The organism is Kitasatospora sp. NPDC057223 (genome assembly GCF_042669755.1).
Lineage (GTDB): Bacteria > Actinomycetota > Actinomycetes > Streptomycetales > Streptomycetaceae > Kitasatospora.
Genome location: NZ_JBHUWW010000045.1, coordinates 1 through 55,864, shown reverse-complemented (window position 1 = coordinate 55,864; position 55,864 = coordinate 1). Strand labels below are relative to the sequence as shown.

The 55,864-nt window shown below is 73.6% G+C and carries 42 protein-coding genes; 23 read left to right on the top strand and 19 right to left on the bottom strand.

The genetic code is table 11. The annotated features are described in order from the left end of the window. Nucleotides 1-43 precede the first annotated feature (43 nt). The 3 genes from ACFUK0_RS18160 to ACFUK0_RS18150 all read right to left on the bottom strand — a co-directional run bounded on the left by ACFUK0_RS18160 (nt 44) and on the right by ACFUK0_RS18150 (nt 4,831). Complete coding sequence (locus ACFUK0_RS18160) at nt 44-1,774, bottom strand: DEAD/DEAH box helicase (protein ID WP_380251242.1); 1,731 nt, start codon at nt 1,772-1,774, stop codon at nt 44-46. Nucleotides 1,775-1,981: 207 nt separating this feature from the next. Beyond that, nucleotides 1,982-2,185 (bottom strand): cold-shock protein, encoded by a 204-nt coding sequence (locus ACFUK0_RS18155; RefSeq protein ID WP_073922031.1) that lies wholly within the window; start codon nt 2,183-2,185, stop codon nt 1,982-1,984. A gap of 309 nt (nt 2,186-2,494) precedes the next feature. After that, nucleotides 2,495-4,831, bottom strand: coding sequence for an MMPL family transporter (locus tag ACFUK0_RS18150; RefSeq protein ID WP_380251240.1), 2,337 nt, complete (start codon nt 4,829-4,831; stop codon nt 2,495-2,497). Between the two features lie 541 nt (nt 4,832-5,372). On the opposite strand from ACFUK0_RS18150, the gene ACFUK0_RS18145 reads away from it, so the two are divergent. Further along, the gene (locus ACFUK0_RS18145) at nt 5,373-7,586 is read left to right on the top strand and encodes an MMPL family transporter (protein ID WP_380251252.1); all 2,214 of its coding nucleotides are present in this window, start codon (nt 5,373-5,375) and stop codon (nt 7,584-7,586) included. Between the two features lie 48 nt (nt 7,587-7,634). On the opposite strand, the gene ACFUK0_RS18140 is transcribed toward ACFUK0_RS18145, so the two are convergent. The 4 genes from ACFUK0_RS18140 to ACFUK0_RS18125 all read right to left on the bottom strand — a co-directional run bounded on the left by ACFUK0_RS18140 (nt 7,635) and on the right by ACFUK0_RS18125 (nt 10,443). Further along, complete coding sequence (locus tag ACFUK0_RS18140; RefSeq protein WP_380251250.1) at nt 7,635-8,498, bottom strand: MBL fold metallo-hydrolase; 864 nt, start codon at nt 8,496-8,498, stop codon at nt 7,635-7,637. A gap of 71 nt (nt 8,499-8,569) precedes the next feature. Continuing rightward, nucleotides 8,570-8,722: a hypothetical protein gene (locus ACFUK0_RS18135; protein ID WP_380251238.1), complete on the bottom strand. Its 153-nt coding sequence runs from the start codon at nt 8,720-8,722 to the stop codon at nt 8,570-8,572. A 163-nt stretch (nt 8,723-8,885) separates the two neighbouring features. Then, a complete protein-coding gene (locus tag ACFUK0_RS18130; protein ID WP_380251236.1) occupies nt 8,886-9,551 on the bottom strand; it encodes a hypothetical protein in 666 nt (221 codons plus the stop codon). A gap of 37 nt (nt 9,552-9,588) precedes the next feature. Further along, a complete protein-coding gene (locus ACFUK0_RS18125) occupies nt 9,589-10,443 on the bottom strand; it encodes a helix-turn-helix domain-containing protein (protein ID WP_380251234.1) in 855 nt (284 codons plus the stop codon). A gap of 143 nt (nt 10,444-10,586) precedes the next feature. Here ACFUK0_RS18125 and ACFUK0_RS18120 point away from each other — a divergent pair, with 143 nt between their 5' ends. The 3 genes from ACFUK0_RS18120 (at nt 10,587) to ACFUK0_RS18110 (ending at nt 13,344) form a co-directional block, all read left to right on the top strand. Next, nucleotides 10,587-11,186, top strand: a complete 600-nt coding sequence (locus tag ACFUK0_RS18120; RefSeq protein ID WP_380251232.1) for an NADPH-dependent FMN reductase — start codon at nt 10,587-10,589, stop codon at nt 11,184-11,186. Between the two features lie 98 nt (nt 11,187-11,284). Continuing rightward, nucleotides 11,285-12,169: an aminoglycoside phosphotransferase family protein gene (locus ACFUK0_RS18115; RefSeq protein ID WP_380251230.1), complete on the top strand. Its 885-nt coding sequence runs from the start codon at nt 11,285-11,287 to the stop codon at nt 12,167-12,169. Nucleotides 12,170-12,786: 617 nt separating this feature from the next. Then, complete coding sequence (locus ACFUK0_RS18110; protein WP_380251228.1) at nt 12,787-13,344, top strand: polysaccharide deacetylase family protein; 558 nt, start codon at nt 12,787-12,789, stop codon at nt 13,342-13,344. A gap of 88 nt (nt 13,345-13,432) precedes the next feature. Here ACFUK0_RS18110 and ACFUK0_RS18105 read toward each other — a convergent pair whose 3' ends face one another. From ACFUK0_RS18105 to ACFUK0_RS18095, 3 genes are all read right to left on the bottom strand, one after another. Beyond that, nucleotides 13,433-14,134, bottom strand: a complete 702-nt coding sequence (locus ACFUK0_RS18105) for an exonuclease domain-containing protein (protein ID WP_380251226.1) — start codon at nt 14,132-14,134, stop codon at nt 13,433-13,435. Between the two features lie 91 nt (nt 14,135-14,225). After that, complete coding sequence (efeB, locus tag ACFUK0_RS18100; RefSeq protein ID WP_380251224.1) at nt 14,226-15,536, bottom strand: iron uptake transporter deferrochelatase/peroxidase subunit; 1,311 nt, start codon at nt 15,534-15,536, stop codon at nt 14,226-14,228. Nucleotides 15,537-15,954: 418 nt separating this feature from the next. After that, nucleotides 15,955-17,229 carry an SAV2148 family HEPN domain-containing protein gene (locus ACFUK0_RS18095; protein WP_380251222.1) on the bottom strand — a complete coding sequence of 425 codons (1,275 nt, stop codon included), beginning with the start codon at nt 17,227-17,229 and terminating at the stop codon, nt 15,955-15,957. Nucleotides 17,230-17,686: 457 nt separating this feature from the next. Between ACFUK0_RS18095 and glgX the strand changes: the two genes are divergently transcribed. The 3 genes from glgX (at nt 17,687) to treZ (ending at nt 24,134) form a co-directional block, all read left to right on the top strand. Next, entirely contained in the window at nt 17,687-19,816 is a 2,130-nt protein-coding gene (gene glgX, locus ACFUK0_RS18090) for a glycogen debranching protein GlgX (RefSeq protein WP_380251220.1), read from the top strand. A 71-nt stretch (nt 19,817-19,887) separates the two neighbouring features. Further along, entirely contained in the window at nt 19,888-22,404 is a 2,517-nt protein-coding gene (treY, locus tag ACFUK0_RS18085) for a malto-oligosyltrehalose synthase (RefSeq protein WP_380251218.1), read from the top strand. Continuing rightward, on the top strand, nt 22,401-24,134 hold the full coding sequence (gene treZ, locus ACFUK0_RS18080; RefSeq protein ID WP_380251216.1) for a malto-oligosyltrehalose trehalohydrolase: 1,734 nt from the start codon (nt 22,401-22,403) through the stop codon (nt 24,132-24,134). Before treY ends, treZ begins: the two co-directional genes overlap by 4 nt. 26 nt (nt 24,135-24,160) lie before the next feature. Here the strand turns inward: treZ and ACFUK0_RS18075 are convergent, their stop codons facing one another. Continuing rightward, nucleotides 24,161-25,054 (bottom strand): transketolase family protein, encoded by an 894-nt coding sequence (locus ACFUK0_RS18075; RefSeq protein ID WP_380251214.1) that lies wholly within the window; start codon nt 25,052-25,054, stop codon nt 24,161-24,163. A gap of 44 nt (nt 25,055-25,098) precedes the next feature. Then, a complete protein-coding gene (locus ACFUK0_RS18070) occupies nt 25,099-25,800 on the bottom strand; it encodes a transketolase (protein WP_380251212.1) in 702 nt (233 codons plus the stop codon). 54 nt (nt 25,801-25,854) lie between these two features. Between ACFUK0_RS18070 and soxR the strand changes: the two genes are divergently transcribed. From soxR to ACFUK0_RS18045, 5 genes are all read left to right on the top strand, one after another. Beyond that, complete coding sequence (gene soxR / locus ACFUK0_RS18065; RefSeq protein ID WP_380251210.1) at nt 25,855-26,346, top strand: redox-sensitive transcriptional activator SoxR; 492 nt, start codon at nt 25,855-25,857, stop codon at nt 26,344-26,346. Nucleotides 26,347-26,727: 381 nt separating this feature from the next. Then, the gene (locus ACFUK0_RS18060; protein WP_380251208.1) at nt 26,728-28,095 is read left to right on the top strand and encodes an MFS transporter; all 1,368 of its coding nucleotides are present in this window, start codon (nt 26,728-26,730) and stop codon (nt 28,093-28,095) included. After that, nucleotides 28,085-29,608 carry a pyridoxal phosphate-dependent decarboxylase family protein gene (locus tag ACFUK0_RS18055; protein ID WP_380251206.1) on the top strand — a complete coding sequence of 508 codons (1,524 nt, stop codon included), beginning with the start codon at nt 28,085-28,087 and terminating at the stop codon, nt 29,606-29,608. Before ACFUK0_RS18060 ends, ACFUK0_RS18055 begins: the two co-directional genes overlap by 11 nt. A gap of 234 nt (nt 29,609-29,842) precedes the next feature. Then, nucleotides 29,843-33,079: a penicillin acylase family protein gene (locus tag ACFUK0_RS18050; protein WP_380251204.1), complete on the top strand. Its 3,237-nt coding sequence runs from the start codon at nt 29,843-29,845 to the stop codon at nt 33,077-33,079. A gap of 77 nt (nt 33,080-33,156) precedes the next feature. Beyond that, entirely contained in the window at nt 33,157-33,543 is a 387-nt protein-coding gene (locus ACFUK0_RS18045; RefSeq protein WP_380251202.1) for a VOC family protein, read from the top strand. Between the two features lie 33 nt (nt 33,544-33,576). Here the strand turns inward: ACFUK0_RS18045 and coaE are convergent, their stop codons facing one another. Together coaE and ACFUK0_RS18035 are read right to left on the bottom strand one after the other, a co-directional pair. Continuing rightward, entirely contained in the window at nt 33,577-34,167 is a 591-nt protein-coding gene (gene coaE, locus ACFUK0_RS18040) for a dephospho-CoA kinase (RefSeq protein WP_380251200.1), read from the bottom strand. A 79-nt stretch (nt 34,168-34,246) separates the two neighbouring features. Next, nucleotides 34,247-34,888 carry an MBL fold metallo-hydrolase gene (locus tag ACFUK0_RS18035; protein ID WP_380251198.1) on the bottom strand — a complete coding sequence of 214 codons (642 nt, stop codon included), beginning with the start codon at nt 34,886-34,888 and terminating at the stop codon, nt 34,247-34,249. A gap of 62 nt (nt 34,889-34,950) precedes the next feature. Here ACFUK0_RS18035 and ACFUK0_RS18030 point away from each other — a divergent pair, with 62 nt between their 5' ends. Both ACFUK0_RS18030 and ACFUK0_RS18025 read left to right on the top strand, forming a co-directional pair. Further along, entirely contained in the window at nt 34,951-35,379 is a 429-nt protein-coding gene (locus tag ACFUK0_RS18030) for a MarR family winged helix-turn-helix transcriptional regulator (RefSeq protein ID WP_380251196.1), read from the top strand. 103 nt (nt 35,380-35,482) lie between these two features. After that, nucleotides 35,483-35,626 carry a hypothetical protein gene (locus tag ACFUK0_RS18025; protein ID WP_380251194.1) on the top strand — a complete coding sequence of 48 codons (144 nt, stop codon included), beginning with the start codon at nt 35,483-35,485 and terminating at the stop codon, nt 35,624-35,626. A gap of 22 nt (nt 35,627-35,648) precedes the next feature. Here ACFUK0_RS18025 and ACFUK0_RS18020 read toward each other — a convergent pair whose 3' ends face one another. Both ACFUK0_RS18020 and rpsA read right to left on the bottom strand, forming a co-directional pair. Further along, entirely contained in the window at nt 35,649-37,850 is a 2,202-nt protein-coding gene (locus ACFUK0_RS18020) for an MMPL family transporter (RefSeq protein WP_380251192.1), read from the bottom strand. 330 nt (nt 37,851-38,180) lie between these two features. Further along, entirely contained in the window at nt 38,181-39,671 is a 1,491-nt protein-coding gene (rpsA, locus tag ACFUK0_RS18015) for a 30S ribosomal protein S1 (protein ID WP_380251190.1), read from the bottom strand. 478 nt (nt 39,672-40,149) lie between these two features. Here rpsA and ACFUK0_RS18010 point away from each other — a divergent pair, with 478 nt between their 5' ends. Both ACFUK0_RS18010 and hrpB read left to right on the top strand, forming a co-directional pair. Further along, entirely contained in the window at nt 40,150-40,992 is an 843-nt protein-coding gene (locus ACFUK0_RS18010; RefSeq protein ID WP_380251248.1) for a class I SAM-dependent methyltransferase, read from the top strand. A gap of 7 nt (nt 40,993-40,999) precedes the next feature. Further along, nucleotides 41,000-43,561 carry an ATP-dependent helicase HrpB gene (gene hrpB, locus ACFUK0_RS18005; protein ID WP_380251188.1) on the top strand — a complete coding sequence of 854 codons (2,562 nt, stop codon included), beginning with the start codon at nt 41,000-41,002 and terminating at the stop codon, nt 43,559-43,561. Nucleotides 43,562-43,591: 30 nt separating this feature from the next. Here hrpB and ACFUK0_RS18000 read toward each other — a convergent pair whose 3' ends face one another. Further along, on the bottom strand, nt 43,592-44,254 hold the full coding sequence (locus tag ACFUK0_RS18000) for a hypothetical protein (protein ID WP_380251187.1): 663 nt from the start codon (nt 44,252-44,254) through the stop codon (nt 43,592-43,594). A gap of 101 nt (nt 44,255-44,355) precedes the next feature. Here ACFUK0_RS18000 and ACFUK0_RS17995 point away from each other — a divergent pair, with 101 nt between their 5' ends. Further along, on the top strand, nt 44,356-45,354 hold the full coding sequence (locus ACFUK0_RS17995; protein WP_380251185.1) for an ATP-dependent helicase C-terminal domain-containing protein: 999 nt from the start codon (nt 44,356-44,358) through the stop codon (nt 45,352-45,354). Here ACFUK0_RS17995 and ACFUK0_RS17990 read toward each other — a convergent pair. Continuing rightward, complete coding sequence (locus tag ACFUK0_RS17990; protein WP_380251183.1) at nt 45,273-45,863, bottom strand: DinB family protein; 591 nt, start codon at nt 45,861-45,863, stop codon at nt 45,273-45,275. The genes ACFUK0_RS17995 and ACFUK0_RS17990 overlap by 82 nt on opposite strands. Nucleotides 45,864-46,022: 159 nt before the next feature. Further along, nucleotides 46,023-48,701, bottom strand: coding sequence for a DNA polymerase I (polA, locus tag ACFUK0_RS17985; RefSeq protein ID WP_380251246.1), 2,679 nt, complete (start codon nt 48,699-48,701; stop codon nt 46,023-46,025). Between the two features lie 256 nt (nt 48,702-48,957). Here polA and ACFUK0_RS17980 point away from each other — a divergent pair, with 256 nt between their 5' ends. From ACFUK0_RS17980 to ACFUK0_RS17955, 6 genes are all read left to right on the top strand, one after another. Then, a complete protein-coding gene (locus ACFUK0_RS17980; RefSeq protein ID WP_380251181.1) occupies nt 48,958-49,425 on the top strand; it encodes a PaaI family thioesterase in 468 nt (155 codons plus the stop codon). A gap of 725 nt (nt 49,426-50,150) precedes the next feature. Further along, nucleotides 50,151-51,383: a branched-chain amino acid ABC transporter substrate-binding protein gene (locus ACFUK0_RS17975; RefSeq protein ID WP_380251179.1), complete on the top strand. Its 1,233-nt coding sequence runs from the start codon at nt 50,151-50,153 to the stop codon at nt 51,381-51,383. A gap of 124 nt (nt 51,384-51,507) precedes the next feature. Continuing rightward, entirely contained in the window at nt 51,508-52,437 is a 930-nt protein-coding gene (locus ACFUK0_RS17970; RefSeq protein ID WP_380251177.1) for a branched-chain amino acid ABC transporter permease, read from the top strand. Between the two features lie 5 nt (nt 52,438-52,442). Further along, a complete protein-coding gene (locus ACFUK0_RS17965; protein ID WP_380251175.1) occupies nt 52,443-54,257 on the top strand; it encodes a branched-chain amino acid ABC transporter permease in 1,815 nt (604 codons plus the stop codon). A gap of 8 nt (nt 54,258-54,265) precedes the next feature. Next, nucleotides 54,266-55,096 (top strand): ABC transporter ATP-binding protein, encoded by an 831-nt coding sequence (locus ACFUK0_RS17960; RefSeq protein ID WP_380251244.1) that lies wholly within the window; start codon nt 54,266-54,268, stop codon nt 55,094-55,096. After that, entirely contained in the window at nt 55,093-55,809 is a 717-nt protein-coding gene (locus ACFUK0_RS17955; protein ID WP_380251173.1) for an ABC transporter ATP-binding protein, read from the top strand. The genes ACFUK0_RS17960 and ACFUK0_RS17955 overlap by 4 nt, the downstream gene beginning before the upstream one ends. The last annotated feature ends 55 nt before the right edge of the window (nt 55,810-55,864 follow it).

Genomic DNA, 55,864 nt, shown 5'->3' with positions numbered 1-55,864 from the left:
CAGCCCGAAGGCCGTGCCCGCTCCGCCGGTGTGCGATGCGGCGTCAGTTCGCCTGGCGGCGCTGACGTCCGGTGCCGTAGTTGCCGCCGCTCCTGGAACCGGAGCCGGGCTTGGAGCCGGCGCTCGCCTTGCCGGAGAAGCCCGCGGCGGTGTGGGTGGCGGCGCCACCGGTGGTGCCCATCCGCTGCTTGGGGCGGCGACGGCGGGCGTTGCCGTTGATGTCGACGTCGGCCGGCAGCGCGGAGCGCGGGCCGGAGCGGCGGCGCGGGGCGGCGGCGGCCGCGACCGGGGCCTGGGAGATCGGCACGGCCAGCGTGACCGCGATGCCGGACGGCGTGCGGGCGCCGGTGATCCGGGCCAGCTCGGCGTCGCCGGGGCGGACCTTGGTGGTGGTCGGGCGGATGCCGGCGGTGGTCATCAGGCGGCTCATCTCACGCCGCTGCTCGGGCAGCACCAGCGTGACGACGGTGCCGGACTCGCCGGCCCGGGCGGTGCGGCCGCCGCGGTGCAGGTAGTCCTTGTGGTCGATCGGCGGGTCCACGTTGACGACCAGGTCGAGGCCGTCGATGTGGATGCCGCGGGCGGCCACGTTGGTGGCGATCAGCGCGGTGACGGCGCCGTCCCGGAACTGGTCCAGGGTGCGGTTGCGCTGCGGCTGGGACTTGCCGCCGTGCAGGGCGGCGGCCTTCACGCCGGTGGCCAGCAGCTGCTTGGCGAGGCGGTCGGCACCGTGCTTGGTGTGCACGAACATGATCACCCGGCCCTCGCGGGCGGCGATGTGCGCGGTGGCGGACGCCTTGTCGGTGGCGTCGAGGTGCAGCACGTGGTGGTCCATGGTGGTCACCGCGCCGGCCGACGGGTCGACGGAGTGCGTCACCGGGTCGGTCAGGAAGCGGCGGACCAGGCGGTCCACGTTGCGGTCCAGGGTCGCGGAGAACAGCATCCGCTGCCCGCCCTCGGCGACCTGCTCCAGCAGCTTGGTGACCTGCGGGAGGAAGCCCATGTCGGCCATCTGGTCGGCCTCGTCGAGGACGGTGATGGCGACCTCGTCCAGCCGGACGTCCTGCCGGTTGATCAGGTCGTCGAGCCGGCCGGGGGTCGCGACCAGGACCTCGGCGCCGCGCCGCAGCGCGTTCGCCTGCCGGGTGATCGACATGCCGCCGACGACGGTGGCGATCCGCAGGTTGACGGCGGTCGCGTACGGCGTGAGGGCGTCGGTGACCTGCTGGGCGAGCTCGCGGGTCGGGACCAGGACGAGCGCCAGCGGGCGGCGGGCGTCGGCGCGCCGGCCGGCGGTGCGGGCCAGGATCGACAGGCCGAAGGCCAGGGTCTTGCCGGAGCCGGTGCGGCCGCGGCCGAGGACGTCGCGGCCGGCGATGGCGTCCGGCAGGGTGGCGGACTGGATCGGGAAGGGCTCGGTGACGCCTTCGCGGGTCAGCGCCGAGAGCAGGCCCTTGGGCATCTCCAGCTCGGCGAAGGTCGCGGCCGGCGGGCGGGCCGGAGTGCCCTCGACGACGGCGAAGTCGGCGGGCGCCTCGACGGCGCGCTCACGGGGGGCGGCGGAGCGGCCGCGGCCCCGGCCGCCGCCGTTGGCGGCCGCGGCGCCGCGCAGGCCGCCGCTGCTGCTGCCGCTGCGGCGCTGGGCGTCGCTGAAGCCGCCGTTGCTGCTGGAGCTGCCGCCGGTGCGGGGGCGGCCCCGGCCGGCCTGGCCGGCTGCGGCTGCCTGCGGGCGGCCGCCGGTGCGGTTGCGCTGCGGGCGTGACTGATCGGTCATGTGATGGTGTCCGTCCTGTACGGCCGACGACCACGGCTGTGCCGTGGCGCGGACCTGGGGGTATACCTCCCGCGGTGGCGGGGGGCGTCGGCCGTCAGGAGAGAAAGGAAACTCTGCCGCCCCGGCCGTTCGGCGGCATGCACGAGGGCCCGCACCGTGCGGTACGGGCCCTCGGTTCGCGACGTTGAGTCAGCTCGGAAGCTGGACTCAGATGACGCGGATGTTCTCGGCCTGCGGGCCCTTCTGGCCCTGGGTGACGTCGAACTCGACCTTCTGGCCCTCAACCAGCTCACGGAAACCGTTCGCCTGGATGTTCGAGTAGTGGGCGAACACGTCAGCGCCGCCACCATCCTGCTCGATGAAGCCGAAGCCCTTTTCGCTGTTGAACCACTTCACGGTGCCGGTAGCCATAACCGTCTCCTCATACTGGGGCATCAGGACCCACACCTCGTGGGCCCCAAAGTAGCCGCGATCCCCATCCGGAGACTGAAACACCGGACAAAACAAATGCGCCTGTTGGTTGGTACCAGCAGGCGCACACATACGTTCATGGGAACCAAAACTGCAACTGGGTCGACTGTAGCACGGCGACCCCCGGAATGATCGAGTGACTTTTTGCCCTGCACGTCACGTTTGCAGGCCCTCGGAGACGGGCACGCGGCGGCCGCCGAAGCGACCGCCGCGTGCCCTCTGACCAGGTACGACCTGGATCCGGTGCCGTCAGTGCCGGCCGGCCGGCTCCGGGGCGCCGTGGGCGGCGGCGGCCGCGGCGGAGCCACCGTGACCGGCGTCACCGCCGTGCTCAGCGACGTCCCCGTGACCGGGCCACCAGGCCGCCCGGCCGAGCAGCGCGGTGAGCGCCGGAGTGAAGAACATCGCCATCACGAATGCCGCCAGCACGATGCCGAAAGCGATCGAGAAGCCCATCTCACTGAAGAGGGTGTTGCCCGCCAGCAGCATGGTGGCGAAGGTCGCCGCCAGGATGAAGCCGGCCGCCGCGACGGTCGGGCCGCCGTGCTTGATCGCCTCACCGGCCGCCTCACGCGGGGTGCGGCCCTCGCGGACCTCCTCCCGCAGGCGGGCGATCATCAGAATGTTGTAGTCGGTGCCGATCGCGACCACGAACAGGTAGATGAAGATCGGCAGCATGAACATCAGGCCCGGCTCGCCTGCGAGGTTCTGGAACACCAGCTTGGTGGCACCGAGGGTGGCACCGAAGCCGAGGCCCACCGAGGCCATCAGGTACCACGGCGCGACGACGCTGCGCAGCAGCAGGCCGAGGATCACCATGATCAGCAGCGCGGCGATCGGGAAGACCAGCGAGTAGTCGTGGTTCATCGCCGTGTTGATGTCCTTGTAGACGGACGTGATGCCGCCGACGTAGGCCTTGGTGCCGGCCGGCGCCGCGGCGTGGGCCGTGTCGCGCAGACCGCTGATGGTGCTGATCGCCTCGTTGCTGGCCGGGGTGTCGTCGAGCAGCACCGTGAAGTTGGCGGTGGTGCCGTCCGCGCTGAGGCCGTTCTTCGGCAGCGAGGCCGAGGCGACGCCGTCCACCGTGCCCAGCTTGGCCGCGTAGGCGTCCAGGGCGGCCGTGTCGAGCTTGACGCCGTCCTGGGTGGTGGTGAGGTAGACGTGGCTCGGGTCGGCGGCGCCGGCCGAGAACGCCGTCATCATCTTGTCCTGGACGACCATCGACTCCTTGCTCTTCGGCATGGAGCTGCCGGCCAGGTCGAAGGTGCCCTGGTAGCCGACCACGGAGAGCGCCAGCGCGAGCATGATCACACCGGAGGCCAGGGCGGCGACGCCCGGGCGGCGGCTGACCGCGCTGCCCATCGCGGCGAAGCGGGCGTTGCCCGACTCCCGCAGCCAGTGCGCCGGGAACCCACCGGCCGGACGCGTCCGCAGGACGGCCAGGAACCGGCTCGGGTTCCCCTCGGGGACGGCGGGGGCCGCGGGGGCGAGCCGGCGCGCACGCGGCAGCCACATCACGTGGCGTCCGATCCAGCGCAGCCACTCGACGATCCGACGGAAGAGCACCCGCTCCGGGATGACCGCGAGCACGGCGGGTACCAGGGTGATCGAGGCCAGCGCCGTGACGGCGACCGCGATGGCCAGCGACGGCCCGAGTGCCTTGAACATCCCGAGGCTGGAGAGCACCAGCACCGCGAAGGCCACCACGACGGCCCCGGCGGCGGAGGCGATCGCCTCACCGACCCGGCCGACCGCGTTGACCACGGCGTCGTGGCGGTCGTCACCGGCCCGCAGTCGTTCGCGGTAGCGGAACATCAGGAAGAGGAAGTAGTCGGTGCCGACACCGAACAGGACCACGATCAGGATCGCCGACATGGAGGCGTCGGACTTGAGCCCGAAGACCTTGCTCGCGTCCGCGATCAGGCCGTTGGCGACCATCGAGTAGACGAAGATCGACAGGATCGGCAGCAGCGCGATGATCGGGCTGCGGAAGAGGAGCCACAGCGTGAGCAGGATGATCACGACGGTGCCGCCGCCGATCAGGGCGTTGGCGAGGGCCGAGGAGTCCTTCTGGTCCAGGTTCATCGCGGCCTGACCGCCGAGCTGGAACTTCAGCGGAGTGCCGTCGACCAGCTTGGCGCCCTCCTCGCGGATCGCCTTGGCGGCGTCGCCGTACTCCTCGGACTGCATCTTCGTCTTGTCGATGCCGACCATCGACAGCGCGTACTTGCCGTCCTTGGACACCGAGTCGGGGCCGACCGGCAGGACGGTCTCGACGAGCGGGATCTTCTTGTCGGTGAGGCCCTGGACCACCTTGTTCATGGTGGCCTGGTCGGCGTCGTCCAGCTTGCCGCCGTCGGTCCGCTCGAAGAGGGCGAGCGCGCCGGGGGTGAAACTGGACGGGAAGGCCTTCTCCTGCAGCACGGTCGCCTGGATGGACTCGTAGTGCTTGGGGAGGAAGGCGGCCTCGTCGGTCTGCGCCGTCAGCGTCGGTGCCGTGCCGATGATCGCGATGGCCGCGACCACCCAGGCCGCGATCACCCACCACGCGCGGCTGACCACGAATTGTCCGATTCGGTGGAACATGCTCGTTGTGCCTCCTGGGCATGGTTCACCGCAGCCCTGAAGGACGGAACGCCGGGCGACGGCGGAAGACCGGCCGGAGCGCCTCGGGGGCGTTCCTTAGCCGGTCGGCAGGTAAGTGACTGAGGCATCATCCTACGAGCACTTGCTTGCCGCCCGGCAAGCAGCCCCCGCCCGATCCACCCCTCAGGGGCGCCGGCCCGGCCGCCCCGCACCATCCTCTCCCGGCCCGAACCCCGCTGACCTCGTGCTCCGGGTGGAGACCCCTCCCTCTCAGGGTGGATTTCCACCCTGTCCCCAGGGATGAGACCCCGGGGGACATCAGGGGCCCCTGGTAGGGAAAACCCCACCCCGGCCCCGAGGCAGACCCCCGGGGCAACTCCCCCGCCAGCCGGATACCGGCAGAACTCCGGCTTTCCTAGTGTCAGTTGTGACGCCGGACCACCCGGCGGACCAGCATCCGGCGGCCCGCACCGCCGCACTTCCGGGGGGAACTCCCGTGCAGTCACCTTCACGGCCGGCCAGATCCGGCCTCGCCGCCGCCATGGGCGCCTGGAGCGCCCGGCACCGCAAGTCCGCGGTCTTCGGCTGGCTCCTCTTCGTCGTCCTCGCCGCCTACCTGGGCGGCGCCCACGGCAGCACCAAGGTCACCGACGCCGAGTCGATGCCCGGCCAGGTCGCCCGCGCAGCCAGGATCCTGGACGACGCCGGCATCGAGGCGCCGGCCGGCGAGAGCGTCCTGATCCAGAGCGCCACCGGCACCGCCGACGACGCCGCTTTCCGCAGCGTCGTCGACCAGGTGGCCGCCGCCGTCACCGGCACCGGCCGGACGGCCGACCTGCGCTCCCCGTACGACACCCAGGCGATCTCCGCCGACCGGCACTCCGCCCTGCTGCAGTTCACCGTCAACGGCGACCGCGAGGAGGCGGTCAAGAACGTCCCCGCCGTGCTCGACGCGGTGGCCGGCGTGCAGGCCGCGCACCGTGAGCTGATCGTCGAGGAGCTCGGCGAGGCCAGCTCCGGCAAGTGGTTCGAGGACCAGTTCGCCAACGACTTCCAACGCGCCGAGTGGACGGCCGTCCCGCTCGCCCTCGGCATCCTGCTGGTCGCCTTCGGCGCCCTGGTCGCCGCCGTCCTGCCGGTACTCCTCGCCCTGACCGCCTTCATCGCGGCCGGCGGCCTGGTCGCCCTCAGCAGTGGCCTGCTGCACACCAGCGACGACGCCGGCTCGGTGATGCTGCTGGTCGGCCTCGCCGTCGGCGTCGACTACTGCCTCTTCTACCTGCGCCGCGAACGCGAGGAGCGGGCCGCCGGCCGGGACGCCGAGACCGCCCTGAAGATCGCCGCCGCGACCAGCGGCCGGGCCGTCCTGGTCTCCGGCGTCACCGTGGTGGTCGCGATGGCCGGCATGTTCCTCACCGGCATCGCCGACTTCCAGGCCATGTCGTACGCCACCATCATCGTGGTGATCACCGCCGTCCTCGGCTCGCTCACCGTGCTGCCTGCCCTGCTCTCCATGCTCGGCGACAAGGTCGACAAGGGCCGCGTGCCGCTCCTGCACCGGCTGCGCCGCCCCGCCGCCGCCACCGACGGCGGCCGGATCTGGAACGCCGTCCTCACCCCCGTGCTGCGCCGGCCGCTGGCCGCCACCGTGCTGGCCGGCGGCCTGCTGCTCGGGATCGCCGCCCCGCTGCTCACCATGCACACCGCGAACCTGACGTTCCAGCAGCTGCTGCCGAAGGGCAACGCCCTGGTCGCCACCTCCGCCCGGATCGAGGCCGCCTTCCCCGGCAGCCCCTCCCCCGCCACCGTCGTGGTCAAGGCCTCCGACATCGGCTCCCCCGCGATGACCGCCGCGATCGCCGACCTCAAGGCCCGGGCGCTGGCCGGCGGCCGGATGCACGGCCCGATCGAGGTCACCACGCACCCGGCACAGAACATCGCGACCATCGACATCCCGCTGATCGGCACCGGCAACGACAAGGCCAGCAACGACGCCCTGAAGAGCCTGCGCGAGGACATCGTCCCGGCCACCCTGCTCAAGGTGCCCGGCACCGAGGCGCCGGTCACCGGCTCCACCGCCGGCTCGTACGACTTCAACGAGCAGATGACGGGCAGCATGCTGCCGGTCTTCGGGTTCGTGGTCGCCTTCGCCTTCCTGCTGATGCTCACCTCCTTCCGCTCGCTGGGCGTCGCCGTGACCGCCGTCGTGCTCAACCTGCTCTCGGTGGGCGCCGCCTACGGGGTGCTCACGCTGGTCTTCCAGCACGGCGTCGGCGCCTCGCTGCTCGGCACCGCCGGGGTCGGCGCGGTCGAGAGCTGGGTGCCGCTGTTCCTCTTCGTGATCCTGTTCGGGCTCTCGATGGACTACCACGTGTTCGTGGTCTCCCGGATCAAGGAGGGCCACGACCGCGGGCTCTCCACCCAGGCGGCCATCGCGGAGGGCATCCGCTCCACCGCCGGGGTGGTCACGAGCGCGGCGGTGATCATGGTCGCAGTGTTCTCGGTCTTCGGCACGCTGTCCATGCAGTCGATGAAGCAGATGGGCGTCGGCCTCGCCGTGGCCGTGCTGATCGACGCGACGGTCATCCGCGGGGTGCTGCTGCCCGCCGTGATGAGCCTGCTCGGCGAGCGCAACTGGTACCTGCCGCGCTGGCTCGGCTGGCTCCCGGACTTCTCGCACAGCGAGGCCTTCCCGCCCGCCGGCGCCCCGCTGGCCGACCTCGAGGGCGCCCCGCGCCACCGGGTCGGCGTCTGACCCGCACCCGTGCACCGGCCGGGCCCCGCACACTGCGGGGCCCGGCCTTCAGCCGTCGATGTGGACGACGAAGTCGTCACTCCCGTACACACCCGGGCGGCCGCCGGCCTCGGCCAGCACCTCGCGCAGGGCCCGGAGCCGCTCGACGGCCAGCTGCAACGGCGGCTCGTCCGGCTGGTACGTCGTCCCGCGCGGGTAGTCCTCGCCCGGTGTCGTCGACATCTCGATGTGGCAGCCCAGGAGGTGCGTCACCGGGTTGGCCGCACAGAACGCCAGCAGCCGGTCGACGGTGGCGGCGAACACCGCCGGGTCCTGGACGTAGATCCGGCCCGGGTAGAAGGAGTCCCCGGTGAACAGCAGCCCCGTCCGGCGGTCGTGGAACACCAGGCCCGCCGACTGGTGCCCGGGCCCCGGGACCAGGTCGAGCACCCGGCCGCCGAGGTCCAGCCGCCCCGGCCGCTCGGGCCACCCCGCCAGCCCGAACGCCTCGACGACCTCCGCCACCCCGTGCCCGACCACCTCGGTGTCCGCCCGCCCGGCGAACTGCCCGTCCCCCGCGACGTGGTCACCGTGCCCGTGCGTGTGCGCGACCAGCAGCCCGTACCCGCCGGCCGCCCCGGGGTTGCGCCCCAGCCACTGTGCGACCAGCCCGTCCACGGTGCGCCGCAACGGGAAGTACCGCTCCTCCTCGGTCGCCCCGGTGTCCAGCAGCAGCGCCCGCTCCGCCCCGAAGAGCAGGAACAGGAACGGCGCCTCGTAGTGCACCGACTTGTTCTGCCGCAGGATCACCGTGTCCGCGTCGTACGCGTGCACCTGGATCTCCGGCGCCGGATCGTGCTTGGCCGACGGCCACCCGGCGTGCCACCGCACGTCGAGGTCTCCGGCCGGCGGCTTCCCCTGCGCGTTCGTCATGTCCGTCACGGCATCACGCTAGCCGAGGCGCCCGCGCCCGGCGGGTGGTCCGTTCCGACGCTCCGCCCGGGTCAGAACGCGCCGGTGCCGAGGGCCGGCTCGAACTGCTCCGGCAGGCGCACCGCACTGCGAGGAGCGACGACGTGCTGGACGGCATACCTCGGGGCCTGCTCCGGGTCGGAGTCCTGGCTGTGGTCGCCGGGTTCGGCACACGCTGTGCTCACGTACTGCTCTCCTGACCGCTCCGGTCCTCCGGTGGTCGTCCGCTGCCTACCGGCTTGTGCCTGCCTGTCCGGCTGTGCGCCCCGCCACCGTCACCTGCTCTTCGTCCGGGACCGGCCGCATGCGCGTCCCTCGACACGTGGAGATCGTCGGACCACCTCCCCCTCACGCCTGCGGATACCCGGTCTCGGCGAGGTCCTCGGCCAGGTCGGCGAGGGTGAGGTCCGGGTTGAGGGCGGTGACGAGCTGCTGGGTCAGCGGGCGCAAGGCGTAGAGCTCGCGGATCGCCGTCAGGTCGACGGTGGTCTCGTAGTAGTCCTCGGCGTGCCGCTGGAAGGCCTCGGGCGAGCGGTCGGCCAGCAGCTCGAAGAGACGGGAGGCGCCGTCCGGGTCCGGCTCACCGGCGGGGAACTCGATCGAGCCGTGCTGCCACCGGTCGTCCCCGGGGGCTCGCCAGAGGCAGGCGGTGACCGCGGGGATGTCGTCCTCGTCGGAGAAGGCGGGCTCTTCGACGTAGGGGCGGAAGGCCGGAGGGACATCGTCGAGGACTCCGGGCCAAGGTGCACCGTCGTTGCCGTACGGGCTCATCGGGCACTCGTGGTCGAAACCGCGGAGGTAGGCACCGGCCGGGGAGAAGACGATCGAGTACTCGTCGCCCGAGCCGTTGCGCATCGCGGCCAGCTCCTCGTCCGCGGCCCAAGCGCTGTTGAAGGAGTAGTAGCGGGACTCCCACTCGGGGCTGAGGATCGCGTCGAGCATCGCGAGCGCGCGGCAGTGTTCCCGCAGCTCGGGAACGGCGGGCAGGGCGCGGGCCAGATCATGAACAGTCATGGGGTCATCGAAGCGGACGCCACCGACAGTCCCGTGGTCAGCCGGGGACCGCCCGCAGGGCGCCGGGGCGGCGGCCGGTGAGGCGGTCGAGGGCGGCGGCGGTGGCCGGGTCGGCGGGGAGGTGGACGATGATGCGCTGGTCGTCGTCGGCGAGCAGGTCGAGGGTCTCGTAGGTGAGGCGCAGTTCGCCCTCCTCGGGGTGGCGCAGGCGGGTGGTGCCGGTCGGCCTGGGCAGGCCGGGGACGGTGGCGGCGCGGGTGGCGAAGGCGGGGCCGGCGGTGACGGTCAGTTCGTCGGCGAGGGCCGCGATGTGGCGGTCGGCGCGGTAGGGGCCCTGCTTGAGGGCGGCGACCTGCTCGTCCGCGACGTGCTCCCAGTCGGGGTAGGCGGTGCGGGCGCGGCGGTCGGTGAGGACGAAGCGGGCGAGGTTGGGCGGGGCGCCGTCGAGCAGGCCGACGGGCCGGGCGAGGCGCTCGTAGCCCTCCGTCCAGGCGAGGAGTTCGCTCAGCCGGTTGAGCAGCACGGCGGGTGCGGGCTCCAGCCGGTCGAGCAGGGCCCGGACGGCGGGGCGCACCGTGCGGGCGGGCAGCGTGTCGCCCCGGCAGGTGAATCCGCCCTCGGCGCCCTTGGCCAGGCGGTGCAGGTGGACGCGTTCGGCGGGGACCAGGCCCAGCGTGTCGGCCAGCGCGGCGAGGACCTGAGGGGACGGCCGGCGGTCGCGGCCCTGTTCCAGCCGGGCCAGGTACTCGACGCTGACCCCGGCGAGGGTGGCGAGTTCGGAGCGCCGCAGGCCCGGCGTCCGGCGGCGGGGGCCGGCGGGCAGCCCGACGTCGGCGGGGGTGACGGCTTCGCGGCGGATGCGCAGGAACATACCCAGCTCGTTGTCGCTCACCGGGCGAACGTAACAGCAGGGGGCGGCCCGGATCGTGGCCCTGTCACTACCTGTCCCGGCCCGGCCTTCCTCGCTCCGCCCCGGGCGGGCAGCTTGGGAACCGGCCGTGCCGAACGGCGCGGAGAGACAGAAGGAGCACCGCCATGCCCAGCAGTCCCCTCAACCTCGCAGTGATCGTCGGCAGTGTCCGGGAGGGCCGGTTCGGCCCGGTGGTCGCCGACTGGTTCGCCGGGCGGGCCGCGCTGCACGGCCGGTTCACCGTCGACGTGGTCGATCTGGCGGACACGCCGCTGCCGCTCGAACTGCCTTCGGTGTCGCCCGCGCTCCAGCCCTCGCTGCCCCGGCCGGCCGCCATGGCGCCGCTGACCCGGCGGCTCGCGGCGGCCGACGCGTTCGTCGTGGTGACACCGGACTACAACCGCAGTTTCCCGGCCTCGCTGAAGGCCGCCATCGACTGGCACTACACGGAGTGGCAGGCCAGGCCGGTCGGCTTCGTCGGCTACAGCGGGGCGAGCGGCGGCCTGCTGGCGGTGGAGCAACTTCGCCAGGTGTTCTGCGAGTTGCATGCGCACACCGTCCGCGACTACGTGTCCTTCCCGCGCTACCACCAGCTGTTCGGGACGGACGGCGCCCTGCTGGAGCCCGAGGGCCCGCAGGGCGCGGCGAAGGTGCTGCTGGACCAGTTGGACTGGTGGGGCTCGGTGCTGCGCGAGGCCCGGAGCAGCAGCCCGTTCGCCGCCTGACGAGGGCCGTGCGAGGAGGCGGGCAGCGGGGCGGTGGCACGGCGCCGGGCGGGTCGGGTAAGGATGATCGCGACATTCCCCGCAGGACGGAGCAGCTGATGATCCCCTTCGACGAGGGCCGCGCGCGGGCGCTGCTCGCGGCGGCGTGCACGGCGGCGGGTCTGCCCGACCCGGTGGGAGCGCGGCTGGTGGCGCTCGCCGAGAACGCCGTGTTCGACCTCGGGGATCCGGCGGTCGTCGCGAAGGTGGGACGCGGCTCCGAGCTGTACGAGCGGGCCGGGCGCGAGCTGGGCACGGCGCGCTGGCTGGACGGGCAGGGCGTGCCGGTGGTCCGCCCGTACCTGCCGGAGCCGTTGTCGGCGGACGGGCACCCCGTCACCTTCTGGCACCGGCTGGCGCCCGCCGTGCGGCCCGCGGAGCCCGCCGACCTGGCCCCGCTGCTGCGGGCGCTGCACGCCTTGCCGCTGCCGCCCTTCGAGCTCGGGCGGCGCGACCTGCTCGCGCCGGTCGGGCGCTGGCTGGCCGCCGCCGAGGGGCACGTGGATCCGGCGGACACGGCGTTCCTGCGCGACCGGCGGGACGCCTTCACCGCCGCCGTGGCGGATCTGACGCCGCATCTCGTGCCGGGCGTCATCCACGGCGACGCGCTGCCGCGGAACGTTCGGGTGGGCCCGGACGGGCCGGTCCTGCTGGATCTGGAGACCGTCTCGCAGGACCTGCGCGAACACGATCTGGTGGTGCTCGCGTTGAGCCACGACCGGTACGGCGTGCCGGCTCGGGAGTATCTCGCGTTCACGACGGCCTACGGGTGGGACGTCCGTGACTGGCCGGGGTTCGCGGTGCTGCGCGGTGCGCGGGAGACGGCGAGCGCGTCCTGGGTCGCCCAGCAGGTGCCGGGCAACCCGGCAGCGCTGGCGGAGTTCCGCCGCCGGGTGGACTCGCTGCGGGACGGGGCGGCGGAGGTGCGCTGGTACCCGTTCTGATCCGGTCCGGGGGCTGATATCCCTGGAACCACGATGATATGAACAAGCGTCTCGTCTGACAGTCCGCCCGGTCGAAGGCGATCGGTACGACACCAGGAGCCGCTGCCATGCCCGAGCACCCCTCCCAGCCGTACCGGTCCCGGTCGGCAGCTGCCCGCCCGGACCACGCCCGGTCGAGGCGTGCCGTGCGGCGCGGCCTCGCGGCCGGCTGCGCCGCGATGCTCGCCTCGGCGGTGCTCGCCGGGTGCGGCACGGCGCAGGGGGCGCTCCAGCCGCAGCCGGGGCCGAGCGCGTCGGCGAGTCCTGAGCCGACGGCTCCCGCCTCCCCCGCCGTCCCCACCCTTCCCGTCACGCCTTCCGGGTCCGCGCCCGCAGCGTCCTCCCCGGTGGCCTCCGGGGCACCGGCCACGCCGAAGCCGAGCGCGCCCCAGGCTCCGCCGACCGCCGCCCCGAGCAGGCCGCCGTCGGGCACTCCACCGACCGGTGCGACCCCGGCCAGGACTACCGCGACCGGCACGCCACCGACCGGCACGCCCGCGCCGAACCCACCACCGCCGCCGCCCGCGAGCGGCGTCCCGACGTCCGTCGTGTCGTCCACGGCCCGGGGCGGCCGGACGGTGGCACTCACCTTCGACGACGGTCCGGGGCCGGCCACCGGGCAGGTGCTCGACCTGCTGGCGCAGTACGGCGTGCAGGCGACGTTCTGCCAGATCGGCCCGCAGGCTGCGGCGAACCCGGCGACGGTGAAGCGGATCCTCGCGGCGGGACACCGGCTCTGCGATCACAGCGTGCACCACCCGCAGCCGTTCGCCGCGCTCTCGCACGACCGCCAGGTGTACGAGATCTCCACGGCCAGGGACATGATCGTCCGGGCCGGCGGGCCGGGAGCGAAGGTCGCGTGGTTCCGGGCGCCCGGCGGCGGGTTCACCGCCTCGAACCAGCAGGTCGCCGCCTCGTTCGGGATGCGCCCGCTCGGCTGGTCGGTGGACACCCGGGACTGGGCGAAGCCCGGTGTGCCGGCGATCATGGCGACCGTCCAGCGGGAGCTGCGGCCCGGGGGCGTGATCCTCCTGCACGACGGCGGCGGCGACCGCAGCCAGACCGTCGCGGCCCTGCGCCAGCTGCTCCCGTGGCTGGTGTCCCAGGGCTACGGCTTCGACTTCCCCGCCGTCTGACCGGCTCCGGCCTGCTCCCGAGCCGGCCCACTCCCAAGGCGGTCCGCTCCCGAGGCGCTCCGAAGCCGGACCGCTCCGACCGGGGCGGTCAGCGCAGCGGCCAGCGCGGGTCGATCACCGCCTGCGGGTCCTTGCCCTTGCGCAGCCAGGCCTCCAGGCCCTCGGCCCAGTCCCGGTACCAGCCGACCTGACGGCGGTGCAGCTCGGCGAGCGCGACGTCCCCCACCTGCTCGGGGTAGCGCTCACCGAGCGCCACCGCGACCCGGACGGCGGCCAGCGCGTCGCTGCCGGCCTCGTGCGCGTCCGTCAGTTCGACGCCGTACACCTCGCAGACGCGCTGGAGCGTCCGCGAGCCCTTGCGGTACTTGTCCACCGCCCGGTCGATGACCAGGGCGTCCAGCACCGGGACGACCGGGCCGCCGAGCCGCTCGGCCAGGCCGGGCAGGCCGTACCTGCGCAACTCGGCGTCCAGCAGGGAGAGGTCGAAGGGGGCGTTGAAGGCGACCACGGGACGGCCGGCCAGCAGGCGCGCGCACAGCGCGGCGGCTATCTCCTCGACGCCCTCCTTGGCCGGGCGGCCCTTGCTCCGGGCCAGGTCGTCGCCGATGCCGTGGATGGCCTCGGCGTCGGCGGGGATCGGGACGCCGGGGTCGAGCAGCCAGTTGGCGGCGCCCTGCCGGCTGCTCCCGACCGTGTCCACGAGGGCGGCCGTGACGATCCGGGACTCGGCCGGGTCGGTGCCCGTGGTCTCCAGATCGAAGCCGACCAGTGGCTCCTGCCACCAGCTCATAGGGGTGTGTCCTTCCGTCCGGCCGCGCTGACGTCCCCTATCATCGCCCGGACCACCGACAACCCGGCCGCCCGGCCCCGGGCCGGCGGTCTCAGACCGCGGCGAACAGGCCCCTGGCGAGCCAGTCGGAGGAGTCCCGGACGCCTGGCAGCGCGAAGAAGTAGCCCCCGCCGGTGGGCCGCAGGAAGCGCGCCAGCGGCTCGTCGACGAGCCGGGTCTGGACGGCCTCGAACTGGCGGTTCACGTCCTGCTGGTAGCAGCAGAAGACGAGCCCCGTGTCGAGGTCGCCGGCCTGGTCGAGGCCGCGGTCGTAGTTGAAGCCGCGCCGCAGGATGCGGCTGTCGGCGCTCTGTTCGGTGCGCGGGTTGGCGAGCCGCATGTGCGAGTCGAGGGCGATGACGGCGCCCTGCGGGTCCCGGTGGTAGCCGGGGTCGTCGCCCTCGGCGGACTTGCCGAGCGGGGCGCCGGTGGCCTTGTTCCGGCCGATGATCCGCTCCTGCTCGCCGAGCAGGGTGCCGTCCCAGGCGTCGGTGAGGGTGCGGATGACCCGGATCACCTGGTAGCTGCCGCCGGTGGCCCAGCCGGGCTCGCCGGCGCCGTCGACGACCCAGACCAGCCGGTCCATCAGGCGAGTGGAGGCGGTGTCGGGGTTGACGATGCCGTCCTTGAAGCCGAGCAGGTTGCGCTGGGAGCCGCTGGGCCGGGGGCGGTTCAGGAAGCCGTCGACCTGCCAGCGGGCCCGCATCGCGCCGCGGGTGTGGCGGACGAGGTCGCGCAGGGCGTGCAGGACGGTGTCCCGGCTCTCGGCGCAGATCTGCAGCGAGAGGTCGCCGTGGATCTCGGCGTCGCGCAGGCTGTCGTTCGGGAAGGCCTTCAGCGGGGCCAGCCGGACGGGCTTCGCGCCGGCCAGCCCGTACCGGTCGTCGAACAGCGAGGCGCCGACGCCGACGGTCACGGTGAGGTCGTCGGTGGGCAGGGCGGGCCCGAGGATGCCGCTGTCGGAGGGCGGGGCGGCAGGGCCGAGATCCGGCGGGGTGCCGCCGGCGGTGAGGAAGCGGATCCGGGCGGTCAAGGTCCGGAAGAGGGCTTCGAGGGCGGCCCGGTCGGGGGCGGTGACGCCGAAGGAGACGAAGGAGGCGAAGGCCGGTACGGGGGTGGTGATGCCGGCCTGGTGGACGCCGTGGAAGGGGACGAATCCGGCCGCCGACCGGGGTTCGGCCCGGGGCGGCACAGCGGTGGCGGGGCCGGCGCCGAGGGTGAGCGCGGCGCCGGTCGTGCCGGCGCCGAGGGCGGCCTTGACGAAGCTCCTGCGCGAGGCGCCGCCGGTGGCCGGGCAGGTGCCCGTCGCGTGGGCGGCGGAAGGGACGGGGCGGGGACCGTGGGCTGCGGGCTGGCTGGTCATCGGTCAACCTTCCGGGTCTGGAGCGGAGCGGCGGCGGGCGTGGACGTGCGAGCGCGCGCGGACGGGTGTGCGGGGGCTCGCGCTCAGGGGGTGCGCGCGGCGCAGACGGCGGCGCCGGGCGCGCGGCCGGCGGCGGCAGCGGGCGTGAGGGCGGACAAGCGGGCGTGAGGGCAGGCGGGAAGCCGGTGTGAGGGCAGACGGCGGGCGTGAGGGCAGGCGGACGGCAGGCCGCCGGCCCGGTTGATCATGGCTCCGACGCTAGCAACGCCCGCCCGGCAGCGCGCCGCACAGGGGCGGACGGCTGACCGCCCATCGGCCGAATACCGGCCGGTTGCCATCCGTCCGGCCCATCCCGGGGCCGCCGGGACAGCCGCCAGGGGCAGGGCACCGGCTCGGGAGACCGGCTCAGGAGACCGGCTCAGGAGACCGGCCGGGAGTCCCCCCAGATGCCCTCGAACTCCTCGCGGTAGACCTCCAGCAGCCCCGGCTCGGTGGCCCCCGGCTGCTGCCCGGCGCCGCCCCGCAGCACCAGCGCGGGGGACTCCATGCCGCGCGCCTTGCGCAGGTACGGCTGGATCACCCCGAGGTCGGTGGACTGCCGCCGGCCGCCGGCCTGGGCGGACTGGCGGGGGCCCTCGACCAGGTAGGCGGTGAAGCGCGGCGTCTCGTCGAAGACCCGGATCTCGAAGCCCCCCGGGTCGCGCAGCCGGGCCCGGACGCGCCGGACGTGCATGATGTTCATCTCGATCGACCGGGCCAGCTCGCCGCGCCCGAGCCCCAGCTCGCGCTCGCGGCGGCGCACCGCGCTGCTGGCCGGGTTGAGGAAGAGCAGCCGGACCCGGCAGCCGTCGGTGGCGAGCCGCACCAGCCGCCGGCCGGTGTAGTTCTGGCAGAGCATGCCGAGGCCGATGCCGACGGCGTCGAGGCGCCGGGCGCCGTCCAGCAGGTCCTCCACCGGCAGGTCGCGCTGGAGGCGGACCCGGTCCGCGTGCACGGCGACGACGTCCGCGTACCGGCCGGCGACCAGGGACTCGACGACGTCGGCGGGCACCCCGCCCGTCCCGCCGTCGAGCAGGGCGAGCAGCCGGGCGGCGGCGCGCTCGGTCTGGGCGAGGACGGTCTGCGAGAGGGTCCGGTTGCGGGAGACGACGTGCCGGGCGACCTCCAGCTCGTCGAGGGCGAGCTCTATCTCCCGGCGGTCGGCGAGGAAGGGCTCGAAGCAGGGCCAGTGCTGGACCATGAGTTCGCGCAGCTGGGGCAGGGTGAGGAAGACCAGCGGGTCGTCGTCGGCGGGGTCGAGCAGGTAGCCCTTGCGGCGGCTGACCTCGCGGACGGCGCCGGCCCGGTGGGCCCACTCCTCGCCGGCCGGGCCGGCGGCGGCGGTCACCCAGTCCTCGCCGTGGGCGGGGGCGTAGACCGGGCGCAGCACCTCGTCGACGAGGGAGCGCAGCCGCTGTTCGACCAGGTTGAGCCAGACGTAGGCGCGTCCGGCGAGCCGCACCCGCTGGTAGGCGTCGTCCCATTCGCCGCCGGACCAGGCGAGCGCGGGGACCTCGACCGGGCCGCCCTGGGCGGGCACGGTGGCGCGGCCGGCCAGCGAGGGGCGCATGACGACCGTCGGCGCCTCGCTGCGGCCGGGCCCTCGGTCGGTGCCGCCGGGTCCGCCGCCCCGGCCGCCGGCGGGGAACACCATGCGCTACCTCACCTCTCGGCCGTCCGCTCCGCGCGGAGTGACGGGTCGTTCACTGATGGGTCGTTCACTGATGGGTCGTGGGCTGACAGCACCTCAACCGTGGCGGTGGCGGAGCCCGCCCCCGCCCGGGGCCCACCGGCCCCGGAGATTCCGGGCACTCCGGACGATCAAGGGTACTGCCCGGCGTGCGGAGCCCGCAGCCGGATGGCCGACCGCGACGCGCACCCCGTGCCCGCCTCTCCCGTCTCAGGGGCCTCATGGACACCCGTTCGGGCGAACAAGTGCCGAATGGACCATGGCTCGGGCGGAGCGTCGGGGAGTATGCCAGGTGTGCCGTGCGTCACGGTACGCGACAGCCGCACATGCCCGGCCGCCCGGCCGGGAAGAAGGCGGAAAGCGCCGGGCCGAGGCCGGAGAGATCGTCAGTTCCCGCCATACACAAAGAAGTTGAGGACTTATGCAGGTCTGGCCAGGTCACCCGTACCCCCTTGGCGCCACCTACGACGGGGCCGGCACCAACTTCGCGGTGTTCTCCGAGAGCGCCGACCGGATCGAGCTCTGCCTGTTCGGCGAGGACGGCTCGGAGACGGCCGTCGAGCTGCGCGAGACGGACGCGTTCGTCCGGCACGCCTACATCCCGGGCGTACAGCCGGGCCAGCGCTACGGGTTCCGGGTGCACGGCCCCTACAACCCGGGGCTCGGGCAGCGCCACAACAGCGCCAAGCTCCTGCTCGACCCGTACGCCAAGGCGATGAGCGGCAACATCGACTGGGACGAGGCGGTGTACGGCTACCACTTCGGCGCGCCGGAGCGCCGCAACGACCTGGACTCCGCGCCGCACACCATGCACTCGGTGGTGATCAACCCGTACTTCGACTGGGGCACCGACCGGCCGCCGCGCACCGACTACCACCGCACGGTGCTGTACGAGGCGCACGTGAAGGGGCTGACCCAGCTCCACCCGGGCATCCCGGACGAGATCCGGGGCACCTACGCGGGCCTGGCGCACCCGGCGGTGATCGAGCACCTGGCGAAGCTCGGGGTGACGGCGATCGAGCTGATGCCGGTGCACCAGTTCGTCCGTGACCACCGGCTGCGCGACCTCGGGCTCGCCAACTACTGGGGCTACAACACCATCGGCTTCTTCGCCCCGCACTCCTCGTACTCCTCCGGCGGCGACCGCGGCCAGCAGGTGCAGGAGTTCAAGTCGATGGTCAAGGCGCTGCACGCGGCCGGCATCGAGGTGATCCTGGACGTCGTCTACAACCACACGGCGGAGGGCAACCACCTCGGCCCGACACTGTCGCTGCGCGGCCTGGACAACGTCTCGTACTACCGCCTCGCGCAGGACCAGCGCTTCTACGAGGACACCACCGGCACCGGCAACAGCCTGCTGATGCGCAGCCCGCACGTCCTACAGATGATCATGGACTCGCTGCGCTACTGGGTCACCGAGATGCACGTCGACGGGTTCCGCTTCGACCTCGCCGCCACCCTCGCCCGGCAGTTCCACGAGGTCGACCGGCTCTCCTCGTTCTTCGACCTCGTCCAGCAGGACCCGGTGGTCTCCCAGGCCAAGCTGATCGCCGAGCCGTGGGACCTGGGCGAGGGCGGCTACCAGGTGGGCAACTTCCCCCCGCTGTGGACGGAGTGGAACGGCATGTACCGCGACACCGTCCGCGACCTGTGGCGCGGCGAGAACGCCACGCTCGCCGAGTTCGGCTCCCGGCTCACCGGCTCCTCCGACCTCTACCAGGACGACGGCCGGCGGCCCATCGCCTCCATCAACTTCGTCACCTGCCACGACGGCTTCACCCTGCGCGACCTGGTCTCCTACAACGACAAGCACAACGAGGCCAACGGCGAGGACAGCCGGGACGGCGAGTCCTTCAACCGCTCCTGGAACAGCGGCGCCGAGGGCCCGAGCGACGACCCCGCCGTCGAGGAGCTGAGAGCGCGCCAGCAGCGCAACTTCATCGCCACCCTGATGCTCTCCCAGGGCGTCCCGATGCTCTCGCACGGCGACGAGCTGGGCCGCACCCAGCACGGCAACAACAACGCCTACTGCCAGGACAACGAGCTCTCCTGGGTGCACTGGCCCGACGGCGGCTCCGAGGGCGACGCGGCACCGGACGCCCGGCTGCTGGAGTTCACCCAGGGCATGATCTGGCTGCGCCGGGACCACCCGGTGTTCCGGCGCCGCCGGTTCTTCCACGGCCGCCCGGTCTCCGGCACCCACGACGACCTGACCGACATCGCCTGGTTCACCCCGGCCGGGGAGGAGATGACCAAGCGGGACTGGGGCGCCAGCTACGCCAAGTCGCTCACCGTCTTCCTGAACGGCGACGCGATCTCCGAGCCGGACCGGCGCGGCGGGAAGATCACCGACGACTCCTTCCTGCTGCTGTTCAACGCCCACTTCGAGCCGCTGGAGTTCACCGTCCCGGCCGGGCACGGCAAGGAGTGGCACGTGGTGGTCGACACGGCGCAGCCGGTGCTGCCCGCACGCGGCACCGGCACCCGGGTCAAGGCGGGCGACGCGCTCTGGCTGCCCGACCGCTCACTGATGGTGCTGCAGCGAGCCTGATCACGGTCAGGTTCACCCGTTCGCGCGACATCGGGCCATAGCCGCGGGCTGCGGCGGGTAGGTATAGGTCCATGACCTCACCCGCCGAGCCCGCGCAGCCACGCCCGGCCGGTGACGGCCGGGCGCACACGGTCCAGGCCCCCACCGCCAGCTACCGGCTCCAGCTCCAGCCCGCCTTCACCCTGCACGACGCCGCCGCCGCCGTGCCGTACCTGGCCGCGCTCGGCGTCTCCCACCTGCACCTGTCCCCGCTGCTGGAGGCCACCGCCGGCTCCACCCACGGCTACGACACCGTGGACCACAGCCGGGTCAGCGAACAGCTCGGCGGCGAGAACGCCCTGCGGGAGCTGGCCGCCGAGGCCCGCCGCCACGGCCTGCGGCTGATCGCCGACGTGGTGCCCAACCACATGGCCGTCCCCGTCCCCGAACAGCTCAACCAGCCGCTCTGGCACGTGCTGCGGGACGGGCCCGACTCGCCGTACGCGCGCTGGTTCGACATCGACTGGGCCGCGCACCCCGGCCCGGTGGACGCCCCGGACCGCGGCCGGCTGCTGCTGCCGCTGCTCGGCGGCCGGCTCGGCAGCGTCCTCGACGAGCTGGCGGTCGACGGGGACGTGCTGCGCTACCACGACCACGCCTTCCCGCTGCGGCCCGGCACCGAGCGGCTGCCCCTGCCCGACCTGCTGGAACGCCAGTGGTACCGGCTGGCCTGGTGGCAACTGGCCCGCACCGAGCTGAACTACCGCCGGTTCTTCACCGTGAACAGCCTGATCGCGGTGCGGGTCGAGCTGCCCGAGGTGTTCGAGGCCACCCACGGCACCCTGCTGCGCCTGCACGCCGAGGGCCTGCTGGACGGGTTCCGGATCGACCACCCCGACGGCCTCGCCGACCCGCGCGGATACCTGCGGCGCCTCGCCGACGCCACCGGCGGCGCGTACACCGTGGTCGAGAAGATCCTCACCGGCGAGGAGGAGCTGCCCGCCGACTGGCCGGTGGCCGGCACCACCGGCTACGACGCCCTGCACCGCATCGACGGCGTCCTCACCGACCACGCGGGCGCCTGCCGGCTCACCGCCGGGTACGAACGCTTCCTGGACGGCGCGGACACCCCCGGTGCGGGCCCCGGGCAGCCCTGCGCCGATCCGCACCCGGCGGTCGCGGCGGCGCGGCGCGGGCGGGCCCAGCTCACCGCCGAGCGCGGCGAGCTGGCCGCCGAGGTGGACCGGCTGGCCCGGCTCGCGGTCCGGATCTGCGCCGAGGAGCCGGCCCTCGCGGACCACGCGCCGTGGGAGCTGCGCGAGGCCCTGCACCGGATACTGACCGGCTACCCCGTCTACCGCCCGTACGTGCGCCCCGGCGAGCCGGCCCCCGAGGCCGCGGCCGAGCAGCTGCGGGCCGCGCTGGAGCTGGACGGCGGGCCTGCCGGGGCGCAGCGCGGCGGCGCGCTCGACCTGGTGGCCGGCCTGACTCTCGGACGGCTCGGCGGCAGCCCGGCGAAGGACGAGTTCTGCGTCCGCTTCGCGCAGACCGCCGCCGCCGTCGCCGCGAAGGGCGTCGAGGACACCGCCTTCTACCGCTTCAACGCGCTGACCTCGCTCAACGAGGTCGGCGGCGAACCCTCCCGGCCCGGTGTCCCGCCGGCCGACTTCCACGCCTGGTGCGAGCACGTCGAGCGGCACTGGCCGCACACCATGACGGCGCTCTCCACCCACGACACCAAGCGCAGCGCCGACGCCCGCGCCCGCCTCGCCGTCCTCGCCGAGCAGCCGCAGCTCTGGGCCGACGAGGCGGCCGCCTGGACGGCGGCGGCCGGCCCGTGCCCGGACCGCAACAGCGCCTGGCTGCTCTGGCAGACCCTGGTCGCCGCCTGGCCGATCACACCCGAGCGCCTGGTCACCGCCCTGCTCAAGGCCGCCCGCGAGGCCAAGCTCCAGACCTCCTGGACGGCCCCCGACGCGGCCTACGAGCAACAGCTCACCGACTACGCCCGCGCGGTGTACGCCAATCCCGGGCTGCTGCCGCGGATCGAGGGCTTCGTGGCGGCCAACGCCCCCTACGCCCGGGTGAACACGCTCTCGGCGGCGCTGCTGCACCTGACCGTGCCGGGCGTGCCGGACGTCTACCAGGGCAGCGAGGAGCCGCTGTACACCCTGGTCGACCCGGACAACCGCGGGCCGGTCGACCTCGGTGCGCTGGCCGTCCGGCTGACCGACTCCCCGGCCGACCGGCCCGCCGACCTCGCCCGCGAGAAGCTGCACCTCACCGCGACCGCCCTGCACCTGCGGCGCGAGCGCCCGCTCGGCCGCTACCGGCCGCTCGGCGCGCACGGGGCGGCCGCCGGCCACCTGCTGGCGTTCCGGCGCGGCGAGGACGTCGTCACCGCCGTCACCCGGCTCCCGTACGGGCTCGCGCAGGCGGGCGGCTGGGGCGACAGCACCCTGGAGCTGCCGGCCGGCGACCTGCCGTGGACGGACCTGCTGACCCTGCGCGCCTTCCCGGCCGGGCCCGTCCGGACGGCCGAGCTGCTGGCGCAGCACCCCGTCGCCCTGCTGACCCGCCCGCCGTCCCACCCCGAGGAGCACGTGTGAGCCGGTACGAGGTCTGGGCCCCGGAGGCCGCTCTGGTAGAGGTGGAGGTGGAGGGCAGCAGGTTCCACCTGGAGCCGGCCCCCGGGCGGCCCGGCTGGTGGCACGGCACGGCCCCGGCCGGGGACTACGCCTACCGCCTGGACGGCGGCCCGCCGCTGCCCGACCCGCGCTCACCGCGCCAGCCGTCCGGCCCGGACGGGCCCAGCCGCGCCGTCGACCACGGCGCCTTCCGCTGGTCCGACACCTCGTGGCGGGGCAGGCCGCTGCCCGGCGCCGTCCTGTACGAGCTGCACGTCGGAACCTTCACCCCGGCCGGGACGTTCGACGCGGCCGCCGAGCGGCTGGACCACCTGGTGGAGCTCGGCGTCGACTTCGTCGAGCTGATGCCCGTCTGCCCGTTCCCGGGGCGGCACGGCTGGGGCTACGACGGCGTCTCGCTCTGGGCCGTGCACGAGCCGTACGGCGGGCCCGAAGGACTGAAGCGCTTTGTCGACACCGCGCACCGCAAGGGCCTCGGCGTGGTGCTGGACGTGGTGCACAACCACCTCGGCCCGTCCGGCAACCACCTGCCCGCCTTCGGCCCGTACTTCACCGACCGCCACCACACCCCCTGGGGCTCGGCCGTCAACCTGGACGCCCCCGGCTCCGACGAAGTCCGCGCCTACCTCATCGGCAGCGCGCTGGCCTGGCTGCGCGACTACCGGATCGACGGGCTGCGGCTGGACGCGGTGCACGCCCTGGCCGACGACCGGGCCCTGCACTTCCTGGAGCAACTCGCCACGGAGGTGGACCGGTTGGCCGTCACCACCAACCGCCCGCTGTTCCTGGTCGCCGAATCCGACCGCAACGACCCGCACACCACGACGCCACGCGACGCCGGCGGACAGGGCCTGGCCGCGCAGTGGAGCGACGACTTCCACCACGCCCTGCACACCGCGCTGACCGGCGAGTCCCAGGGCTACTACGCCGACTTCGCCGCCGCACCGTTCGCCACCCTCGCCAAGGTGCTGACCCGGGGGTGGTTCCACGACGGCGGCTTCTCCTCGTTCCGCGGCCGCAGCCACGGCCGCCCCTTCCCGCCGTCCCGCGGCCACCGGCTGCTCGGCTACCTGCAGACCCACGACCAGATCGGCAACCGGGCCCTCGGTGACCGGCTCTCCGCGAGCCTGGCCCCGGGCCGGCTCGCCGCCGGCGCCGCCCTGGTGCTCACCTCGCCGTTCACGCCGATGCTGTTCATGGGCGAGGAGTGGGGCGCCGGCACCCCCTGGCAGTACTTCACCGACCACACCGACCCGGCCCTCGCCGAGGCCGTCCGCCGCGGCCGGCGCCGGGAGTTCGCCGAGCACGGCTGGCAGGCCGAGGACGTGCCCGACCCGCAGGCCCCGCAGACCGTGCACGTCTCCACCCTCGACTGGGGCGAGCCGGCACAGCAGCCGCACGCCGCACTGCTCGCCTGGTACCGGCTGCTGCTCCGGCTGCGGCGCACCCATCCGGAGCTCTGCGACCCGGACCTCGCGGCCGTGCGGGTGGCCCACGACGAGGAGCGGCGCTGGCTGGTGGTGCACCGGGGCCCGTACCGGGTCGCGGTCAACCTCGGCGACGCGGACCCGTGCCCGGTGCCGCTCGGCGCGCCGTACGCCGAGTCGCTCGCGGTGTTCGGGAGCTGCGAGCCCGACGGGGAGTCACTGCTGCTGGGGCCCGACAGCGCGGCCGTGGTGCGCACCGGCTGACCGCGCGCCCGGCCCGCGGCGCGCCCTCACCACAGGAAGGACATGAACCGGTCGCGCAACGAACGGGCGTCCAGCCCGTAGGCGACCAGGTGCTCGGCGACGGAACCGTACTGGCGGTGCTCGGCGCGCGGCACGCCCAGGCCGAGCACCCGGTGCGGGAGGGCACTGAGCGCCTCGTGGGCCTCCCGGTCGGAGGTGCCCGCGAGGTACGGCTCGACGATCACCACGTCGGCGCTGCCGCCGACCGCCGACCGCAGGCCGGGCGCGTCGAACGGCCGGACGGTGGTCGCGTAGAGCAGCGTGACGTCGAGCGTCTCGGTGGCCTCCAGCACCGCGTCGAGCATCGGCCCGACGGCCAGCACCACGCCGCCGCGGCCCTTGCGGACGGTGGTGAAGCGCCCCGGCTCCCCCGTCACCGCAGCCGCGTTCTGCTGGGCGGAGAGCCTGACGTAGACGTTGCGGTCGCCGTCCGCCACGGCGTGCCGCAGCAGCCGCTCGGCCTCGTCGGGGTGTCCGGGCACGTGGACCGTCCAGTCGGGCAGCGTGTCCAGCAGGGCGACGTCCCCCGGCGCCATGTGGGTGCGGCCGCCGGCCGGCCAGTCGTAGGAGCCGGCGGCGCTGACCAGCACCGCGCCGACGCCCTGGTGGACCAGGTCCAGCTTGACCTGCTCGAAGGGCCGCTCGATCAGGAAGCTGGCGAAGGTGTGGGCGATCGGGCGCATGCCGGTCAGCGCCAGACCGCCGGCCGCGCCGATCAGCAGCTGTTCGCGGATGCCGACGTTGACCACCCGGTCGGGGTGCCGGGCGGCGGCCGGCGCGAAGCCGGCGGCGCTGACGTCGGCGAGCACCACGGCCAGGCGCGGGTCCTCGTCGAGCAGGCGGGCGGTGATGTCGAGGAAGCGGTCGCGCATGGTGTCCATCGGTGAGTCCCTCGGTGAGTGGTTCAGCGGGTCCGGCAGAGGTACTACTTGGGCTCGACGCGGGCGACGACCACGTGCGGGCGCCCCGGGTGCGGCGCGGTGCAGGCCGCGTACAGCGCCTCGTGGTCACGCCCGTCGACCGTCACCGCCGACCACCCCTCGGCCTCGAAGCGGGCCGCGATGCCGCCGCGCCAGCCGTGCGTCGCCGAGGAGTTGTCGATCACCACGGCGTGCAGGCGCTCCAGGCAAGCCGCCCCGGCGAAGGCCATCGCCTCGTGGTTGGAGCCCTCGTCGAACTCGGCGTCGCCGAGCAGCACCCACACCGCCGGGCCGTCCAGCCCCTGGGCCCGCAGCCCCAGCGCGCTGCCCACGGCGAGCGGCAGGCCGTGCCCGAGCGAACCGGAGCTGATCTCCACCCCGGGGACGAGCAGCCGGTCCGGGTGGTGGCCGAGCGGCGAGTCGTACGCGCCGAAGCTCGGCAGCACGTCCGGGGAGAGGAAGCCCTTCGCCGCGAGCACCGCGTAGTAGGCCATCGGACCGTGGCCCTTGGAGAGCAGGAACCGGTCGCGGTCCTGGCGCCCGAAGGTGCCGGGGCCCACGTCCAGCACCCGGTCGTAGAGCACCCAGAGGGCGTCCAGGGTGGAGGTGGCGGCGGGGCCGTGCTTCTCGTCGCCGGTCATCAGGCCCATCAGCGCGGGCAGGTCGGCGAAGCCGTACCGCCGGGCAGGTGTCTCTGCGGTGGTCATGGGAGGATCGTGCAACTTGAAGCCGACTTCAAGTCAAGCGCTACAGTGGCCGCCATGGGACCGCACCGCCACGACCGCCTGACCATCGGCCAGCTCGCCGAACGCAGCGGCCTGGCCACCTCCGCCCTGCGCTACTACGAGAAGCTCGGCCTGATCCACGCCGAGCGCACCGCCGGCGGCCAGCGCCGCTACCCGCGCGCCACGCTGCGCCGGGTCGCCTTCGTCCGGGCCGCCCAACGGGTGGGCCTGTCACTGGACGAAGCCCGCACCGCACTGGACCGGCTGCCCGAGGACCGCGCGCCCAGCAGCGCCGACTGGAGCGGCGTCGCCCGCTCCTGGCAGACCCGGATCGACGAGCAGATCGCCGAGCTGGAACGCCTGAAGGCCAAACTGACCGGCTGCATCGGCTGCGGCTGCCTCTCCGTCTCCCGCTGCGCGCTCTACAACGCGGGCGACCGCGCGGGCGCCGCCGGCCCCGGCGCCCGCTACCTGCTCACCCGCGACCCGAGCACCGGCCCGGAGCCCCGCGGTCCGGTCACCGAGTAGCCCGCGACCGCACGCGAAAGCACACCGAGGACTGGGACGGCCCTTGTCGTCTGGCCTGTTCTCGTTCATGATCTGCTGCATGTCAGGCGTCCCCGCAGCCCCGAACACCCCCGCGCACCGCACCGGTGCGCGAGGCGGCTGCCCGGCGCCGCGCCGTACGCGCTCCTGTTGACCCTGGCCCGCCCCGGCGCCCGGTGACGTCCGTCTCCCGTGGCCCCGCCGCCCCGGACAGCTCCTGCGTACCGGGCCGGCTCCCGTCCCTTTCCGGTGTGCGCCCACCGCGCCACCCCCGTCGAGGAGTCCCATGCCCGGCAACCAGTTCACAGAGCACCGGGCCCGGGTCCGGCCCCGCCGGCCGGCCACCGCCGCCGGCGGGTCACGATGAGCACCGCCGGCGCCGCCCCGCCGCTGCCCCGTTCGGTCCGGATCGGCTACGGCCTGGGCTCCCTGTGCACCGGCGCCTTCGGGACCGTCCCCGGGCTGATCCTGCTCTACTACCTGACCAACGTGCTGGCCGTCCCCGCCGCGGTGGCCGGCGCCGCCGTGTTCCTCCCCAAGGCCTGGGACGTGCTGATCAACCCGCTGGTCGGGGCGGTGTCGGACCGCAGCACCTGGCGGGCCGGGCCCCGCCGGCCGTTCCTGCTGATCGGCGCCTGCACGCTGCCGCCGCTGTTCGCGCTCGTGTTCGCCGCACCGCCGCTGCGCGGCGCGGCCGCCGCCGGCTACGTCGCCGTGATGTTCCTGCTGGCGGCCACCGCCTACGCGCTCTTCCAGGTGCCCTACGTCACGATGCCGGCCGAGATGACCGCCGACCGCACCGAGCGCGGCCGACTGCTGGGCTGGCGGGTGGCGTTCCTCGGCGTGGCGATCCTGCTGTCCGGAGCGGTGGCCCCGGCCATCGCGCACGCCGACGGCGACACGCCGTCGAGCTACCGGCTGATGGGGCTGGCGGTCGCGGCCCTGCTCGCGGCCGGCATGTTCGGCGCCTGGCACACCACCCGGCGGGCGCCGACGGTCGCCCGCAGCGAGGCGGAGCCGTCCCTGCGGGCCCAGCTCGCCGCCGCGCGCGGCAACCGCGCGTTCCTCTTCCTGGTCGGCATGTGGACGACGCAGGCACTGGCGATCGGCGTGATGCTCGCCGGCGTGCAGTACTTCGCGACGTACACGCTGGGGTCGGCGAGCGCCGTCACGCCGCTGTTCGCCTTCATGATCGGCCCGCTGGTGCTGGTCATGCCGCTGTGGAACCGGCTGGCCCGCAGCCGCGGCACCGGCTACGCGCAGTGGTGCGCCTCGCTGCTGTTCCTCGCCGGGGCGGTGGCGATGGCGCTCACCTCCCAGGCCGGCCCCGCCCTCGGCTACCTGGCCGCCGCCGTGGTCGGGATCGCCTACGCGGGGCTCCAGTTGCTGCCGCTGACGATGCTCGCCGACACCCTCGCCGCCGACACCGCCCGGACGGGCCGGCAGCGCGCCGCGACCTTCACCGGCCTGTGGACGGCCGCCGAGACCCTGGCCCTCGCCCTGGGCGCCGGAGTGTTCGCCGCCGTGCTGGCGCTCAGCGGCTTCCGCGCCTCCGACGCCGACCACCCGGTGGCGCAGCCGGCCTCCGCCCTGAGCGCCATCACCGTCGGCATGGGCGTCGTTCCCGCCGTCCTCGCGGCCGGCAGCCTGTGGCTGCTGCGCCGCTACCGCGAGGACCCGACCACCACCGACATCCCTACTCCTGAGGACGAGACCGCCCGTGTCAGCTGACCCCACCCCCACCGCCGCACTGCCGGCCGGCGTCCCGGCCGGGGACGTCCTGGCGGAGCTGCGCGCCCTGCGCGGCTCCGACGCCCCCACCCGGGGCGGCCGCACCTTCGCCTACGTGTACGACGCGGGCCTCGACGGCCTGGACGAACTCGCGGCGGCCGCCTACACCGCGTACGCCACCGTCAACGGCCTGGACATGACGGTCTTCCCGAGTGTCGCCCGGCTGGAGAACGACCTCGTCCGGGCGGCCGCCGCGCTGCTCGGCACCCCCGGCACGCAGGGCACGTTCACCAGCGGCGGCACCGAGAGCATCCTGCTGGCGGTCAAGACGGCCCGCGACCACGCCCGGGCCACCCGCGGGGTCACCGACCCGGAGCTGGTGCTGCCCTCGACCGCCCACGCCGCGTTCCACAAGGCCGCCGCCTACCTCGGGGTACGGCCCGTGGTGGTGCCGGTGGACCGCACCACCTACCGGGCCGACGCGGCCGCCACCGCCGCCGCCCTCACCGACCGCACCGTCCTGGTGGTCGCCTCCGCGCCGAGCTACGCGCACGGCGTGATCGACCCGGTGGCGGAGATCGCCGCGGCCGCCGCCGAACGCGGCGTGCTGTGCCACGTCGACGCCTGCATCGGCGGCTGGATCCTGCCCTACCTGCGGCGGGCCGGCCGCGAGATACCCGCCTTCGACCTGTCGGTGCCGGGCGTCACCTCGCTCTCCGTGGACCTGCACAAGTACGGCTACGCGGACAAGGGCGCCTCGGTGGTGCTCTACCGCGACGCCGAACTGCGCCGCCACCAGTACTTCGCGCACGCCGGCTGGCCCGGCTACCCGGTCGTCAACCCGACCGTGCAGGGCACCAAGTCGGGCGGACTGCTCGCCCAGGCCTGGGCGGTGCTGCGGCACGTCGGCGAGGACGGCTACACCGAGCTGGCCGGCCGGGTCGCCGAGGCCTCCGACCGGCTCCTCGCCGGGCTGCGGGCGGTGGACGGCGTGCGGGTGCTGGGTGAGCCGGCGGCGGGCCTGGTCGCCTTCACCCTGGTCACCGACGACGGTACGGGCGGCGGCACCGGCGACGGCGACGCCGCTGCCGACGCGCGGACCCCGGACCTGAGCCTGCTGCTGCACCTCGCCGACGAGATGCGCGAACGCGGCTGGTACCTGCAGCCCCAGCTCTCCTACGACGGCCTGCCGCCCAACCTGCACCTGACCCTGACGCCGGCCACCGTCGGCCAGGTGGACGCGCTGCTCGGCGACCTCGCCGAGGCGCTGAAGGCCGCCCGGGCGCTGGCGCCGGTGGCGGTCGACCCGGCGCTCGCCGAACTGGCGGCGGGCCTGGACCCGGCGACCCTCGGCCCCGAGGAGGTGGCCGGCGTGCTGGCCTTCGCCGGACTCGACGTCCAGGCCGGGCTGCCGGGGCGGATGGCACCCGTGCTGGTCCTGCTGGACGCGCTGCCGGGGCCGCTCAAGGAGCGCCTCCTCGCGGAGTTCGTCGGCTCGATCTTCCGGATCTGACCTCCTGCCCGCACCCCGCCCCGCCCGCCGCGACCCGGCCGGCGGGGCGCGGTATTTTCCGGGCCATTCGCCCGCATCCGGCAAACTGCTGTGCCGTCATATGCATTCCATGAATGGCATGTTGCGTTCACATGGCAGGGGGAGCCGGAGATCTACCGGTGCGTAGCCGCCGGGAGCTAGCGTTCGCGTGCACCCCGATCGCCGGTGCGTCCCCCGCCCCAGGAAGAGGCCCAGGTGCCCCCTGCCCCGTCCGCCCGACGCCGCTCGCGGCCCCGGGCCGTCCTCGTCTCCGCGTTCGCCGCGGCGGCCCTGCTGCTCACGGCCACGGCGGCGCCGCCCGCCTCGGCGGCCGGTGCCAACGGCCCGGTACCCGCAGCGGGCGACCCCTGCCTCGGCCAGTGCCAGGACATCCTGACCGCCGGCGAGAACGGGCACGCCACCCTGGCCGGGATCCTGCTGCACCAGAGCGTCGGCACCCGGCCCGCGCACTCCGCCGACCAGATCGAGGCCTACGACAACCTGCTGCACGACTACTCCGGCCTGACGGACGACCAGCTGTCCTCGTACTTCAACGACGCCTCGTTCGGGGTCGCGGCCGGCCAGGTCGAGAGCACCCTCTCCCCCCGGCAGGGCGTCACCATCACCCGGGACAAGGCCACCGGCACCCCGCACATCAAGGGCGTCACCCGCTCGGACACCGAGTTCGGCGCGGGCTACGCCGCCGGGCAGGACCGGCTCTGGCTGATCGACGTGCTGCGCCACGTCGGCCGCGGCGAGCTCTCCTCGTTCGCGGGCGGTGCGGCGGGCAACCGCTCGCTGGAGCAGAGCCTGTGGAGCGTCGCCCCGTACACCGAGGCCGACCTGCAGCAGCAGCTCGACCGGGTGCGCGCCACCGGCGGCCGGGGCGCCCAGGCGTACCAGGACATCCAGGACTACGTCGCCGGCGTCAACTCCTTCATCGCCGCCGACCTCGCCGCGTCGAACTACCCCGGTGAGTACGTGCTGACCGGCCACGGCTCGACGATCCAGAACTTCACGGCGACCGACGTGGTCGCGATCTCCTCCGTGATCGGCGCGATCTTCGGCGGCGGGGGCGGCGGCGAGGTCGAGAACGCGCTCGCCAAGCTGGCGTTCGAGAACCGCTACGGCGTGGCGGACGGCGACCGCGCGTACGCCGCCTGGCGGGCGCAGAGCGACCCCGAGGCCGTGTCCACCGTGCACGACGGCACGTCCTACCCGTACGCGAACTCGCCGGCCGCGCCGGCCGGCGTCGCCGTCCCGGACAGCGGGTCGGTCACCGCCTACCCGCACGCCCAGGGCGGCACCGGAACGGCCGCGACCACCGCCGCCGCCACGGCCACCGCTGCCGCCGCACCGGCCGCGACGGCCGCCGAGGGGGTCCTTCCCGGCGACCTGATCACGGCGAGGAAGGGCATGTCCAACGCCCTGCTGGTCTCCGGCGCGCACACCGCCTCCGGCCACCCGGTCGCCGTCTTCGGACCGCAGACCGGCTACTACGCGCCGCAGATCCTGATGGTCCAGGAGCTCGACGGGCCGGGCCTGCGCACCCGGGGCGCCTCCTTCCCCGGGCTGAGCTTCTACGTGGAGATCGGCCGCGGGCTCGACTACTCCTGGAGTGCCACCTCCGCCAACCAGGACATCACCGACACCTTCGCCGTCGAGCTGTGCGAGACCTCGGGGGCGGCGCCGACCACCGCGTCCCGGAGCTACCTGCTGCACGACGTGTGCACGCCGTTCGACACCCTGTCCAAGCACAACGCCTGGAGCCCCACCACCGCCGACGCCACCGAGGCCGGCGCCTACGACCTGGTGACCCTGCGCTCCGCGTACGGGCTGGTCAGCCACACCGGCACGGTCGGCGGCAAGCCCGTCGCCTTCACGGCGCTGCGCTCCACCTACCGGCACGACCTGGACTCGGTGATCGGGTTCCAGCAGTTCAACGACCCGGCGGCGATCACCTCCGCGCAGACCTTCCAGCAGGCCGCGCAGAACGTCGGCTACACCTTCAACTGGTTCTACGCGGACGCCGACCACACCGCCTACTACAACTCCGGCACCGACCCGGTGCGCGCCGCCGGCACCGACCCGGACCAGCCGATCCTGGCCCGGCCCGGCTTCGAGTGGCAGGGCTGGGACGCCGCGGCGAACACCTCCGCCGTCCTCCCCCCGGCGCAGCACCCGCAGTCCGTCGACCAGGACTACTACGTCAGCTGGAACAACAAGCAGGCGCCCGGCTTCGCCTCTGCCTGGGGCAACGGCTCCGTCCACCGGGCCGACCTGCTCGACCAGCGGGTCGCCGCCCTGACCCAGCGCGGCGGCGTGACGCGCGCCGGCCTCACCAAGGCGATGGAGGACGCCGCCAACGTCGACCTGCGGGCCGACCAGGTGCTGCCGCAGATCCTCCAGGTGATCGACTCCGCGCCGGTCACCGATCCGGCGCAGGCCGCCGCCGTCGCAAAGCTCCGCGCCTGGCTGGGCTCCGGCTCGCACCGCCGGGAGGCCGCCAAGGGCGACGGCGTCTACGCCGACGCCGAGGCCGTCCGGATCCTGGACGCCTGGTGGCCGCTGCTGGTCGAGGGCGAGTTCAAGGGCACGCTGGGCGACGACCTCTACCGCGCGCTGGCCGCCGTCGCACCGGTCAACGAGTCGCCGTCGGGCGGCCAGCTCGGCTCGGCCGGCCCGGGTTCGGGCATCGCCGCCGGCGAGGCGCACAAGGGCTCCGCGTTCCAGCACGGCTGGTGGTCCTTCGTCGACAAGGACCTGCGGGCCGTCCTCGGCCGCCCGGTCGCCGGAGCGCTGGACCGGACGTACTGCGGCAACGGCTCGGCGGCCGCCTGCCGGCAGGTGCTGCTCTCGACGCTGGGCACCGCCGCGGCGACCCCCGCGGCCCTGACCTACCCCGCCGACAAGTACTGCGGCGCGGGCGACCAGGTGTGCGCCGACTCGATCGTGCACCGGGCGATGGGCGGCATCACCGCGCCGCGGATCGCCTGGCAGAACCGGCCCACCTACCAGCAGGTCGTCGAGTTCCCCGCCCGGCGCACCGACAACCTGGCCAACCTGGCCACCGGCGCCAGGGCAACCGCCTCGGACTACCAGGACGCGATCATCGTCTCCTACCCGCCCGGCAAGGCGGTGGACGGCGACACCTCCACCCGCTGGGCCAGCAAGACGGTGGCGACCGCGTGGATCAGCCTCGACCTCGGCAGCGCCCGGCAGGTCGGCCGGGTGGTGCTGAACTGGTCCGACCAGTACGCGAAGTCGTACCGGATCGAGGTCTCCTCGGACGCGAGCAGCTGGCGGACGGTCTACAGCACCACGACCAGCCGGGGCGGCGTGGAGAACCGCCCGTTCGCCCCGGTGACCGCACGCTACGTCCGGATCACCGCCCTGGAACGGGGTACCGACAACCGGTACTCGCTGAACGAGATCGGCGTCCACTCGCGCTGATCCCGCCCGCCGGGTGGGCCGGCCCGCTGCCGCGACCGGCGGGCCGGCCCACCCCACGGCTGTGGCACGATCTCCGGATGGCACATATCGGACTCACCACACTGCTCGTCCGCGACTACGACGAGGCGATCGCCTTCTACGTCGGCGCCGTCGGCTTCGAACTGCGCGAGGACTCCCCGCGCGGGGACGGCAGCCGCTGGGTGGTCGTCGCCCCGCGCGGCTCCCGGGAGACCGGCCTGCTGCTGGCCCGGCCGGCCAGGCCGGAGCTGCAGGCCAGGATCGGCGACCAGACCGGCGGCCGGGTCGGCCTCTTCCTCCACACGGACGACTTCGAGGCCGACCACCGGCGGATGACCGCCGCCGGGGTCACCTTCCTGGAGGAACCCCGCTACGAGCCGTACGGCACGGTCGCTGTCTTCGAGGACCTCTACGGCAACCGCTGGGACCTCATCCAGCCGCGCTGACCGCCTGCCGGGCGCCCCGGCACCCCCGGGGCGTCAGCGGGCCGTGAGCTCGTCCCAGACCTGACGGACCCTGGGGGCCAGCGCGTCCAGCGGGCCACCGTTGTCGATCACCAGGTCGGCCACCGCCAGCCTGGCCTCCCGGGTGGCCTGGGCCGCCATCCTGGCCTTCGCCTCCGCCTCGGCCATGCCGCGCAGGCGGACCAGCCGGTCCAGGCGCACCTCGTCGGCGGCGTCGACCACGACCACCAGGTCGAACAGCGGGCCGAGGCCGTTCTCGGCGAGCAGCGGGACGTCGTGCACGACCACGGCGTCCGGTGCTGCCGCCGCCTCCAGCTCGGCGGACCGGGCGCGGACCAGCGGGTGGACGATCGCGTTCAGGGCCCGCAGCCGCTCCGGGTCGGCGAACACCAGCGCGCCGAGTGCCGGGCGGTCCAGCGAGCCGTCGGCCCGCAGCACCTGCGGGCCGAACTCGGCGGCCACCGCCCTGAGGCCCTCGGTGCCGGGGGCGACCACCTCGCGGGCGATCAGGTCGGAGTCCACCAGCACCGCGCCGTACGAGGCGAGGAGGCGGGAGACCTCGCTCTTGCCCGCGCCGATCCCGCCCGTCAGTCCGATCTTCAACATGGCGCCAGGCTATCGGGCCCGGTCGGCGGCGTCAGCCCGCCGGCCCTTGCCCGCCGGCCCGGTCCGTCAGCCCGGTCCGTCAGCCCAGGTCCAGCTGCTCGCCGGAGGCCAGCTGCCGGTACGGCGCACCCGTGCCCGGGCCGCCCTCGCCGAGCAGGCGCCCGTAGAGCTGCTGGCCGACGTCGCTGAGCACCGCCTCGTGGATGGCGACCGCCCGGCCGGGCCCGGCCGCGCGAACGTAGTCGATCATCTCGGAGGCCTTGCTCCAGGGCGCGCCGGCCGGCACCAACAGGGTGTCGACCGCGTGCGGCGGCAGGGTCAGCGCGTCCCCCGGGTGGAACAGCCGGCCGTCGACGGTGAAACCGATGTTGCCGACCCGCGGGATGTCCGGGTGGATCACCGCGTGCCACTCGCCGTGCACGGTGACGCCGAGGGAGCCGACCTCGAAGGCGTCTCCCTCGCCGACCACCGTGACGCGCTGCCGCACGCCGTCCAGCTGCGCGGCGACCGAGGCGTTCGTCCAGACGTGCAGGGCCGGGTCCGCCTCCAGGGCGGCCCGGAGCCGCGCCTCGACGAAGTGGTCGAAGTGCTCGTGCGTGATCAGTACGGCGTCCACGCCGGCGAGGGCTTCGGGCTCGGTGAACATGCCCGGGTCGATGACGAGGGTCACGCCGTTCTGCTCCAGGCGGACGCAGGCGTGGCCGAGCTTGGTGAGGATCATGCCGAAAACAATACAGCAGAACTGTACAGTTCTGCTGCAGGCCCGACGGGTAGGCTTGTCCCATGACCTCTTCACCGGCAGCCCCCGACCCGCTGGAGCTCGCCGCGGACCTGCGCACCGCGATCGGCGGCCTGGTCCGCGCCCTGCGGGCGGACGACGCCCTGCCCCAGAACCAGGCGGGGGTGCTCGGCCTGCTGGTCCGCGAGGGCCCGCAGACCACCAGCGACCTCGCCGCCCGGCAGCGGGTCCGGCACCAGTCGATGGCCCGCACCGTCAGCCTGCTCACCGGGGCCGGACTGGTCCGCCAGGAGCGGCACGCCACCGACGGCCGCAAGCTGCTGGTCGCCGCCACCGGCGCGGGCACCGACGCCCTGCACGCCCAGCGCGCCCGCCGGGAGGCCTGGATCGCGGCGGCGATCACCGAGCGGCTCTCCCCCGAGGAGCAGTCGGTCCTGCGGCGGAGCGTCGAGCTGCTGTCGCGCCTCGGCTGACGCCCGCGCCGCCGGGCACTACGGCGTACGGGTGACAGGGGGTTTCCGCCGGGGCGGCCACGCGTTGGACCGGGCACACCGCACCGCTCCAGGAGGAACCGTCGTGACCAAGGCCCGGAACACCCTGCTCGTCGCAGCCACCATGTTCGGCCTGCTGATCGCCGGCGCCGGCCCGGCCGCCGCCGTGTGCAGCAGCGTCGGCGCGCTCGCCGGCCTGGCACCGGGCTTCGGCAACGCCTGCCACTGATCCGCGGCCGGGCGCCCGGCGGTCAGCGCTCGGCGCCGACTCCGGCCGGTTGCGCGTCCGGCTCGGCGACGGCCCCGTCCGCCGGGCCGCGCTGCGCCGGGACGACACCCGGGCCGAAAACTGCCACCGGCGGCAGTTCCATGTGCTCGCTGAGCCCGAACCGCCGGTGCAGGCGGCGCAGCGGGGCCGGCGCCCACCAGTTGAACTCGCCGAAGAGCGTCATCGCGGCCGGTACCAGCAGGCAGCGCACCAGGGTGGCGTCCACCGCGACCGCGACCGCGAGGGCGATCCCCATCTGCTTGACCATCAGCATGTCCCCGGCGGCGAAGCCGGCGAAGACGATCACCATCAGCAGCCCCGCCGAGGTGATGATCTTCCCGCTGCGCTGGAGCCCGAGTTCCACCGCCCGGGTACAGCTGTGGCCCCGGTCGCGCAGTTCCTTGATCCGGGCCAGCAGGAAGACCTCGTAGTCCATCGAGAGCCCGAAGGCGAACGCGAAGACCAGCACCGGGATGAACGTCTCCAGGCCGCCGACCGGGGTGAAGCCGAGCAGCCCGCTGAACCAGCCGTCCTGGAAGACCAGGGTGAGCGCCCCGAGCGAGGCCCCCAGTGACAGCAGGTTCATCAGCAGGGCCTTGACCGGCATCACCACCGAGCCGGTCATCAGGAAGAGCAGGATCAGCGTGCCGACGGTGACCAGGCCGAGCGCCCACGGGCCGCGGCTCAGCAGCTCGTCCTGGAAGTCGACGACGGACGCGGCGCCGCCGGTCACGTAGGTGGTGAGCCCGGCCCGGTCGGCGCGCAGCTCGTGGACGACCTGCTTGGCGGCGCCACCCTGCGGGTCGCCGGCCACCAGGACGTCGACGGTGGAGAGTCCGTCCCCCACCGCGGTCACCGCCCGCACCCCGCTGACGCCCGGCAGCTTCGCCACCACGTCGTCGGCGTACGCCTGCGCCACCGGCGCCCCGGCCCGGACCACCACGGTGACGGGCGCGGCCGAGACCTGCGGGAAGCGCTGGTCGACCGTCTCGGCGACCTGCCGGCCCGCCGAGGAGGCGGGCAGCACCGCGGCGCCGGAGTTGCGCATCTCGGCGTGCGCGAACGGCGCGCCGGCCGCGACCAGCAGCGCCGTGCAGGCCAGCGCGACCGGTACCGCGCGGCGGCGCACCCGGCGCACCGTGCGGCTGAAGAAGCCCTCGTCGGGCACCGGGGCGGAGGGGGCCTTGATCCGGCTCCCGGCGAAGCCGAGCAGGGCGGGGATGAGCGTCAGCGCGGCGGCGACGGCGATCACCACCACACTGACCCCGGCGGCGGCGACGGCGCCCAGCACGGGGCTGGTGAAGACGAAGAGGCCGGCGAGCGCGACGGCGACGGTCAGCCCGGAGAAGGCGACGGTGCGTCCGGCGGTGGCGGCGGTGCGCTCCACGGCGGCGGCGATGCCGGCGCCGTGGCCGCGTTCCTCGCGGAAGCGGTTGACCATCAGCAGGGCGTAGTCGATGGACAGTCCGAGGCCGAGCACGGTGGCGATCGGCAGCACGCTGGTGTCGATGTCCATGATCCTGCTGAAGCCGAACATCGCGAGCAGGGCTCCACCGACGGAGGCGACGGCGCCGATCACCGGCAGGCTGGCGGCGGCCAGGCCGCCGAAGACCAGCACCATGACGATCAGGGTGAGCGGCAGGGTGACGATCTCGCCGAACCGGGTGTCGCTCGCGGTCTGCTTCTTGACCTCCTGCTGGAGGACGAGGTCGCCGCCGACGGTGACGTGCGCGCCGTCGGCCGAGATGGCGGACAGGCGGTGGGTGACGGTGTCGAGCTGCGCGTTGGTGCTGCCGTCGGCCATCCGGACGGTCACCAGGCTCGCGTTGCCGTCGGCGGAGCGCAGGGCGGCGCCGGCGCCGGGGCCGTAGGTGTCGGTGGCGGAGGCGACGCCCGGCAGGCCCGCGATCTCGGCGGTGGCCGCCGTGACGGCGGCCTTCACCGCCTGGCCGTCCACCGGTGTGCCGTCCACGACGGCGGTGACGGCTCCCTTGGCCGGGTCGGCGGCGGTGACCACCGCGCCGCCCCGGTCGGACTCGGAGCTGCCGGCCGCGCCCGCCACGGTGCCCTCGAAGACCCGTCCGCCGATCAGTACGCCGACCACCAGCACCACGGCCCACAGGCCCAGTACCCAGCGCCGGTGCCGGAAGCAGAACCGCCCGAGGGCGGCGAGCCGGCCGTGCACCCGGGGAGGGTGCGGTGCGGGGGCGTCGGGTGCAGGAGCGTCCGTGGTCACTGCGGGGCTTCGGCGCATATGCAGGGGGTGCCTTGCGTCTGGGGCCGGATGGGGCCCGTCGGGCAACTCACCCCAAGGTAGGCGCTAAGACTTGAAAGGCCCATAAGGGGAGGATGAGCCCCTTATCACATAATCCCTTCACATAATGACCGCATAAGGACATCGGAGGCCAAGGGCCGTCGGACGCACGAAACCCCCGCCCGGGAACCCGGGCGGGGGTTTCGTGTCAGCCGGTTCGGCTCAGTGATCGCTCACCGGAGCCTCTGCGGGGGCGAGAGCTCAGCTCTGGCCGCCGGCCAGCTTCTCGCGCAGTGCGGCAAGCGCCTCGTCCGAAGCGAGAGCGCCGGAGCCCTCGTCGCTGCTGGAGGAGTACGAGCCACCGGCGGCGGCGGCGACGGCGTCGCCACCCTCGGCGATGGCCTCGGCGTCGGCCTCACGGCTCTTGATGACCTGGGCCTGGTGCGCCTCGAAGCGCGACTGCGCCTCGGCGTACTGGGCCTCCCACGCCTCGCGCTGCTTCTCGAAGCCCTCGAGCCAGTCGTTGGCCTCGGGGTCGAAGCCCTCGGGGTAGATGTAGTTGCCCGCGTCGTCGTACGAGGCAGCCATGCCGTACAGGGTCGGGTCGAACTCGGCCGCGGCGGCGTCGCCACCGAGGGCCTCGTTGGCCTGCTTCAGCGAGAGGCTGATGCGGCGGCGCTCGAGGTCGATGTCGATGACCTTGACGAAGATCTCGTCGCCGACCTGGACGACCTGCTCCGGGATCTCCACGTGGCGCTCGGCCAGCTCGGAGATGTGGACCAGACCCTCGATGCCCTCGTCCACGCGGACGAACGCACCGAACGGAACCAGCTTGGTGACCTTGCCGGGGACGACCTGGCCGATCTGGTGCGTCCGGGCGAACTGCTGCCACGGGTCTTCCTGGGTCGCCTTCAGCGACAGGGAGACACGCTCGCGGTCCATGTCGACGTCGAGAACCTCGACGGTGACCTCCTGGCCGACCTCGACAACCTCGGAGGGGTGGTCGATGTGCTTCCAGGAGAGCTCGGAGACGTGCACGAGGCCGTCCACGCCACCCAGGTCCACGAAGGCACCGAAGTTGACGATGGAGGAGACGACGCCGGAGCGCACCTGACCCTTCTGCAGGGTGGTGAGGAAGGTCTGGCGGACCTCGCTCTGGGTCTGCTCCAGCCAGGCACGGCGGGACAGGACCACGTTGTTGCGGTTCTTGTCCAGCTCGATGATCTTGGCCTCGAGCTCCTTGCCCACGTAGGGCTGGAGGTCGCGGACGCGGCGCATCTCGACGAGCGAGGCCGGCAGGAAGCCACGGAGGCCGATGTCGAGGATGAGACCACCCTTGACGACCTCGATGACGGTACCGGTGACGATCCCGTCCTCTTCCTTGATCTTCTCGATCGTGCCCCAGGCGCGCTCGTACTGTGCGCGCTTCTTGGACAGGATCAGACGACCCTCCTTGTCCTCCTTCTGGAGAACCAGGGCCTCGATCTCGTCGCCGACCTTGACGACCTCGTGCGGGTCAACGTCGTGCTTGATCGAGAGCTCGCGGGAGGGGATGACACCCTCGGTCTTGTAACCGATGTCGAGGAGAACCTCGTCACGGTCGACCTTCACGATGATGCCCTCGACGATGTCGCCATCGTTGAAGTACTTGATGGTCTCGTCGATCGCCGCGAGGAATGCCTCAGCGTCGCCGATGTCGTTGACCGCAACCTGCGGAGTGGTGCTGAGGGAGGAGTCGGTGGGGCTCGTCATTAGGAAAAGGGCTCCGGTACGGACATGAAGTCGTAGGTAATGCCACGCGGAGGGCCCGTATCGCTCCCACCGAAAGCCGGACAGCCAGAGACACGGCGCACCGGAAACTCCCGAGGATCCGGGAATCAAGGTGTCCGTCTTGCGACCGTGGGGTCTTCGACAGATGCGAGCGCGACCTGCTCCGTCCGAGGCGCGCAGGCCCGCAGCGCAACTTGTAGCATACGGGGACAGCCAGGCAGGGTCAACGCCAACAGTGGCGAGACGGTCGAGGCCGCTGTGGATCAGGCCATATCCTCGCAATCGCGCCCCTTCACTCCCGGCCGGGCCGAGTGTGCAGGGCGGCAGCCGCAGGGGCCCGCTCCCCGGATGCCACCACTTCTGATCTGACCTGTACGGGACAGATTCGAGGCAGCAGCGCTTTCCGCAGACGACACCCTACGCGACGGGCACTACCACCTTGGCCACCACCCCTGATCCTCTGCTCGAACCGACCCCCGGGACCCTGCCGGAGGAGGACGACAACGACGCCGTCCGGCGCGCCGCCGAGGCCGGTGAGAGCAGCCGGGCGAGCCGCCACTGGTGGGACCGCAACGCGGACGAATACCAGGACGAACACGGCGAGTTCCTCGGCGACGACCGGTTCACCTGGTGCCCCGAGGGCCTCGACGAGAGCGACGCGCGGCTGCTCGGCGACCCCGCCGCCTGGAAGGGCGCCGACATCCTGGAAATCGGCGCGGGCGCGGCGCAGTGCTCGCGCTGGCTGGCCGCCCGCGGGGCCCGCCCGGTCGCGCTGGACATCTCCTACCGCCAGCTCCAGCACTCCCGCCGGATCGACCTGGGCCGCGGCGGCGCCGTCGTCCCCGTCGTCCAGGCCGACGCCGCCGTCCTGCCGTTCGCCGACGCCTCCTTCGACCTGGCCTGCTCCGCCTACGGCGCGGTGCCGTTCAGCGCCGACACCGGGCAGCTGATGCGCGAGGTGCACCGGGTGCTGCGCCCCGGCGGCCGCTGGGTCTTCTCGGTCACCCACCCGATCCGCTGGGCCTTCCCCGACGAGCCCGGGGTGGAGGGGCTGACGGCCGTCGCCTCGTACTTCGACCGCACCCCGTACGTCGAGGAGGACGAGCACGGGCAGGCCACCTACGTCGAGCACCACCGCACGATCGGCGACCGGGTGCGGGAGCTGACCGCCGCCGGGTTCCGGCTGCTCGACCTGGTCGAACCCGAGTGGCCGGCCGGTCTGGAGCAGGAGTGGGGCGGCTGGAGCCCGCTGCGCGGACAGCACATCCCCGGCACCGCGATCTTCGTCTCGCAGCGCGGCTGAGCCGGCCTTGACGAATCCGCCGCTGCACCCCGCCTGGCTGGACCTGCCCGTCCGCACCGCCGTCCCCGCCCTGCAGCGCGCGCTCGCCGCGGGCGGCGCGGCGGTGCTGGCCGCGCCGCCCGGCACCGGCAAGACCACCCTGGTACCGCTCGCGCTGGCCGGGCTCGCCGACGGCCTGCCCGCGCCCGCCCGCCGGGTCCTGGTCGCCGAGCCGCGCCGGCTGGCCGTCCGGGCGGCGGCCCGCCGGATGGCCTGGCTGCTCGGCGAGCAGCCGGGCGGCCGGGTGGGGTACGCGATCCGGGGCGAGCGGCGGACGGGGCCGGGCACCGTCGTCGAGGTGGTCACCACCGGCGTCCTGCTGCAACGCCTCCAGCGCGACCCGGAGTTGTCCGGCGTCGACACGGTGGTGCTGGACGAGTGCCACGAACGGCACCTGGACGCGGACACCGCGCTCGCCTTCCTGCTCGACGTCCGGGCCACCCTGCGGCCCGACCTGCACCTGGTCTGCGCCTCCGCGACCTCCGACACCGCCGCCTGGGCGCGGCTCCTCGGCGAAGGCGATGTGCCCGCCCCGGTGGTCGAGGCGCACGGCGTCTCGCACGCCGTACAGACCGTCTGGGCGCCCCCACCGCGCGCCGTACGCCCCCCGCAGGGCACGCGCACCGACCCGCTGCTGCTGGAGCACGTGGCCGCCACCGTCCGGCGGGCGTTGGACGAGCGGAGCGGCGACCTGCTCTGCTTCCTGCCCGGCGTCGGCGAGATCGCCCGGGTCGCCGGACTGCTCGGCGGGGCCGGCGCCGACGTCCTGCAACTGCACGGCCGCGCCCCCCAGAGCGTCCAGGACGCGGCGCTCACCACCGGCGAGGGCCGCCGGGTCATCCTGGCCACCTCGGTCGCCGAATCCTCGCTCACCGTCCCCGGCGTGCGGATCGTGGTGGACTGCGGCCTCGCCCGCGAACCGCGCACCGACCACGCCCGCGGCCTCGCCGCCCTGGTGACCGTCCGGGCCTCGCTCGCCGCCGCCCGCCAGCGCGCCGGCCGCGCGGGACGCGAGGCGCCCGGCACCGTCTACCGCTGCTGGAACGAGGCCGAGGACGCCCTCGCCGCCCGCTTCCCCACCCCCGAGATCGCCCTCGCCGACCTCACCGCCTTCGCCCTCCAGGCCGCCTGCTGGGGCGACCCGGACGCACACGGCCTGGCCCTGCCCGACCCGCCGCCGGCCGGCGCGATGGCCGCCGCCCGGCAGACCCTGCAAGCCCTCGGCGCCGTCGACGAGGGCGGCCGGGCCACCGCGCGCGGCGCCCGGATCGCCCGCACCGGCCTGCACCCGCGGCTCGCCCGCGCCCTGCTCGACGGCGCCCCGCAGGTCGGCTCGCGGCGGGCCGCCGAGATCGTCGCGCTGCTCTCCGAGGAGCCGCCGCGCGCGCTCGGCGACGACCTCGGCGCCGTCTGGCGCACGGTCAGGAACGGCAACGACCCCTACGCCGGCCGCTGGCGCGAGGAGGTCAGGCGGCTGCGCCGGGGCCTGGACGACGCCCCCGGCACCGGCCTGCCGGACACCCCCGCCGCCGGACTGGTGGTCGCGCTGGCCTTCCCCGAACGGATCGCCCGGGCCCGCGTGGAGAAGCCCGAACCGGGCACCCGCAGCCCGTACCTGATGGCCTCCGGCACCGCCGCCGAGACCGCGCCGGGCACCGCGCTGACCGGCCTGCCCTGGCTCGCCGTCGCGGCCGCCGACCGGCCGGCGGGGTCGCCCTCGGCGCGGATCCTGCACGCCGCCGCACTGGACGAGGACACCGCCCGGCTGGCCGGTGCGGCGCTGCTGACCGGCCGGGAGGAAGTCCGCTGGGCGATACCCGCCGGTGCGCGGCGCGGCGAACTCGCCGCCCGCCGGGTCGAGTCGCTCGGCGCGCTGGAGCTCTCCGCCGCGCCGCTCTCCTCCCCCGACCGGGCGCTGGTACGGGCCGCACTGCTGGACGGGCTCGCCCGCGAGGGCGTGACCGAGCTGCTCACCTGGTCGCCGGCCGCCACCGCGCTGCGCGAACGCCTCGCCTTCCTGCACCGCACGCTCGGCGCGCCCTGGCCCGACGTCGGCGACGAGGCGCTGCTGGCCGCGGCCGACGACTGGCTGGAGCCCGAACTCTCCCGTGCCCGCCGCCGCTCGGGCCTGGAGCGGATCGACACCGCGGGGGCCCTGCAGCGCCTGCTGCCCTGGGCCACCGGTGACGCCGGGCGCCTCGACGAACTGGCCCCGGAGCGGATCACCGTGCCCTCCGGCTCCCGGATCAGGGTCGACTACACCGGGGACCGGCCGGTACTGGCCGTGAAGCTCCAGGAGTTGTTCGGCTGGGCCGCCGCACCCGCGCTGGCCGGCGGGCGCGCCCCGCTGACGGTCCACCTGCTCTCGCCGGCCGGGCGCCCGGCCGCCGTCACCGGCGACCTCGCGTCGTTCTGGCGCGAGGGCTACCGGGCCGTGCGCGCGGAGCTCCGCGGCCGCTACCCGCGCCACCCGTGGCCGGAGGACCCGGCCGCGGCCGAGCCGACCCGGCGGCTCAACGCGCGCAAGTAGCGGCCGGGCAGCGCGACGGGCCGCGCGGGGTCAGCCGCCGGCCGAGCCGGCCGAGGCCGAACCACCCGAGGTCCAGGTGGAGTTGGGCAGCGGCGGGCGGCGCGTGCTGCGCTCGGTGCTCAGCTTCACCAGGACCCCCGCCGGGCCGAGCAGAGCCTCCAGCGCGTCGGCGAGCTGCTGCGGGTCGCCCCGGAACGGGGCCGGGTCGACCCGCTCCCGGCCGCCCCGCAGGTCGAGTTCCAGCCCGAGTGTGGTGGCGGCCGGCTCGCGGTCCCCCTCGTACGGCTCCACCACCTTGCACGCCAGCCGCACCTCGCGCAGGGTGTCGACGGGCAGCCAGCCGTCCGGTCCGGCGCCCCGGACCAAGCGCAGCTTCGCGGGCACCCCGGCGGGCGCGAACTCGACCCACAGGAGGTTCCGGATCTCGCCGGCGGCCCCGGCCAGCCAGCCGAGCAGGTACTCCACCCCGGCGATCACCCCCACCACCACGAACACGGTCGACGCCCGAGCCCCGGCCAGCACCATCCAGAAGACGACGAGCAGGGTCGGCACGACCAGGACGAGCGGACCGGCGAGCGCCCGCCCGGCCCAGGTCAGCACGATCCGCGCCGCCCCGGCCGGCGGGCCGCTCCCGGGGCGCAGAACCAGATCCGTGAAGCCGGGGCCCTGTCTCAGGAATGGATCGATGGCCATGCCTCCAGCGTAGGACCGGTCCGCAAGAGCGCCTCGGCCCCATCCGGCCGACAGGGTAGTGATCCTGACGATCCGTCGCCCTCGGTCGACGGGCGTCACCGGTGACCTCGCGTCGTTCGGGCGCGAGGGCTACATCCGTCCGCGCCGAACTGCGCGGCCGCTACCCGCGCCACCCGTGGCCGGAGGACCCGGCCTCGGCCGGGCCGACCCGGCGGCCTCAACCAGCGGAAGTAGCGGCCGTCGACACCGGTGCGGGGACGGGGACGCCGGTCTGCGTCGTGCCGCAGGTGATGATCCGCCCGTCCGGACCTCGGTGGCAGTCCGAGGTGTCGCCGGGCTGCGGCACGGTGCTGCAGGTGGTGGTGCAGGCGACCGGCGGGATGTCGTGCAGGTCCGGCGTGCGCGGCGCCGTGCCGCGCGCCGGTGTGCTGCCCGCGACAGGCGCCTTCGTCGCACGCGGGGCCGGGGCAGCCGGGTGGGTCGGCACCGCGGCCGCCGACGGGCTCACGGCCGACCGGGGCGACGCCGACGGTTCGGCCGGGGGTGCCACGGCCGGAGGCGTCACCGCCTGGGGCGTCACGACCGGGAGCTGCGGAGGCACTACGACGGGCGACGCCGCAGGCGTTCCCGAGGGGGCGGCCGAACCGGCGGGACCCGACGCCGGATCAGCTGACGCCGGACCGGCCGTCGCCGAGGGCCGGGCGACGGCCGGCGCGCCCGACGAAGCGGTGCCCCGATCCGCCATCACCCACATCGATCCGCCGGCCAGCAGGAGCGCCGCGAACCCCCCGCCGGCCGCCACCCACCAGCGTCTCCGGCTGCCCCGCCCCGGCTCCACCTCGCGCCGCTCCCCGGCATCCTGCGACATGCCCGTCCCGCCCTTCGCCCCGACCGCCCCGCGGGTGATCGCCGGGTCGGGCGGGATCCTAGCGTCCGCCGACCGCCGGGCGATCACCGGCAGGGCGCCGGGACAGTGCCCTGACGGTCCGTCCGTCCTGCTGCGCCGGGGCGGCGCAGTTCAGGACACCGGTGCGGCGGCGGGCTCCCAGGGCTCGAACCAGGGGTCGGGCCACTGCTCGGCGGCGGCCATCAGCGGGTAGAGGGTGGCGCCGTCGATGCTCTCGCGGATGATGTCGGCGTGGCCGCCGTGCCGCGCGGTCTCCTCGATCAGGTGCAGCAGCACCCAGCGCACCGACCACTCCTCGACGTCGGCGGGGAACCACGGTACGCCGCGGGGGACGGGCACGCCCTGGCCCAGGTCGGCGATGCCCGCGACGGCCTCGTCGGTCTCCGCGGTCGCCAGCTCGTAGTCGGCCAGCAGCCCGGCCAGGGTCTCCCCGGGGGCGGGCAGGAACTCGGCGGCGTCGGACTCGTCGGCCGCCCGCTGCGGGGCGGTGGAGCGCCGCAGGACGAGATCCGTCCAGCCCCGCTCGCAGCGCGCGGCGTGCTTGATCAGGCCGGCGATGCTCAGCTCACTGGCGGACGGGGTCGCCCGGGCCTGCTCCTCGGTCAGGCCGTGGGCGGGTATGCGCAGCAACTGCCGCTGCTGGTCGAGGAAGGCGAGCAGGGCGGTGCGCTCGTCGGCGACCGGCGGGGCATGTCCGGGCATGGGGTGGCGCCTTCCGTACGGGGGTGATGACGGAGACTCTCCCGCGCCGGCGGACGGCCGGTCAATGGTGACGGCAAAGAATTTCAGAAACTTGCTGCAACTTCTTTCAGTCGCCTCGGCCGACCTGCGGCGGGGCGGCGGACTGCCGCCCCGCGGCGGTCAGTGCGCGGCGCTCTCCCAGTTCGGGCCGACGCCGACCGAGACGTCCAGCGGGGCCCGCAGCGGGTAGGCGCCCGCCATCTGCTCGCGGACGATCGCCTCGACCTGCGCGCGCTCGCCGGGAGCCAGCTCCAGGACGATTTCGTCGTGCACCTGGAGCAGCATCCGGGACGTCAGGGCGGCCGCCCGCAGCTCGTCGTCCACCTTCAGCATGGCGATCTTGACGATGTCGGCGGCCGAGCCCTGGATCGGGGCGTTCAGTGCCATCCGCTCGGCCATCTCGCGGCGCTGGCGGTTGTCGCTGTTGAGGTCGGGCAGGTGGCGGCGGCGGCCGAGCAGGGTCTCGGTGTAGCCGGTCGCCCGGGCCTCCTCGACCACCCGCTGCAGGTACTCCCGGACGCCGCCGAAGCGCTCGAAGTAGGTGTCCATCAGGCCCTGCGCCTCGCCCGGCTTGATGCCGAGCTGCTGCGAGAGCCCGTACGCGGACAGCCCGTACGCGAGACCGTACGACATCGCCTTGATCTTGCGCCGCATCTCGGCGTCGACCGCGCCCGGCTCGACCGAGAAGACCTGGGACGCCACGGTGGTGTGCAGGTCCTCGCCGCCGGCGAAGGCCTCCAGCAGGGCCTCGTCCTCCGAGAGGTGCGCCATGATGCGCAGCTCGATCTGGGAGTAGTCGGCCGTCAGCAGCGACTCGAAGCCCTCGCCGACGACGAAGGCGCGGCGGATCGCGCGGCCCTCCTCGGTGCGGACGGGGATGTTCTGCAGGTTCGGGTCCTGCGAGGAGAGCCGGCCGGTGGCGGCCACCATCTGGTTGAAGGTGGTGTGGATCCGGCCCTGCGGGGAGACCGTCTTGAGCAGGCCCTCCACGGTGGTGCGCAGCTTGGCCTGGTCGCGGTGGCGCAGCAGGATGACCGGCAGCTCGTTGTCGGTCTGGCCGGCCAGCCAGGTGAGGGCGTCGGCGTCGGTGGTGAAGCCGGTCTTGATCTTCTTGGTCTTGGGCAGGGCCAGCTCGCCGAAGAGGATCTCCTGGAGCTGCTTGGGCGAGCCGAGGTTGAACTCGTGCCCGGCGGCGGCGTGCGCCTCCTCCACGACCCGCTGGATCTCGGTGGCGAACTGGGCCTCCAGGCCGGTCAGCCAGGCGCGGTCGGCGGCGATGCCGGTGCGCTCCATCCGGGCGAGCAGGGCGGCGATCGGCAGCTCCATGTCGCGCAGCAGCTCGGTGGCGCCGGCGGCGGCCAGGCGCGGCTCGAACTGGGCGGCGAGGTCGAGGACCGTCCGTGCCTGCACCATCAGGGCGCGGGCGCCGGCGGTGCTGTCCTCCTCCGGCGCGTCGAAGCTGAGCTGGCCGGTCTCGGCGGCGGCGGCCGGGGTGAGGGAGCGCGAGAGGTACTCCTCGGCGAGCACCTCCAGGGTGAAGGTGCGCCGGCCGGGCTTCTCCAGGTAGGCGGCGAGCGCGGTGTCCGCGACGACGCCCTCGATCTGCCAGCCCTGCTCGGCGAAGGCCCGGATCACCTGCTTGGCGATGTGCAGGGCCTTGGGGCGGGCCGGGTCGGCGAGCCAGCCGGTGAGGGCGCGGTCGTCCTCCTCGCCGAGCTGGGCGGGGTCGAACCAGGCGGCGGCCTCCCCGGCGGCGAGGGCGATCTCCTGGACGCGGCCGGCACCGAGCGCCCACTCGTAGACGGCGGCCAGCGCGACGGTGCCGGTCGCGTGCTCGGCGAGCCAGGCGCTCAGCGCTCCGGGCTCGGTGAGCAGGTCGCCGTCGACCTCGATGCCGGGGGCGACCTCGGCCTCGACGGCGCTCTCGGCGGCGCCCGGGTCGATGCCGAAGATCCGGTCGCGGAAGTTGCTGTTGCGGAACTCCAGCGACTCCATCAGCTGGCCGACGGCCTCGCGGTCGAACGCGGTGCGGCCCAGGTCGGCGACGCCGAGCGGGAGTTCGACGTCGCGGATCAGCTCGGTGAGGACGCGGTTGCGCTTCACCGAGTCGAGGTGCTCGCGGAGCTTCTCGCCGATCTTGCCCTTGACCTCGTCGGCGCGGGCGATCAGTTCGTCGAAGGAGCCGAACTGGTTGACCCACTTCGCGGCCGTCTTCTCGCCGACGCCGGGGATGCCGGGCAGGTTGTCCGACGGGTCGCCGCGCAGGGCCGCGAGGTCCGGGTACTGGGTGGGGGTGACGCCGTACTTCTCGGCGACCTTCTCCGGGGTGTAGCGGGTCAGCTCGGAGACGCCCTTGGTCGGGTACAGCACGGTGACCCGGTCGCTGACCAGTTGGAGCGAGTCGCGGTCACCGGTGACGATGTCGACGTCGAAGCCCTCGGCCGAGGCGGCGGTGGCGAGGGTGGCGATGATGTCGTCGGCCTCGAAGTTCTCGACCGTCATCCGGGGGATGTTCATCGCGTCGAGCAACTCGCCGATGAGGCCGATCTGGCTCTTGAACTCGTCCGGCGTCTTGGCCCGGTTGGCCTTGTAGTCGGGGAACTCCGCCGAGCGGAACGTCTGCCGGGAGAGGTCGAAGGCGACCGCGAGGTGGGTCGGCTGCTCGTCCCGCACGGTGTTGGCGAGCATCGAGGCGAACCCGTACACCGCATTGGTGGGCTGGCCGGTGGAGGTGTTGAAGTTCTCCACGGGCAGTGCGTAGAAGGCCCGGTAGGCCATCGAATGCCCGTCGAGCAGCATCAGCCGGGCCCTGGGGCCGGCCCCGCCGCCACCCGTCGCGCCCTTACCCGTACTCTGCGTAGCCACGTCAACGTCCCGTTCCTGCCGATTCCACTGCCGGTCACCGATCCTATGGCCCGCCACCGACAACGGACGCGAGGCGAGGACGGCGGCGGGCCCGCCGCCGACACCGCCGGGCGCGGCGGCTACTCCCGGGTAGCGCGGTCGTACGATCACAGCAGCACGATGACGTGACCCCTGACCGGCAGGAGCTCCCATGACCGACGCGGCCCCCACCGACGCGGCCCCCGTCCTGGACGTCCCGCAGGACGTCCTGGACCACTTCGCCAAGCTCGGCGTCGATCCGTCCACCTTCTCCGGCGGCCATCTCGGCGACCGGCTCGGCATCAAGGTCGTCGAGGCCTCCGGGGACCGCGTGGTCGGCACCATGCCGGTGGAGGGCAACCAGCAGCCGTACGGGCTGCTGCACGGCGGCGCCTCGGCGGCGCTGGCGGAGACGCTCGGCTCGATCGGCGCGATGCTGCACGCCGGGCCCGGCCGGTACGCGGTCGGCGTGGACCTGAACGCCACCCACCACCGGTCGGCGACCTCCGGCCTGGTCACCGGCGTGGCGACGGCGGTCTTCAAGGGCCGCACCGCCGCCACGTACGAGATCGCGATCACCGACGACACCGGGCGCCGGATCACCAGCTGCCGGCTGACCTGCATGCTCCGCGACCTGTAGTCCGGGCCGCCCAAAGGCCGTTCACCGCCCCCTTGTTCGATCGAGGTGTTTGACAACTGCCCGGCCTGGGCAGTCCCTTGATCCAGACGAGGGGGCGGCGGCATGTCCGGCACAGGGAGCAGGTACGTCGCGGGCCGATGGGGCCGCCCGACGAGGCGTCAGCAGCTCCTCCGCGCCGCACTCCGGTCGACGAGCGACCCGCCGCCGCGGCCCGAGGGGATCACCGGCACCCGCCGGGCCTGCCGGGTGCCCGCCGACGCGGGGATTCCTTTCCTGAATGTAACGCTACGTAACACGGGGGCAATCCGGATCCCGGGGCCCGCCCCGGGCGCCCACCACGCGCTCCACCTGTCGACAAACCCGCGCACGGCTCGGCCGCTGTCCGTTATTCGGACGTGCACGTCCGGGGTCAGCATGCCGGACAGTGACGACCGATAGTCGAACACACCAGTAGTCACCTGCACTTCTGGGCCTTACATCCGGTCGACCCTCGATTCGCCCCGTACCCGCACCGGACGGATCGCGCCAGAACGACCACATTCTGAGATGCCAATCAGAATGCTCATAACAAGAGAATCACAGCATGCCCGGACCCCTCCACGAGCCGCCCAACGGCATCTAGAGTCACGGCCAGTCACCGCGCCACCGGATTGGGCCTGGCCCCAGCGCGCGACCCGGCACCCGCCAACTCAGGCGCGGCGCCTCCTGACCGAAGGGGACCCCTCGTGCGTAACCGTTCAGCGCTTGTCGTCAGCATCGCCGTCATCGGCGCGCTCAGCCTCTCCGCCTGCGGCTCCCGCGACGAGAAGAAGGCCGGCGACACCGCCGGCGGGGGCTCCGTCACCACCCTCACCATCGGCGTGGACGCCCCCCTCACCGGCGACCTCTCCGCGCTCGGCCTCGGCATCAAGAACTCCGTCGACCTCGCCGTCAAGCAGGCCAACGAGAAGAACGAGGTGCCCGGCGTCAAGTTCCAGATCAAGGCCCTGGACGACACCGCCAAGCCGGCCCCCGGCCAGCAGAACGCCACCCAGCTCGTCGCCGACAAGAGCGTCATCGGCGTCGTGGGCCCGCTCAACTCCAGCGTCGCCCAGTCGATGCAGCAGATCTTCGACGACGCCAAGCTGGTCGAGATCTCCCCCGCCAACACCGGCGTCGCCCTCAGCCAGGGCGAGAAGTGGGCCACCGGCACCAAGGCCCGCCCGTTCAAGTCCTACTTCCGCACCGCCACCACCGACGCCGTCCAGGGCCCGTTCGCGGCCCAGTACCTGTTCGGCGAGGCGAAGAAGACCAAGGTCTTCCTCATCGACGACCAGAAGACCTACGGCGCCGGCCTCGCCGCCACCTTCAAGGGCGAGTACACCAAGCTCGGCGGCACCATCGTCGGCGAGGAGCACGTCAACCCCGACGACCGCGACTTCAGCGCCATCGCCACCAAGGTCAAGGCCTCCGGCGCCGAGGCGGTCTACTACGGCGGCGAGTACCCCGCCGCCGGCCCGCTCTCCCTCCAGCTGAAGGACGCCGGCGCCAACATCCCGCTGATGGGCGGCGACGGCATCCAGAGCGGCGACTTCATCAAGCTCAACCCGAAGAGCCAGGGCGACCTCGCCACCGCCGTCGGCCTGCCCGTCGAGCAGCTCCCGACCGCCGCCAAGTTCATCGCCGACTACAAGGCGGCCGGCTACACCGACGCCTACGAGACCTACGGCGGCTACTCGTACGACAGCGCCTGGGCCATCATCCAGGGCGTCAAGGCCGTCGTCGCCGCCAACGGCGGCAAGGTGCCGGACGGTGCCCGCGCCAAGGTCGTCGACGCCGTCCAGCAGATCTCCTTCGACGGCGTGACCGGCAAGGTCTCCTTCGACGAGTACGGCGACACCACCAACAAGCAGCTCACCGTGTACGCGGTGAAGGACGCCAAGTGGGCCGTCGAGAAGACCGGCACCTTCAAGGGCTGACCACCCGGCGACAACCGGCCCTCCGGGGCCTGAAGAACCGAACCACCCGCGCGGGGGCGCCACGAGTGCCCCCGCGCGGTCACATCCCCCACCCAAGCGGACAACGCACAACGGAGGCCCAGCGGTGCACGACCTACCGCAGCAGCTGGCCAACGGCCTGATCCTCGGCGCCCTCTACGGCCTCGTCGCGATCGGCTACACGATGGTCTACGGCATCGTCCAGCTCATCAACTTCGCCCACGGCGAGATCTTCATGGTCGGCGGCTTCGGAGCCCTCACCGCCTACCTCGCGCTGCCCGGCGGCACCACCCTCTGGCTGGCCCTGCCGCTCATGCTGGCGGCCGGCATCCTGGTGTCCACCCTGGTCGCCGTCGGCGCCGAGCGGTTCGCCTACCGGCCGCTGCGCGGGGCCCCCCGCCTCGCACCGCTGATCACCGCCATCGGCCTCTCGATCGTGCTGCAGCAGCTCGTCTTCTCGTTCTACCCCGACGCGAAGAAGGCCCGGGTCTTCCCCAAGATCCCCGGCGACCCCTTCGAGCTCGCCTCGGTCACCGTGCAGCGCAGCGACCTGTTCCTGATCATCGCGGCCCCCGTCTGCATGATCATCCTCGGCTGGTTCGTCGCCCGCACCCGCTCCGGGCGCGCGATGCAGGCCACCAGCCAGGACCCGGACACCGCCAAGCTGATGGGCATCGACACCGACCGCGTCATCGTGATGGCCTTCGCCATCGGCGCCGCATTCGCCGCCGTCGGCGCCGTCGCCTACGGACTGCGCACCGGCCAGGTCGACTTCCGGATGGGCTTCATCCTCGGCCTCAAGGCCTTCACCGCCGCCGTCCTCGGCGGCATCGGCAACATCTACGGCGCCATGCTCGGCGGCCTCGCCCTCGGCCTCGCCGAAGGACTCGCCACCGCCTACATCCAGCACATCCCCGGCATGCACCTCTTCGGAGGCGGCGCCTGGAAGGACGTCTGGGCGTTCGTACTCCTCATCGTCGTCCTGCTCGTCCGGCCCCAGGGGCTGCTCGGCGAGCGCGTCGCGGACAGGGCGTGACCACCATGAGCACCGAACTCACCCCCGTCATCGCCGTCCCGGCCCGCATCGCGCGCCCCTTCACCGCCGCCGCGGCCGTCGCCACCACCGCCACCGCGTTCACCGCCTGGACCTGGACGTCCGAGTTCCCCGGCGACCTCACGTACTACGGCTCCCCGGCCGGCCTCCAGTGGCTCACCCTCACCGGCGGCCTGATCACCCTCGTCCTCGTCCTCAGCGGCTACCGCATCCCCGGACTGCGCTGGACCAACCCGGCCGGCAGCAACAACGCCGTCCTCTTCGCCGCGTTCGCCGCCGCCGCCGTCAGCTGGTTCTCGATCGGCGCCATCGCCGCCGACCTCGGCGGCCTCGCCAACCTCGAACCCGGCGCCTGGCTGGCCGGGCTCACCTCGCTGCTCACCGTCCTCGGCGCCCTCGGCCTGCCGCTCGACCGCCGCACCGAGGACAGCCTCGGCCCGGTCAACTACTGGTGGCTGCTGGCCGCCGGCGTCGGCTTCGGCGTCTACCTGCTGATCACCCGCACCCTGCGGCTCGCCAAGGCCGAACGCCGGCTCGCCCCGGCCCGCGAACTGCCCTCCTGGGTCGAAGTCCTGCTGATCATCACGGCCTTCGCCATCGGCCTGTTCGCCGTCACCTTCGGCATCGACACCGAGTACGGCGAACTCTTCACCGGCTACCTGCTGCTGGCCGGCTTCACCGTCGCCGCCCTCGCCAAGTCCGGCCTGCTGGACCGGCTGCGCGCGCTGACCGTCAAGCACCGCCCGGTCGCCACCGGCGCCGCCTTCTCCGCCGCCGCCGCCTTCCCGTTCACCCAGACCAGCGACCAGTACACCTCCGTCGCGGCGAACATCCTGATCTTCGCCACCGTCGCCCTGGGCCTGAACATCGTCGTCGGCCTGGCCGGCCTGCTCGACCTCGGATACGTCGCCTTCCTCGGCGTCGGCGCCTACGCCGCGGCCCTGGTCTCCGGCTCCCCCGCCTCCCCCATCCACGTCCAGTTCCCCTTCTGGGCGGCGGCACTGACCGGCGCGGCGGCCGCCATGGTGTTCGGCGTACTGATCGGCGCCCCCACCCTGCGGCTGCGCGGCGACTACCTCGCCATCGTCACCCTCGGGTTCGGCGAGATCTTCCGCATCACCATGCTGAACCTCAACGGGACCACCGGACCGGACATCACCAACGGCTCCAACGGCATCCCGCGCATCCCCGACCTGCAGATCCTCGGCTTCAACCTCGGCAAGACGCACCTCGTCGGCGGCATCGAACTCGGCCGGTTCTCCAACTACTACCTGCTGATGCTCATCATCACCGCCGTCGTCGTCCTGGTCTTCGCCCGCGTCGGCAACTCCCGGATCGGACGCGCCTGGGTCGCCATCCGCGAGGACGAGACCGCCGCCGAAGCCATGGGCATCAACGGCTTCCGGCTCAAGCTGCTCGCCTTCGCCCTCGGCGCCTGCCTGGCCGGCCTCGCCGGCACCGTCCAGGCCCACGTCAGCTACACCGTCACCCCCGACCAGTACACCTTCGCCGAGGCCCTCCCGCCGAACTCCGCCTTCCTGCTCGCCGCCGTCATCCTCGGCGGCATGGGCACCATCAGCGGCCCCCTGGTCGGCGCGACCCTGCTCTTCCTCATCCCGAAGAAGCTCGAATTCCTCTCCAACTACCAGCTGCTCGCCTTCGGCATCGCGCTCATCGTCCTGATGCGCATCCGCCCCGAGGGCCTCATCGCCAACCGCCGCAACAAGCTGGAATTCCACCAGGCCGCCATCCCCGCGCAGCCCTCACCCGAAAACTCCGCACTCACCAAGGCAGGGGCGTGAACGACCAGATGACCACCACCACCGCCCCGGCCCCCACCGGCGCCACCCTCCTCGACGTCCGGGGCGTCACCATGCGCTTCGGCGGCCTCACCGCCGTCAACAACGTCGACCTCACCGTCGCCGAGGGCGAGATCATCGGCCTGATCGGCCCCAACGGCGCCGGCAAGACCACCTTCTTCAACTGCCTCACCGGCCTGTACGTCCCCACCGAGGGCACGGTCAGCTACAAGGGCGCGGTACTGCCGCCCAAGCCCCACCGCGTCACCCAGGCCGGCATCGCGCGCACCTTCCAGAACATCCGGCTGTTCGCCAACATGACCGTCCTGGAGAACGTCCTCGTCGGCCGGCACAGCCGCACCAAGGAAGGCCTGTTCTCCGCCATCCTGCGCGGCCCCGGCTACCGCCGCGCCGAGGCCGAGAGCCACGACCGGGCCATGGAACTCCTGGAGTTCACCGGCCTCGCCGCCAAGGCCGACCACCTCGCCCGCAACCTCCCGTACGGCGAGCAGCGCAAACTGGAGATCGCCCGCGCCCTCGCCAGCGACCCCGGGCTCCTCCTGCTCGACGAGCCGACCGCCGGCATGAACCCGCAGGAGACCCGCGCCGCCGAGGAGCTCGTCCTCGCCATCCGCGACCGGGGCATCGCCATCCTCGTCATCGAGCACGACATGCGGTTCATCTTCAACCTCTGCGACCGCACCGCCGTCCTCGTCCAGGGCCAGAAGATCGTCGAGGGCGACCGCGAGACCGTCCAGAGCGACGAACGCGTCATCACCGCCTACCTCGGCGCCCCCCTCGAAGGAACCGGCAGCACCACCAGCACGGAGGCCGACCAGTGACCGCGCTCCTGGAGGTCGAGGACCTCCGCGTCTCCTACGGCAAGATCGAAGCCGTCAAGGGCATCAGCTTCACCGTCAACGAGGGCGAGGTGACCACCCTCATCGGCACCAACGGCGCCGGCAAGACCACCACGCTGCGCACCCTCTCCGGACTGCTCCGGCCCACCTCCGGGAAGATCACCTTCGCCGGGCAGCCGCTGACCACCGTCCCCGCGCACAAGATCGTCTCGCTCGGCCTCGCGCACTCCCCCGAAGGGCGGCACATCTTCCCCCGGATGACCATCGAGGAGAACCTCCTCCTCGGGGCCTTCCTGCGCAAGGACACGGCCGGCATCACCGCCGACGTCGAGCGGGCCTACACGCTCTTCCCGATCCTCGGCGAGCGCCGCAAGCAGGCCGCCGGCACGCTCTCCGGCGGCGAGCAGCAGATGCTCGCCATGGGGCGGGCCCTGATGTCGCAGCCCAAGCTGCTGATGCTGGACGAGCCCTCGATGGGCCTCTCGCCGCTGATGATGCAGAAGATCATGGCGACCATCATCGAACTGAAGGCCTCCGGCACCACCATCCTGCTCGTCGAGCAGAACGCCCAGGCGGCGCTCTCGCTCTCCGACCAGGGGTACGTCATGGAGACCGGCCGGATCGTCCTCACCGGTACCGGCGGGGACCTGCTGCACGACGAGTCCGTCCGCAAGGCCTACCTCGGCGAGGACTGACCGCACCCGCGTCCGTGCACGCCGAAGGGCCCGACCGTCACGGTCGGGCCTGTCT

Excerpts from the sequence above, each read along its gene's own strand:
- ACFUK0_RS18105 (WP_380251226.1), bottom strand. The coding sequence starts at position 14,134 with ATGAGCTGGTGGCAGGAGCCACTGGTCGGCTTCGATCTGGAGACCACG.
- ACFUK0_RS18045 (WP_380251202.1), top strand. The coding sequence starts at position 33,157 with ATGGCACATATCGGACTCACCACACTGCTCGTCCGCGACTACGACGAG.
- ACFUK0_RS18120 (WP_380251232.1), top strand. The coding sequence starts at position 10,587 with ATGCCCAGCAGTCCCCTCAACCTCGCAGTGATCGTCGGCAGTGTCCGG.
- rpsA (WP_380251190.1), bottom strand. The coding sequence starts at position 39,671 with ATGACGAGCCCCACCGACTCCTCCCTCAGCACCACTCCGCAGGTTGCG.
- ACFUK0_RS18115 (WP_380251230.1), top strand. The coding sequence starts at position 11,285 with ATGATCCCCTTCGACGAGGGCCGCGCGCGGGCGCTGCTCGCGGCGGCG.
- ACFUK0_RS18095 (WP_380251222.1), bottom strand. The coding sequence starts at position 17,229 with ATGGTGTTCCCCGCCGGCGGCCGGGGCGGCGGACCCGGCGGCACCGAC.
- ACFUK0_RS18070 (WP_380251212.1), bottom strand. The coding sequence starts at position 25,800 with ATGACCACCGCAGAGACACCTGCCCGGCGGTACGGCTTCGCCGACCTG.
- coaE (WP_380251200.1), bottom strand. The coding sequence starts at position 34,167 with ATGTTGAAGATCGGACTGACGGGCGGGATCGGCGCGGGCAAGAGCGAG.
- ACFUK0_RS18130 (WP_380251236.1), bottom strand. The coding sequence starts at position 9,551 with ATGACTGTTCATGATCTGGCCCGCGCCCTGCCCGCCGTTCCCGAGCTG.
- ACFUK0_RS18075 (WP_380251214.1), bottom strand. The coding sequence starts at position 25,054 with ATGGACACCATGCGCGACCGCTTCCTCGACATCACCGCCCGCCTGCTC.
- ACFUK0_RS17980 (WP_380251181.1), top strand. The coding sequence starts at position 48,958 with ATGACCGACGCGGCCCCCACCGACGCGGCCCCCGTCCTGGACGTCCCG.
- glgX (WP_380251220.1), top strand. The coding sequence starts at position 17,687 with ATGCAGGTCTGGCCAGGTCACCCGTACCCCCTTGGCGCCACCTACGAC.
- ACFUK0_RS18145 (WP_380251252.1), top strand. The coding sequence starts at position 5,373 with ATGGGCGCCTGGAGCGCCCGGCACCGCAAGTCCGCGGTCTTCGGCTGG.
- ACFUK0_RS18035 (WP_380251198.1), bottom strand. The coding sequence starts at position 34,888 with ATGATCCTCACCAAGCTCGGCCACGCCTGCGTCCGCCTGGAGCAGAAC.
- ACFUK0_RS18140 (WP_380251250.1), bottom strand. The coding sequence starts at position 8,498 with ATGACGAACGCGCAGGGGAAGCCGCCGGCCGGAGACCTCGACGTGCGG.
- soxR (WP_380251210.1), top strand. The coding sequence starts at position 25,855 with ATGGGACCGCACCGCCACGACCGCCTGACCATCGGCCAGCTCGCCGAA.
- ACFUK0_RS17990 (WP_380251183.1), bottom strand. The coding sequence starts at position 45,863 with ATGCCCGGACATGCCCCGCCGGTCGCCGACGAGCGCACCGCCCTGCTC.
- ACFUK0_RS18060 (WP_380251208.1), top strand. The coding sequence starts at position 26,728 with ATGAGCACCGCCGGCGCCGCCCCGCCGCTGCCCCGTTCGGTCCGGATC.
- polA (WP_380251246.1), bottom strand. The coding sequence starts at position 48,701 with ATGCTGCTCGACGGGCATTCGATGGCCTACCGGGCCTTCTACGCACTG.
- efeB (WP_380251224.1), bottom strand. The coding sequence starts at position 15,536 with ATGACCAGCCAGCCCGCAGCCCACGGTCCCCGCCCCGTCCCTTCCGCC.
- ACFUK0_RS18030 (WP_380251196.1), top strand. The coding sequence starts at position 34,951 with ATGACCTCTTCACCGGCAGCCCCCGACCCGCTGGAGCTCGCCGCGGAC.
- ACFUK0_RS17960 (WP_380251244.1), top strand. The coding sequence starts at position 54,266 with ATGACCACCACCACCGCCCCGGCCCCCACCGGCGCCACCCTCCTCGAC.
- ACFUK0_RS18155 (WP_073922031.1), bottom strand. The coding sequence starts at position 2,185 with ATGGCTACCGGCACCGTGAAGTGGTTCAACAGCGAAAAGGGCTTCGGC.
- ACFUK0_RS18160 (WP_380251242.1), bottom strand. The coding sequence starts at position 1,774 with ATGACCGATCAGTCACGCCCGCAGCGCAACCGCACCGGCGGCCGCCCG.
- ACFUK0_RS18000 (WP_380251187.1), bottom strand. The coding sequence starts at position 44,254 with ATGGCCATCGATCCATTCCTGAGACAGGGCCCCGGCTTCACGGATCTG.
- treY (WP_380251218.1), top strand. The coding sequence starts at position 19,888 with ATGACCTCACCCGCCGAGCCCGCGCAGCCACGCCCGGCCGGTGACGGC.
- ACFUK0_RS17965 (WP_380251175.1), top strand. The coding sequence starts at position 52,443 with ATGAGCACCGAACTCACCCCCGTCATCGCCGTCCCGGCCCGCATCGCG.
- ACFUK0_RS18150 (WP_380251240.1), bottom strand. The coding sequence starts at position 4,831 with ATGTTCCACCGAATCGGACAATTCGTGGTCAGCCGCGCGTGGTGGGTG.